At 73.1% G+C, this 48478-nt stretch carries 46 protein-coding genes, 1 tRNA gene and 2 pseudogenes (1 of these 49 only partly in view); 17 read left to right on the top strand and 32 right to left on the bottom strand.

Annotated elements, in window-relative coordinates:
• The 6 genes and pseudogenes from ACIG5E_RS06425 to ACIG5E_RS06400 all read right to left on the bottom strand — a co-directional run.
• Positions 1-458 (bottom strand): annotated as a pseudogene (locus ACIG5E_RS06425) (potassium-transporting ATPase subunit B); the annotation flags it as partial.
• Positions 458-2119, bottom strand: a complete 1662-nt coding sequence (gene kdpA / locus ACIG5E_RS06420) for a potassium-transporting ATPase subunit KdpA (protein ID WP_396531892.1) — start codon at positions 2117-2119, stop codon at positions 458-460. The gene kdpA and the pseudogene ACIG5E_RS06425, both read right to left, overlap by 1 nt.
• Position 2120: 1 nt before the next feature.
• Positions 2121-2210 (bottom strand): K(+)-transporting ATPase subunit F, encoded by a 90-nt coding sequence (gene kdpF / locus ACIG5E_RS06415; protein ID WP_396531890.1) that lies wholly within the window; start codon positions 2208-2210, stop codon positions 2121-2123.
• A 73-nt stretch (positions 2211-2283) separates the two neighbouring features.
• The gene (locus tag ACIG5E_RS06410) at positions 2284-2454 is read right to left on the bottom strand and encodes a hypothetical protein (protein WP_396531888.1); all 171 of its coding nucleotides are present in this window, start codon (positions 2452-2454) and stop codon (positions 2284-2286) included.
• Positions 2455-2614: 160 nt separating this feature from the next.
• A pseudogene (locus ACIG5E_RS06405) lies at positions 2615-3898 on the bottom strand (amino acid permease); the annotation flags it as partial.
• 213 nt (positions 3899-4111) lie between these two features.
• Positions 4112-4192 (bottom strand) — tRNA-Tyr (locus ACIG5E_RS06400).
• 218 nt (positions 4193-4410) lie between these two features.
• Between ACIG5E_RS06400 and ACIG5E_RS06395 the strand changes: the two genes are divergently transcribed.
• Positions 4411-4899 carry a YajQ family cyclic di-GMP-binding protein gene (locus ACIG5E_RS06395; protein WP_030284153.1) on the top strand — a complete coding sequence of 163 codons (489 nt, stop codon included), beginning with the start codon at positions 4411-4413 and terminating at the stop codon, positions 4897-4899.
• Between the two features lie 250 nt (positions 4900-5149).
• Here the strand turns inward: ACIG5E_RS06395 and ACIG5E_RS06390 are convergent, their stop codons facing one another.
• Positions 5150-5638, bottom strand: a complete 489-nt coding sequence (locus ACIG5E_RS06390) for a hypothetical protein (protein ID WP_396531886.1) — start codon at positions 5636-5638, stop codon at positions 5150-5152.
• Positions 5639-5680: 42 nt separating this feature from the next.
• Complete coding sequence (locus ACIG5E_RS06385) at positions 5681-6340, bottom strand: ArsR/SmtB family transcription factor (RefSeq protein ID WP_396531885.1); 660 nt, start codon at positions 6338-6340, stop codon at positions 5681-5683.
• Positions 6341-6487: 147 nt separating this feature from the next.
• Here ACIG5E_RS06385 and ACIG5E_RS06380 point away from each other — a divergent pair, with 147 nt between their 5' ends.
• The 6 genes from ACIG5E_RS06380 to mug all read left to right on the top strand — a co-directional run bounded on the left by ACIG5E_RS06380 (position 6488) and on the right by mug (position 12354).
• Positions 6488-7771: an MFS transporter gene (locus ACIG5E_RS06380; protein WP_396531883.1), complete on the top strand. Its 1284-nt coding sequence runs from the start codon at positions 6488-6490 to the stop codon at positions 7769-7771.
• A gap of 197 nt (positions 7772-7968) precedes the next feature.
• Positions 7969-8094, top strand: coding sequence for a hypothetical protein (locus ACIG5E_RS06375; protein ID WP_396531881.1), 126 nt, complete (start codon positions 7969-7971; stop codon positions 8092-8094).
• Positions 8095-8103: 9 nt separating this feature from the next.
• Entirely contained in the window at positions 8104-9456 is a 1353-nt protein-coding gene (locus ACIG5E_RS06370; RefSeq protein ID WP_396531879.1) for a dipeptidase, read from the top strand.
• Positions 9457-9480: 24 nt separating this feature from the next.
• Positions 9481-10650, top strand: coding sequence for an aminopeptidase P family protein (locus tag ACIG5E_RS06365; protein ID WP_396531877.1), 1170 nt, complete (start codon positions 9481-9483; stop codon positions 10648-10650).
• Between the two features lie 145 nt (positions 10651-10795).
• Positions 10796-11794 (top strand): phosphatase PAP2 family protein, encoded by a 999-nt coding sequence (locus ACIG5E_RS06360; protein WP_396531875.1) that lies wholly within the window; start codon positions 10796-10798, stop codon positions 11792-11794.
• A 17-nt stretch (positions 11795-11811) separates the two neighbouring features.
• The gene (mug, locus tag ACIG5E_RS06355; protein ID WP_396531924.1) at positions 11812-12354 is read left to right on the top strand and encodes a G/U mismatch-specific DNA glycosylase; all 543 of its coding nucleotides are present in this window, start codon (positions 11812-11814) and stop codon (positions 12352-12354) included.
• Positions 12355-12421: 67 nt separating this feature from the next.
• Here the strand turns inward: mug and ACIG5E_RS06350 are convergent, their stop codons facing one another.
• From ACIG5E_RS06350 to ACIG5E_RS06340, 3 genes are all read right to left on the bottom strand, one after another.
• A complete protein-coding gene (locus tag ACIG5E_RS06350) occupies positions 12422-13381 on the bottom strand; it encodes a M48 family metalloprotease (RefSeq protein ID WP_396531873.1) in 960 nt (319 codons plus the stop codon).
• Positions 13382-13384: 3 nt separating this feature from the next.
• Positions 13385-13810 (bottom strand): BlaI/MecI/CopY family transcriptional regulator, encoded by a 426-nt coding sequence (locus ACIG5E_RS06345; protein ID WP_396531872.1) that lies wholly within the window; start codon positions 13808-13810, stop codon positions 13385-13387.
• A gap of 146 nt (positions 13811-13956) precedes the next feature.
• Positions 13957-14868, bottom strand: coding sequence for a DMT family transporter (locus ACIG5E_RS06340; protein WP_396531871.1), 912 nt, complete (start codon positions 14866-14868; stop codon positions 13957-13959).
• Here ACIG5E_RS06340 and ACIG5E_RS06335 point away from each other — a divergent pair.
• Positions 14867-16321 carry a PLP-dependent aminotransferase family protein gene (locus tag ACIG5E_RS06335; RefSeq protein WP_396531869.1) on the top strand — a complete coding sequence of 485 codons (1455 nt, stop codon included), beginning with the start codon at positions 14867-14869 and terminating at the stop codon, positions 16319-16321. The two genes, ACIG5E_RS06340 and ACIG5E_RS06335, sit on opposite strands and share 2 nt — an antisense overlap.
• Before the next feature lie 9 nt (positions 16322-16330).
• On the opposite strand, the gene htpX is transcribed toward ACIG5E_RS06335, so the two are convergent.
• The 11 genes from htpX to ACIG5E_RS06280 form a co-directional block, all read right to left on the bottom strand.
• Complete coding sequence (gene htpX, locus ACIG5E_RS06330) at positions 16331-17194, bottom strand: zinc metalloprotease HtpX (protein ID WP_396531868.1); 864 nt, start codon at positions 17192-17194, stop codon at positions 16331-16333.
• Positions 17195-17368: 174 nt separating this feature from the next.
• Entirely contained in the window at positions 17369-18913 is a 1545-nt protein-coding gene (locus ACIG5E_RS06325) for an NADH-quinone oxidoreductase subunit N (RefSeq protein WP_396531866.1), read from the bottom strand.
• A gap of 56 nt (positions 18914-18969) precedes the next feature.
• Positions 18970-20526, bottom strand: a complete 1557-nt coding sequence (locus tag ACIG5E_RS06320; RefSeq protein ID WP_396531865.1) for a NuoM family protein — start codon at positions 20524-20526, stop codon at positions 18970-18972.
• 53 nt (positions 20527-20579) lie between these two features.
• Positions 20580-22640 carry an NADH-quinone oxidoreductase subunit L gene (locus ACIG5E_RS06315; RefSeq protein ID WP_396531863.1) on the bottom strand — a complete coding sequence of 687 codons (2061 nt, stop codon included), beginning with the start codon at positions 22638-22640 and terminating at the stop codon, positions 20580-20582.
• Positions 22637-23014, bottom strand: a complete 378-nt coding sequence (gene nuoK, locus ACIG5E_RS06310; protein ID WP_396531861.1) for an NADH-quinone oxidoreductase subunit NuoK — start codon at positions 23012-23014, stop codon at positions 22637-22639. Before nuoK ends, ACIG5E_RS06315 begins: the two co-directional genes overlap by 4 nt.
• Complete coding sequence (locus ACIG5E_RS06305; protein ID WP_396531860.1) at positions 23014-23781, bottom strand: NADH-quinone oxidoreductase subunit J; 768 nt, start codon at positions 23779-23781, stop codon at positions 23014-23016. Before ACIG5E_RS06305 ends, nuoK begins: the two co-directional genes overlap by 1 nt.
• Positions 23778-24335, bottom strand: a complete 558-nt coding sequence (locus ACIG5E_RS06300; protein WP_396243118.1) for a NuoI/complex I 23 kDa subunit family protein — start codon at positions 24333-24335, stop codon at positions 23778-23780. Before ACIG5E_RS06300 ends, ACIG5E_RS06305 begins: the two co-directional genes overlap by 4 nt.
• A complete protein-coding gene (gene nuoH / locus ACIG5E_RS06295; protein ID WP_396531859.1) occupies positions 24332-25291 on the bottom strand; it encodes an NADH-quinone oxidoreductase subunit NuoH in 960 nt (319 codons plus the stop codon). Before nuoH ends, ACIG5E_RS06300 begins: the two co-directional genes overlap by 4 nt.
• On the bottom strand, positions 25288-26385 hold the full coding sequence (locus ACIG5E_RS06290) for an NADH-quinone oxidoreductase subunit C (RefSeq protein ID WP_396531858.1): 1098 nt from the start codon (positions 26383-26385) through the stop codon (positions 25288-25290). Before ACIG5E_RS06290 ends, nuoH begins: the two co-directional genes overlap by 4 nt.
• On the bottom strand, positions 26382-27026 hold the full coding sequence (locus tag ACIG5E_RS06285; RefSeq protein WP_396531856.1) for an NADH-quinone oxidoreductase subunit B: 645 nt from the start codon (positions 27024-27026) through the stop codon (positions 26382-26384). Before ACIG5E_RS06285 ends, ACIG5E_RS06290 begins: the two co-directional genes overlap by 4 nt.
• A complete protein-coding gene (locus tag ACIG5E_RS06280; RefSeq protein WP_396531855.1) occupies positions 27017-27433 on the bottom strand; it encodes an NADH-quinone oxidoreductase subunit A in 417 nt (138 codons plus the stop codon). Before ACIG5E_RS06280 ends, ACIG5E_RS06285 begins: the two co-directional genes overlap by 10 nt.
• 336 nt (positions 27434-27769) lie before the next feature.
• Here ACIG5E_RS06280 and ACIG5E_RS06275 point away from each other — a divergent pair, with 336 nt between their 5' ends.
• A complete protein-coding gene (locus tag ACIG5E_RS06275) occupies positions 27770-28939 on the top strand; it encodes a sensor histidine kinase (protein WP_396531922.1) in 1170 nt (389 codons plus the stop codon).
• A gap of 139 nt (positions 28940-29078) precedes the next feature.
• On the opposite strand, the gene ACIG5E_RS06270 is transcribed toward ACIG5E_RS06275, so the two are convergent.
• On the bottom strand, positions 29079-30152 hold the full coding sequence (locus ACIG5E_RS06270) for a S1C family serine protease (RefSeq protein WP_396531920.1): 1074 nt from the start codon (positions 30150-30152) through the stop codon (positions 29079-29081).
• Between the two features lie 249 nt (positions 30153-30401).
• On the opposite strand from ACIG5E_RS06270, the gene galE reads away from it, so the two are divergent.
• A complete protein-coding gene (gene galE / locus ACIG5E_RS06265; protein ID WP_396531854.1) occupies positions 30402-31388 on the top strand; it encodes a UDP-glucose 4-epimerase GalE in 987 nt (328 codons plus the stop codon).
• Between the two features lie 40 nt (positions 31389-31428).
• On the opposite strand, the gene ACIG5E_RS06260 is transcribed toward galE, so the two are convergent.
• On the bottom strand, positions 31429-33849 hold the full coding sequence (locus ACIG5E_RS06260) for a PQQ-binding-like beta-propeller repeat protein (protein ID WP_396531852.1): 2421 nt from the start codon (positions 33847-33849) through the stop codon (positions 31429-31431).
• A gap of 415 nt (positions 33850-34264) precedes the next feature.
• On the opposite strand from ACIG5E_RS06260, the gene ACIG5E_RS06255 reads away from it, so the two are divergent.
• Entirely contained in the window at positions 34265-34912 is a 648-nt protein-coding gene (locus ACIG5E_RS06255; protein ID WP_396531850.1) for a TetR family transcriptional regulator, read from the top strand.
• Positions 34913-35285: 373 nt separating this feature from the next.
• On the opposite strand, the gene ACIG5E_RS06250 is transcribed toward ACIG5E_RS06255, so the two are convergent.
• The 6 genes from ACIG5E_RS06250 to ACIG5E_RS06225 all read right to left on the bottom strand — a co-directional run bounded on the left by ACIG5E_RS06250 (position 35286) and on the right by ACIG5E_RS06225 (position 41124).
• Positions 35286-36230, bottom strand: coding sequence for a beta-ketoacyl-ACP synthase III (locus tag ACIG5E_RS06250; RefSeq protein WP_396531848.1), 945 nt, complete (start codon positions 36228-36230; stop codon positions 35286-35288).
• Between the two features lie 122 nt (positions 36231-36352).
• Positions 36353-37573: a L,D-transpeptidase family protein gene (locus ACIG5E_RS06245; RefSeq protein ID WP_396531846.1), complete on the bottom strand. Its 1221-nt coding sequence runs from the start codon at positions 37571-37573 to the stop codon at positions 36353-36355.
• Positions 37574-37688: 115 nt separating this feature from the next.
• The gene (gene mqnE, locus ACIG5E_RS06240) at positions 37689-38852 is read right to left on the bottom strand and encodes an aminofutalosine synthase MqnE (RefSeq protein WP_396531845.1); all 1164 of its coding nucleotides are present in this window, start codon (positions 38850-38852) and stop codon (positions 37689-37691) included.
• 53 nt (positions 38853-38905) lie between these two features.
• On the bottom strand, positions 38906-39868 hold the full coding sequence (locus ACIG5E_RS06235; protein WP_396531844.1) for a threonine/serine dehydratase: 963 nt from the start codon (positions 39866-39868) through the stop codon (positions 38906-38908).
• Between the two features lie 3 nt (positions 39869-39871).
• Positions 39872-40330, bottom strand: a complete 459-nt coding sequence (locus ACIG5E_RS06230) for an Lrp/AsnC family transcriptional regulator (protein WP_030055719.1) — start codon at positions 40328-40330, stop codon at positions 39872-39874.
• Positions 40331-40449: 119 nt separating this feature from the next.
• A complete protein-coding gene (locus ACIG5E_RS06225; RefSeq protein ID WP_396531843.1) occupies positions 40450-41124 on the bottom strand; it encodes a UbiX family flavin prenyltransferase in 675 nt (224 codons plus the stop codon).
• A 91-nt stretch (positions 41125-41215) separates the two neighbouring features.
• Between ACIG5E_RS06225 and ACIG5E_RS06220 the strand changes: the two genes are divergently transcribed.
• The 3 genes from ACIG5E_RS06220 to ACIG5E_RS06210 all read left to right on the top strand — a co-directional run bounded on the left by ACIG5E_RS06220 (position 41216) and on the right by ACIG5E_RS06210 (position 45080).
• Positions 41216-41965: a cyclase family protein gene (locus tag ACIG5E_RS06220; protein WP_396531841.1), complete on the top strand. Its 750-nt coding sequence runs from the start codon at positions 41216-41218 to the stop codon at positions 41963-41965.
• A gap of 86 nt (positions 41966-42051) precedes the next feature.
• Complete coding sequence (locus ACIG5E_RS06215; RefSeq protein WP_396531839.1) at positions 42052-42768, top strand: MOSC domain-containing protein; 717 nt, start codon at positions 42052-42054, stop codon at positions 42766-42768.
• A gap of 257 nt (positions 42769-43025) precedes the next feature.
• The gene (locus ACIG5E_RS06210) at positions 43026-45080 is read left to right on the top strand and encodes an LPXTG cell wall anchor domain-containing protein (RefSeq protein WP_396531837.1); all 2055 of its coding nucleotides are present in this window, start codon (positions 43026-43028) and stop codon (positions 45078-45080) included.
• Between the two features lie 67 nt (positions 45081-45147).
• On the opposite strand, the gene ACIG5E_RS06205 is transcribed toward ACIG5E_RS06210, so the two are convergent.
• Positions 45148-45291 (bottom strand): VOC family protein, encoded by a 144-nt coding sequence (locus ACIG5E_RS06205; RefSeq protein ID WP_396531836.1) that lies wholly within the window; start codon positions 45289-45291, stop codon positions 45148-45150.
• Entirely contained in the window at positions 45288-46094 is an 807-nt protein-coding gene (locus tag ACIG5E_RS06200) for a TetR/AcrR family transcriptional regulator (RefSeq protein ID WP_396531835.1), read from the bottom strand. Before ACIG5E_RS06200 ends, ACIG5E_RS06205 begins: the two co-directional genes overlap by 4 nt.
• Positions 46095-46191: 97 nt before the next feature.
• Here ACIG5E_RS06200 and ACIG5E_RS06195 point away from each other — a divergent pair, with 97 nt between their 5' ends.
• The 3 genes from ACIG5E_RS06195 to gcvH all read left to right on the top strand — a co-directional run.
• Positions 46192-47418 (top strand): FAD-dependent oxidoreductase, encoded by a 1227-nt coding sequence (locus ACIG5E_RS06195; RefSeq protein WP_396531833.1) that lies wholly within the window; start codon positions 46192-46194, stop codon positions 47416-47418.
• 65 nt (positions 47419-47483) lie between these two features.
• Complete coding sequence (locus ACIG5E_RS06190) at positions 47484-48239, top strand: alpha/beta fold hydrolase (RefSeq protein ID WP_396531832.1); 756 nt, start codon at positions 47484-47486, stop codon at positions 48237-48239.
• A gap of 102 nt (positions 48240-48341) precedes the next feature.
• Positions 48342-48478: the 5' portion of a glycine cleavage system protein GcvH gene (gcvH, locus tag ACIG5E_RS06185; RefSeq protein ID WP_396531830.1), read on the top strand. The gene runs 247 nt beyond the window's last position; the window shows 137 of its 384 coding nt (coding positions 1-137); it begins with the start codon at positions 48342-48344; its stop codon lies beyond the right edge, outside the window.

The following is a 48478-nucleotide window of genomic DNA, read 5'->3' as shown; positions in this document are numbered from 1 at the left end:
GGGATGATCTGCCCGGCCTCGACCACCACGTGGTCCCCGAGGCGCAGGGCCGTCCCCGGCACCTCCTCCTCGTCCTGGGTGGCCGGCCAGTCGGTGAGCCGACGGGCGACGCTCTCGGTCTTGGTCCTGCGCAGCGTGTCGGCCTGCGCCTTGCCGCGGCCCTCGGCGACGGCCTCCGCCAGGTTGGCGAAGACCGTGGTGAGCCAGAGCCAGACGGTGATCGACCACGCGAACACCGACGGGTTCGCAATCGCGGAGACGGTGGTGACCACCGAGCCCACCTCGACCACGAACATCACCGGGTTCTTGACCATCACCCGGGGGTCGAGCTTCTTCACCGCGTCCGGCAGGGACGCGACGATCAGCTTCGGGTCGAGGAGGCCGCCCGACACTCTGTGCGGCGCGGCGGGCTCGGCCTCGGTGTCGGCCGGTGCGGGGTTGAGCGTAGGGGTGGACATCAGGAGAGACCTTCCGCGATCGGCCCGAGAGCCAGGGCCGGGAAGTAGGTGAGGCCGACGACGATCAGGATCACGCCCGACAACAGGCCCACGAACAGCGGCTTGTGGGTGGGCAGAGTGCCCGGCGTGGCCGGAACCGGCTGCTGCCGGGCGAGCGAACCCGCCAGCGCCAGGACGAAGACCATCGGCAGGAAGCGGCCGAGGACCATCGCCAGGCCGAGCGCGGTGTCGTACCAGTCGGTGTTGACGGTGATGCCGCCGAAGGCCGAGCCGTTGTTGTTGGCGGCCGAGGTGAAGGCGTACAGCACCTCGGAGAAGCCGTGGGCACCGAAGTTGAGCATCTCGGCCCGCTCGCCCGGCAGCGCCATCGCCACACCGGTGCCGATCAGCACGATGGTCGGGGTGGTGAGGATGTACAGCGAGGCGAACTTCATCTCCCGGCCGCCGAGCTTCTTGCCCAGGTACTCGGGGGTGCGCCCGACCATCAGGCCGGCCACGAACACCGCCACGATCGCGAGGATCAGCATGCCGTAGAGGCCGGAGCCGGTGCCGCCGGGCGCGATCTCGCCCAGCATCATGTTGAAGACGGTCAGCCCGCCGCCGAACGGCGTGAACGAGTCGTGGAAGGCGTCCACCGCGCCGGTCGAGGTCAGCGTGGTCGAGGCGGCGAACAGCGAGCTGGCGGCGACGCCGAAGCGCTGCTCCTTGCCCTCCATCGCGGCGCCCGCGGCCTGCAGGGCGGTGCCGCCGTGCTGCGATTCGGCGAAGGTCAGCAAGGCCACCGAGGCGACCCAGAACAGGCCCATCACGGCGACGATCGCGTAGCCCTGGCGGTTGTCGCCGACCATCCGGCCGAAGGTGCGCGGCAGGGCGAACGGGATCAGCAGGATCAGGAAGACCTGCAGCCAGTTCGTGAACCCGGTCGGATTCTCGAACGGGTGCGCCGAGTTGGCGTTGAAGAAGCCGCCGCCGTTGGTGCCGAGCAGCTTGATGACCTCCTGGGAGGCCACCGGGCCGCCCGGTATCTTCTGCACCTCGCCGCTGAGGGTGGTCACGTCGGTGAAGCCGTGGAAGTTCTGGATCACGCCGTTGGCGGCCAGGACCAGCGCGAAGACGATCGAGATCGGCAGCAGCAGCCGCAGGTTGATCCGGATGAGGTCGACCCAGAAGTTGCCGACCCGGTCCGTCCGGTTCCGGGTGAAGCCCCGGATCAGCGCGGCCACGATGGCGATGCCGACGGCCGCGGAGACGAAGTTCTGCACCGCCAGGCCCGCCATCTGCACCAGGTGTCCCATCGCGGACTCGCCGCTGTAGGACTGCCAGTTGGTGTTGGCGACGAACGAGATCGCGGTGTTCCAGGCCTGGTGGCCCTCCATCTGCGAAACGCCCAGGTTCAGCAGCAGGTGGCCCTGGAGGCGGATCAGGCCGTAGAGGAAGAGCACCGAGACGGCCGAGAAGGCCAGCACCGAGCGCAGGTACACCGGCCAGCGCTGATCGGCGTCACCGTCGACACCGATCAGCTTGTAGATGCCGCGCTCGACCCTGAGGTGCTTGGAGGTGGTCAGGATGCGGGCGATGTAGTCGCCCAGGGGCCGGTAGCACAGGGCCAGCGCGCCGACCAGGGCGATGGCCTGCAGCCAGCCCGCGAGAGTGGATCCCATGTCAGAACTTCTCCGGGAAGATCAGCGCCACGACGAGGTAGCCGACGAGAGCGACGGCCACGATGAGGCCGGTGATGTTCTCCACGCTCATGCGCCCACCTCGCTGCGCTCGGCAGGCGCTTCGCGCAACCCGCACCTCTCGATGGTTCGCTCGCTGCGCTCACTCACAGCTTCTCCACCCCCCGCGCGATCAGGGCGATGACGGCGAACACGGCGACCGTGACACCGACGTAGATGAGATCGGACATGGGCTCCACCAGCGTGGTTCGGGAGATGCCGCGGACGGGCCGAAGGACTTCCGTGCGGCGCCGGCGGACGACCGGCAGATGCAGCAAACCAGCCGTCAAGGGCGCGTTCAGGGGGCCCTGACGCCCTCCATACGGGTGCGGGCACCGCGTTGACGGGACCTTGACGCGCACGGGTGGTGGGACGACGAACGGCCCCGCACGGCAGCTCGCCGTCCGGGGCCGTGCGCGTTCCCGGCGCCGCTGGTCACATCCGCATCCGCAGCCGGCAGACCACCGCGTCGGTGTGCCGGCGCAGGGCGCGGTCGATCACGGCGCCGCGCCGGTTCTGCAGCGCGCGCTGCCACCAGTGGGCCGGCTCGACCTCGGGGATCAGCACGGTGAGCCGGTCGTGGGCGCGCTCCTCGCCGAGCCGGTTGACGAACGCGGCGATCGGCGGGCCGAGCCGCCGGTGGTCCTCCGAGATCTCCAGCAGCGGCACCCCGGGCTGCCACAGCTCCCAGTCCCGGCGCAGCGTCTCGGCGTCGGCCGGGTCGTGCACCACGGTCACCGCGAACACCTCGTCGCCCAGCGACAGCGCCGCCGACAGGCCGTCCCGGGTGAGCCGGGTGATCGCCGTCACCGGGACCACCACCAGGCTGCGCTGCCGGGTCACCGCACCCGGCACCCGGCCCAGCTCCAGCCACTCGCCGATCCGCGCGTAGCTGCGGTGGATCGCCTCGAACAGCACCACCAGCAACGGCAGGGCCACCACGATGCCCCAGGCGCCCTCGGTGAACTTGGTGCCGGTCACCACGATCGCCGCGACGCCGGTCAGCAGCGCCCCGAAGCCGTTCAGCGCGGCCTTCCGCCGCCAGCCGGCCGGGCGGTGCAGGTACCAGTGCCGGACCATGCCGACCTGGCAGACGGTGAAGCCGACGAACACGCCGATCGAGGACAGCGGCACCAGGCTGTTGACGTCGCCACCGGAGCCGACCAGCAGCGCGGCCGAGACCACGGTCAGGAACAGCACGCCGTACCGGTACACCTGGCGGTCGGCGCGCAGCGCGAAGACGTGCGGCAGGTGGTTGTCCCGGGCGAGCAGGTCCATCAGCACGGGCAGGCCGCCGAAGGAGGTGTTGGCTGCCAGGCCGAGCAGGACCACAGTGAACTGGACGACGTAGAAGCAGATCCCGTGGCCGAGCGAGGCGTCGGCGAGCTGGGCGAGCACGGTGACGCCGTCGACCGGCCGGAGGTGGAAGCGGCCGATCAGGACGGCCAGGCCGATCAGCATCACGCCGAGCAGGGCGCCGAGCGCGACCTCGGTGTGCTGGGCCCGCTTCACCCGCAGGGTGCGGAAGGAGGGGACGGCGTTGGCCACCGCCTCGACGCCGGTCAGCGCCGAGCAGCCGGCCGCGAAGGCCTTGAGCAACAGCAGCGCACCGACCGCGGTGGCGTTCTCAGCGAGCACCGAGGCGTGGCCGGCGGCGGCCTCGGTGCTCGCCGGGGCGTCGCGGAACAGGCCGACCACGATGATCGCCAGGATGGCGAGGACGAGGCTGTTGGCGGGGGTGGGTGAGCCGTTGTCCCGGCGGGCGCCGGTTGGGAAGACGATCAGCTCGAAGGACTCCCACCCCCGGCCTCCCACTCTGCTGCCTGCAGGACGTAATTGCAAGCAATGCGCAATAACGGCCCCCGGTGGCGTCCGGGCGCACGAAAAGACCCCCGATCCGCGTTTCCGCAGATCGGGGGCCGTTTCTCTATCCTGTGGCTGGTGCAGGGTTCGAACCTGCGTAGCTTGCGCGACAGATTTACAGTCTGCTCCCTTTGGCCGCTCGGGCAACCAGCCAGGATTTTCGTTTCCCGAGGCTCGCGCCCCGTTCGACTTGGTAAACCATACCTGATCCCCGGGGGTGTTCCGCCACTCGATAGATCACGCGACGATCAAGGACCGCGGCGCGGCTGTCACGGGCGGGGCCGGGGTGGCGCTGGATAGGCTTGGGCCGCGGGCGTCCCGGTGGGGCGGGCCGTGTCAGTGAAGCCAGAGCATCAAGGAGACCAACACCCATGGCCGACTCCAGTTTCGACATCGTCTCGAAGGTCGAGTGGCAGGAGGTCGACAACGCGATCAACCAGACCTCCCGTGAGATCGCCACCCGCTTCGACTTCAAGGGCGTGGGCGGCGAGATCAGCCGCTCGGGCGAGAAGATCGAGATGAAGGCCAACGGCGAGGAGCGCGTGCGGGCCATCCTGGACGTGTTGCAGACGAAGTTCGTCAAGCGCGGCCTCTCGCTGAAGGCTCTGGACGCCGCCGAGCCGCAGCTCTCCGGCAAGGAGTACAAGATCTTCGCGAACATCAAGGAGGGCATCACCACGGAGGATGCCAAGAAGGTCGCGAAGATCATCCGGGACGAGGGCCCGAAGGGCGTCAAGGCCCAGGTCCAGGGCGACGAGCTGCGCGTCAGCTCCAAGAGCCGCGACGACCTCCAGACCGTCCAGGCCCTGCTCAAGGGCAAGGACCTGGACTTCGCGATCCAGTTCGTGAACTACCGCTAGTCGACCCGTCGCTCCCCGTCCGCGGGGCACGACGGCACGGCCCCGCTCCCGGGATCCTTGAGTTCCAAGGATCCGGGGGCGGGGCCGTTCGCGTCGGCGGGGTGGGTCCGCGGCTCCATGGCCGGCGGCAGCGGCGGACGCCGTGGCGACCATGGTCAGCGCGAGGGCTGCGGTCAGCACGGCGGCCATCCGGGTGGCAGGCATGGGTACTGCGGCGCGTCGTGTTGACGCGCCGCCGGCTCCCGCGGCCTCAGCCCGCCGCCCAGCCCGCGGTGCTGCGGTGCGCGCCCAGCCCGACCGAGTCGAACTCGTCCACCCGCCCCGGCTCGACGTACCCGCCGAGCCGCCGCAGGGCCCGGGAGATCGGGGTGCCCTCGGCCGGCGCCGGCTCGAACTCGCCACTGCTGAGCGGGCCCAGGACGACCCGGCCGTCCGACCAGACGGCGGCGCGCTGGGTGCCGCTGCCGCCGAAGTACTCGGCCTCGACGCAGGCGATCGGACCGGCCTTGGACCAGGCGGCGAGCCGGAGTTCGAAACCGTCCGGGTGCCAGCCGAATCCCGCCCCGCCGCCGGGCTTCGGCACGGCGGCGTCGCCCTGGAGCGCGGACAGCACGGCGGAGGTGACCGGGATCAGCGCCAGCCCCTGTGCCAGCGGCACCACCCGGGCCGCCGGCACCTCCGCGGCCGCCACCGTCAGCAGCTCCAACATGCCTATCAGCGCTTGGAGTTCATACGACATGCCGGACATGCTGTCCCACCGCACCGACAGTCGGCCCGGAATTTATGATTCCGTGCCCGGCCGGAGACCGTAGAGCAGGGTGAAGAAGGTCACGTCCACGGCGTCATCGGCCGTACTCGGACCTTCCGCGGTCAGCTCGTCGAGGAGCTCCTTGAGCCGGGCCTGCAGCCGGGCCAGCCGCTCCGGTTCGAGCCGCAGCGCGAAGTCCGCGAACAGGCCGGACGGCGCGCCCGAACCACCCTGCGGGCGGCCGAAGTCCAGCCGCCCGTCGGCGACGTGGGCCCGGAACTCGCCGCGGACCCGGTCGAGCGCGGCCTGCATGGCGTCGTACGCCTCGAAGCGGGCCGGGGAGTCGGCGGTGAACATCTCCGGGGCGAGCCGGATGGAGTCCTGGGCGACCTGGTAGCGGCTCTCCACGATGCCCGACACCAGCCGGGTGCCCGCCACCAGGATCAGCCCGGCCTTCTCCAGTTGCTTGATGTGCCGGTAGAGCTTGGTCTGCGGTTCGCGGAGCTCGGCGGCGAGCTCCTTGGCGGTCAGCGGCCGGTCGTCGGCGGCCTTCAGTGCGCCGAGGATGGCGAGGCGCAGCGGGTCGGCCAGTGCCTTGAGCACCGCGACATCGCCCACCTGGCGCTCCTTGACCCAGGTGGTGGGCTGCTGCTGCTCGTCCCCGTCGGTAGGTTCCCGTTCGTGCTCGGCCACGGGCCCACCCTCGCAGATCGGCCGCTCCGCACGCAATCACGCCTCGATGAGCGCTCACTCTTGCGCAATCACTCACGCAGGCGCAATCATTCACGTAGATGTGAACGATTACGGTTAACGCGAACGGTTAACGATGGGGGTCGGGGCATGACGGAGCACACCACAGCGACGGTCGAGCGGGCGACGGAGCCCGCACCGGCGGACCCGCCACCGCCCGTGCCGCTGCGGCGCAACCTGCGGTTCCAGGCCCTGTGGATCGGCCAGTCCTGCGCGACCCTCGGCATGCGGATCGGTGAGACCGCCTTCCCCCTGCTGGTGCTCGCACTCACCGGCTCCTCCACCGCTGCCGGGGCCTTCGGCGCGGTGGAGATGGCCACCACCCTGCTGCTCGGCGTCCACGGCGGCTCGATCGCCGACCGGCGGGACCGCCGCCGGGTGCTGCTCGTCGCCGACACCACCCGACTGCTGGCCCTCGCCAGCATCCCCGCCGCGCTGGCCCTCGGCCGGCCGTCCCTGGTCCACCTGCTGGTGGTCGCCGCCGTGATCGGCGCGACCGTCGCCTACACCGGCCCGATCCGGCTGCTGGCGCTGCGTTCGGTGGTCGCGCCGGAGCAACTGCCGCAGGCGCTCGCCCAGGACGAGGCCCGGATGAGCGGCGCCGCGCTGGCCGGCCCGCCGCTGGCCGGGTTCCTGTTCGGGCTCGGCCGCTCGGTGCCCTTCCTCGGCGCCGCGTTCGCCTCGCTGGTCTCGCTGGTGTCCGCCCTGGTGGTGCGCTTCCCCAGTCCGGCCACGCCGCAGCAGCGGGAGAAGGGCGGCGCGCTGGCCGGCTTCCGCGTCCTCGCCGCCTCCCCGCTGCTGCGCCCCGCCCTGGCCGTGCTGCTGGTGATCAACCTGACCGGGGCCGCGCTGCTGCTGCCCGTCATGGTGCTGCTGCGCGAGCACGGCACCGGCAGCGGCGGGATCGGCCTGGCGCTGGCCGGCGAGGCGGTCGGGGCGCTGGCCGGGACGCTGCTGGTCTCCCGGCTGCACCGGCTGGCCGGCCCCGGCGTGCTGCTGCTGGCCGTGGCCTGGACCGCCGTGCCGGTGCCGCTGGCGCCGCTGCTGCCCGGCGGGGCGGTCACCGTCTTCGCCGCCCTGTTCGTGGTCGGCGCCGGCGTCCCGGCCCTGCGGGTGATGCTCGACCTGCTGGTCTTCCGGCAGGTGCCGGACGAGCTGCGCGGCCGGGTGATCGCCGCGACCGTGACGCTGCTGACCGCCGGGATGCCCGCCGGGGCCTTCGCCGCCGGCCTGCTGCTGGACCACCTCTCCCCCGCCGTCGCACTGGCCTCGATCGCCGGGGTGCTCGCCGCCGCCCTGCTGCCCGCCACCGCGAGCCGCACCCTGCGCCGCGCCGTCTGGCCCGCCGCCACGCCGGCGTCCGCGCAGGGCTGACCGTCGATCACCCGCACGGCCGCACGCCGCATGCGGGGGACGCGGCAACCGGGTGAACTGGCCGGGTACGGCCCGCCCTCACCCGCACCCTGGGTGAGGACGGCGGCGCGGTCTGCGCCGACCCGGCGGACGCGCTCAACCAGGCGCGGTGGAAGTACGGGAGGTCCAACGGCGCCGACGGGCCCGGCCAGCGCCCGGTGCTGTCCGACCGCGAGGTGGCCGAGGCCGAGGCGATCGTGCTCTCGGTGTACTGCCCGGACCGGCTCCCCGCCGTCCAGGACCGGATCGACGACCTCGACCCGCGCACCACCGTCCGCCAGTAGGAGCTTCAGATGACCGACGAACTCGCCCGCCGGATCGCCGAGTTGATGCCCCGAGCGAAGGCCGACCTGGCCGAGCTGGTGGCCATCCCGTCCGTCGCCGACCCCCGGCAGTACCCGCCGGAGAAGTGCCGGGAGGCCGCCGAGTGGGTCGCCGTCGCCTTCGCCGAGGTCGGCCTGCGCGACGTCCACCTGGAGGAGACCCCGGACGGCAGCCACGCCGTGATCGGCCACCGCCCGCCCCCGCCCGGCGCCCCGACCGTGCTGCTCTACAGCCACTACGACGTCCAGCCCCCGCTCGACGACGCCGCCTGGAGCTCCCCGCCGTTCCGGCTCACCGAACGCGACGGCCGCTGGTACGGGCGTGGCGCCGCGGACTGCAAGGGCAACATCGTCATGCACCTCACCGCGCTGCGGGCGCTCGGCGAGGACGTCCCGGTCGGCCTCAAGCTGGTGGTCGAGGGCTCCGAGGAGCAGGGCACCGGCGGTCTGGAGCAGTACGTGCCCCCGCACGCCGGGGAGTTGCACGCGGACGCCCTGCTGATCTGCGACACCGGCAACGCCGCCGTCGGCGTCCCCACCGCCACCACCTCGCTGCGCGGGGTCACCAAGGTGGTGGTCACCGTCCGGGCCCTGCGCGGCGACCTGCACTCCGGTATGTTCGGCGGCCCCGCCCCGGACGCCCTCGCCGCGCTGATCCGGATGCTCGACTCACTGCGCGACGCCGACGGCGGCACCCGGATCGACGGCCTGGACTGCGCCGGGACGTGGAGCGGCGTCGGGTACGACGAGGGGCGGTTCCGCGCCGACGCCGGAGTGCTGGACGGCGTCCGGCTGACCGGCTCCGGCACCGTCGCCGACCGGCTCTGGGCCCGCCCCGCCGTCACCGTCCTCGGCATCGACTGCCCGCCCGTGGTCGGCTCCGCCGCCGCCGTCCCGGGCACCGCCCGGGCCCGGGTGAGCCTGCGGGTGCCGCCCGGCGCCGATGCCCGCGCCGCCCAGGACGCCCTGGTCGCGCACCTGGAGGCCGCCGCGCCCTGGGGCGTGCGGGTGGACGTGGAGCGGGAGGGAGCCGGCGCGCCGTTCCGGGCGGGCACCGGCGGGCCCGCGTACACCGCCCTCGACAAGGCGATGCAGGAGGTCTACGGCAAGCCGATGTCCTTCCTCGGCCAGGGCGGCTCGATCCCGCTCTGCAACGTCCTCGCCGCCACCTTCCCCGAGGCGGAGATCGTGCTGATGGGCGTCGAGGAGCCGCGCTGCCTGATCCACGCGCCGAACGAGAGCGTCGACCCGGAGGAGATCCGGAAGATGGCCCACGTCGAGGCGCTGTTCCTCCGGCACTTCGCCAACAGCCGCTGGCCGTAGTGCGGTTGCGGGATTCCGGAGAACATGGGGGGACGTCGAAGGAAGCAGTCCGCCCGGCCCCGAGGAGGAAGAACCGTGCCCAGTCCGTTCACCACCGAGGACCACACCGCCCGGATGACCCGGGCCACCGCCGAGGCCACCGCCGCCGGGCTGGCCGGCCTGGTGATCGCCCCCGGCCCCGACCTGACCTACCTGTGCGGCTACCAGCCCACCGCGATCACCGAGCGGCTCACCGCCCTCGTCCTCACCGCCGGGCGCCGGCCCGCTCTGGTCGTCCCCAAGCTGGAGCGCCCGGACGCCGAGAAGGCGGTCGGCGCCCCGGCCGTCGACCTGCTCGACTGGTCCGACGGCGAGGACCCGTACGCCACCGTCGGCCCGCTGTTCGACCCGGCCGGGCGGTACGGCATCTCCGACAACGCCTGGGCCATGCACCTGCTCGGCCTCCAGTCCGCGCTGCCCGGCACCGCCTTCACCTCGCTCTCCGAGACCCTGCCGATGCTGCGCGCGGTCAAGGACGCCGAGGAACTGGAACGCCTGGCCGCGGCCGGCGGCGCCGCGGACGCCGCCTACCGGGGCATCCTGGAGGTCGCCTTCGCCGGCCGCCGGGAGACCGACGTGGCCGCCGACCTCGGCGCGCTGCTCATCCAGTACGGGCACAGCCAGGTCGACTTCACCGTGGTCGGCTCCGGCCCCAACGGCGCCAACCCGCACCACGAGGCCGGGGAGCGGATCATCCGCCCAGGCGACACCGTGGTGCTGGACTTCGGCGGCCTCAAGGACGGCTACGGCTCCGACACCACCCGCACCGTGCACGTCGGTCCGGACGCCCCGGCCGAGGTGCGGAAGGTGCACGACCTGGTCCGGCTCGCCCAGCAGAGCGCCTTCGAGGCGGTCCGGCCCGGGGTGAGCTGCCAGGAGATCGACCGGATCGCCCGCCGGGTGATCACCGAGGGCGGCTACGGCGAGTACTTCATCCACCGCACCGGCCACGGCATCGGCATCACCACCCACGAGCCGCCGTACCTGGTCGAGGGCGAGGAGCGGCCGCTGGTGCCCGGCATGTGCTTCTCGATCGAGCCGGGCGTCTACCTGCCGGGCCGGTTCGGGGTGCGGATCGAGGACATCGTGACCGTCACCGCGAACGGCGGGCGGCGCCTCAACAACACTCCGCACGAACTCCGCACCGTGGCCTGATCCGACCGACCTGACTGACCCGAACCCGCCTGCCCGGTTTCGGGACCTTTGCCCGGCGAGATTTGACCCAACCGTGCGACTTTCTTACGGGCTGGTCATAGTTCACCCAGAGTCCTTCAAGCTTCCGTTGCTAGTTTCGGTGAGCATGACGAAGCTGCTCAGCCCGGCCCCACCGTCCCCGGTGCGGGCCGGACGACTGCGCCCCGTGACCGCCCGCGACCGCCGAGCCGGCCTGTCGAGACTGCGGCTGCTGGCCTGGCCGGCCTACCTGACCGCCTTCGTCTGGTTCCTGGCCACCCAGGGCATGGCCTTCGCCAACGACGTGGTGTTCCTCTGGCTGATCGGCGCCCTGCTGACCGCCGCCGTCCACAGCGGCCACGGCCGGCGCGGCTTCCTGCTGGTGCTGCGCGACTGGATCCCGGTGATGGCCGTGGTCTGGGTCTACTCCCTGCTGCGCGGCTACGGCGCCCACACCCCCTGGGCCCCGCACTGGCAGCCCCAGCTGCGCGCCGACGAGGTGCTCGGCTTCGGCGAGACCTGGACCGTACGGATCCAGCACGCGCTCTACACCCCGGGCTCACCGCACTGGTACGACTACGCGGCGACGGCCGTCTACCTCTCGCACTTCCTCGTCGTCTTCGTCCTGCTCGCCGTGCTCTGGCGGCGCGCCCACCAGCGCTTCCGGGAACTGCTCGCCTGCTACTTCACGCTGACCTTCGCCGGCTTCGCCACCTACCTGCTCTACCCGGCCGACCCGCCGTGGCTGGTCGGCCAGCAGGGCGACATGCCACCGCTGCACCGGGTGGTCTGGGAGACCATCTCCACCATGGGCCTGCCGCAGGCCGACTCACTGCTGGAGAACGGCAGCCAGTTCGCCAACGACGTCGCCGCGATGCCCTCGCTGCACTCCGCCTACCCGGCGATGCTGCTGTTCCTGTTCTGGCCGACCGCCGGGCGCAAGCTGCGGGCCCTGCTGGTCGCCTATCCGCTCGCGATGGCGTTCACCCTGGTCTACGGCGCCGAGCACTTCATCGTCGACGTCCTCATCGGCTGGACGTACGCGGCCGTGGTGGTCTTCGGCCTGCGCCTGCTGCGCAACCGCCGTACGGCGCCGGTGGCGGCCGGGGCAGACTTGGCCGGGTGAAGCCGACTCCGCCACCGATGAAGCCGTCCCCCGAACAGCTGCGGGCCGCCCAGGACACCACCATCCCGGACGTCACCGGGCCCGGGCTGCGGGTGCTGTTCTGCGGCATCAACCCGGGCCTGTGGTCCGGGGCCACCGGGCACCACTTCGCCCGCCCCGGCAACCGCTTCTGGCCCGCCCTGCACCGCTCCGGCTTCACCGGGCGCCAGTACCGCCCGGACGAGCAGGGCGAGCTGCCCGCCCTCGGCCTCGGCATCACCAACGTCGCCCCGCGCACCACCGCCAAGGCGGACGAACTCACCCCCGAGGAACTGCGCGCGGGCGGCGCGGCGCTGCGCGACCGCGTCCTGCGGCTGCGGCCCCGCGTCCTGGCGGTGCTCGGCATCGGCGCCTACCGGACGGCCTTCGGCAAGCGACAGGCCGCGATCGGCCACCAGCCGGAGGGCATCGGCGACACCGAGGTGTGGGTCCTGCCCAACCCGAGCGGCCTCAACGCCCACTACACCCTGGACGCGCTGGCCGCCGAGTTCCGCAAGCTCCGGGAAAGCGTCGAGGGCTAGGTGTACTGACCCGTGAGGTCGGGGACGCGGCCGGCGGGCGGCTTGCCCGCGAGTGCGGGGCGCCCGCTCAGAGCGGGGTGACGGCCTTCAGCACCACCAGCAGGGCCACCGCCGCGTTGAGCGCGCACAGCGCCGAGGCGGCCGTGCCGGCCGCGGCGACCATCGCCGCCAGGCCCGCCGGAGTCTTGGCCGGCGGCCAGTTGCGGGCCGTCGGCACCGGGCCGAGCAGCGCCGCCACCCGGCGCGGCACCGGGCCGGGCTGGGCGGCGGCCGGTGCGGCGAAGGCCGCGAAGCCCGGCGCCGGGGCGGCGTGCGAGACCAGGGCCGCCCGGGCCACCGCCCGGGCGGTGATCCGCCGGTCCCCGACCACCTGGGCCGACTCCTCGTCCGCCCACCGCTCCGCGCTGAACGCCACCGCCTCCTGCAGCGGTCGCAGAAAGGGGTTGACGCAGGCGGCGAGCTGGGTGGTCAGCAGGTAGCGGTGGTGGCGGTGGCGCAGGTGCGCCCGCTCGTGCGCGAGCAGCGCCTCGCGCTCGTCCTCGGCCAGCCCGTCCAGCATCCCGGTGGAGACCACTACCCGCCCCGGCGAGCCGGGCAGCGCGTAGGCGTACGGACTGCGGTCCGGCAGCACCGCGAGGCCCTCCTCCCCGGCCGGCTCCTCGGGCAGCCCGACCAGCGCCCGCCGGGCCCGGGAGCGGACCCGCAGGTGCCGCACCACCGTCCGGCAGCAGGTGAAGCCGACCAGCACCAGCAGCCACATCGCGGCCGTGCCGACCGTCTCGTGGTACGGCAGCGCGTGCCGCACCACCGGGTCGGACCAGCTGTCCGGCAGCGGGTTGCCCGGGATCTGCGCGGTGCCCACCACGCCGATCAGCCCCAGGCAGAGCACGCTGCACACCGCCATCACGGCGCTGATCACCGTCATCAGCCGGGCCGCACCGCGCGGGTGCAGGTGCTGCTCGGTCAGGCGGGCGATCGGCACCGCGGTCAGCGGCAGGATGAGCGGGAGGAAGACGAAGAAGCCCACGGATCAGCTCTCACGGTCGGCCGCTGCCGGATCCGCGGACACGGCGTCCAACAGCGCCCGCAGCAGTTCCTCGTCGTGCGGCAGCAGCGCACTGACGAAACTGGCGAGGACGGCGTCCCGGTCCGCCTCGCCGTCGAGCATCCGGCGCATCCGCAGCGCGGCCAGCCCGGCGGCGTCGGAGGAGGCCTGCCACAGGTACGAGCGGCCGGAGCGGCTCCGGGACACGGCGTTCTTGGCGTGCAGGCGGGACAGGATGGTCATCACCGTGGTGTACGCGAGACCGCCCTCCAGGCGTTCCTGGACCCACCCCGCGCTGGCCGGGCCGGGCGCCTGCTGGAGCACCGCCAGCACCTGCGCCTCCAGCTCGCCCTGGCCGCGCCTTCGGGCCGGCGCGTCCCCGGACGCCGGGCCGTGCCTCTCGTCTGCCATGACGGCCCACTCCCTCCGGATGCCGCACCCCGGACCGACGCGGGGCGCGGGGTCATCCTAACGAGCGGGGGCTCCTGCGGACGGCTCAACGCGGGGGTTCGCGGGCGCACGACATCGCCGGGGACCGTCCTGGGGATCGCCGGATCCTAGACCCGGGCCCGCTGGGTGACCGCGATGCAGAGCAGCACCACCACCGCCGTCACCGGCGCGGCCACCGGCAGGTCCTCCCCCAGCAGCAGCACCGACCAGACCAGCGTCAGCAGCGGCTGGGCGAGCTGCAGCTGGCTGGCCCTCGGCACGCCGATCGCCGCCATCCCCCGGTACCAGAGCACGAACCCGCCGAACTGCGAGACCGCCGCGATGTACGCCAGCCCTGCCAGCGCCTTCGCGCCGAGGTGCACCGGCTCCGCGGTCAGCCCGTACCCGGAGGTCAGCAGCATCGCGGGCAGCGCGGCCACCACCGCCCAGGCGATCACCCGGGCGCCCGGGAGCTCCCGGGACAGCCGCCCGCCCTCCGCGTACCCGGCCGCGCAGACCAGCAGGCCGACGATCAGGTAGAGGTCGGCGAGGGTCGGCCGGCCGTGGCTCTGCAGCAGGGTGAAGACGAGCACGGCCGCGGCCCCGGCCAGCGCTGCCGCCCAGAACACCCGGGACGGCCGACGGCCGGTGCGCAGTGCCGCGACCACCGCCGTGGCCAGCGGCAGGACGCCGATGACCACCGCCGAGTGGGCGGTCGAGGAGGTCCGCAGGGCGAGTGTGGTGAGCAGCGGGAAGCCCAGTACGCAGCCGGCCGAGACCACCAGCAGGCCGGGCCACTGCCGCCGCTTCGGCAGCGGGGCGGCGGACGCCAGCAGGTACAGCCCGGCCAGCACCCCGGCCACGGCGCCGCGCAGGCCGGTAGAGGTCCACGGGCCGATTCCGGTCAGGGACCACGCGGTGGCCGGGAAGCTGAGCGAGAAGGAGGCCACCCCGAGGGCGGCGAGGGCGGTGCCTGAGGTGCGGTCACCGTGCCGCGGTGCTACCGCCACCGGCAGGGTAGCGCTATCTTGTGTCGTCATGAACGAGCGTAGCAGCGTGACCGAACTCGCCGAAAGCCTGCGGCGGGAGGTCGAGCGCTACCCGGAGGGACGGAAGCTCCCCTCCAGCCGGGCCCTGATGGAACGCCACCAGGTCAGCCCGGGGACGGTCTCCCGCGCCATCGCGGTGCTGGTCGCCGAGGGACTGGTGGTCTCCCGGCCCGGTGCGGGGGTGTTCCGGGCGGCGGCCTTCGCGGCGGCCCCGGGCGGCCCGGCGGCACCGGCCGCCCGCCCCGGCGACCTCTCCTGGCAGGAGGTCGCGCTCAGCGCCGACTCCGGCCCGCGCGACCTGCTGGCCGCCCCGGTCTTCGCCACCCTCCGGGTGCCCCCGCCGGACGTCATCGACCTCAACAGCGGCTACCCGCACGCCTCCCTACTGCCCGAGCGGCTGCTCGCCGCCGCCCTCGCCCGGGCCGGCCGCCGCCCCGGCGCCTGGGACCGCCCGCCCACCGACGGCCTCACCGAGCTGCGCGGCTGGTTCGCCCGCGACATCGGCGGCCACGCCGGACCGATCAGCGCCGGGGACGTCCTGATCACCTCCGGCGGGCAGGGCGGCCTCACCGTCGCGATGCGCTCGCTGGCCGCGCCCGGCTCACCGGTACTGGTCGAGTCGCCGACCTACTCGGGCATCCTCGCGGTCATCCGGGCGGCCGGGCTGCGGCCGGTGCCCGTGCCGATCGACGCCGACGGCGTCCGCACCGAGCTGCTCGCCGACGCCTTCGAGGCCACCCGGGCGCGGGTGTTCGTCTGCCAGCCGCTGTTCCAGAACCCCACCGGCGCGGTGCTCTCGCCCGCGCGGCGGGCGGAGGTGCTGCGGATCGCCCGGGCGGCCGGGGCCTTCGTGATCGAGGACGACTTCGCCCGGCTGCTCGTCCACGCGGACGCCCCGGCGCTGCCCCGCCCGCTCGCCGCCGACGACCAGGACGGCGTCGTGGTGCACCTGCGCTCGCTCACCAAGGCCGCCTCCCCCAACCTGCGGGTCGGCGCCCTCACCGCACGCGGCCCGGCGCTGGCCCGGCTGCGGGCCACCCAGGTGGTGGACAGCTTCTTCGTGCCCCGGCCGCTCCAGGAGGCGACGCTGGAACTCGTCTCCGACCCCGCCTGGGCCCGCCACCTGCGCACCCTCGGCGCCGAACTGCGCGACCGCCGCACCGCCGCCGTGGCCGCCCTGCACCGCGAACTGCCCGGCGTGCTCGGCGCCTACCGGCCCGGCGGCTACCACCTGTGGCTGCGCTTCCCGGACGGCACCGAGGACGCCGCCCTCGCCGCCACCGCCCTGCGCGCCGGCGTCCTGGTCACCCCCGGCCGCCCGTACCACGCCGCCGAACCCCCGGCCCCGCACCTGCGCCTCAGCTACGCCGCCGCCGACAGCCCCGCCCAGGTGGCGGAGGGCATCCACCGGCTGCGGCTCGCGTACGAGGAGTCGACGGGCTGAGCGGGCCCGCTACTGCCGGTAGCCCGCCATCCGCTCCAGCCGGGCGATCCGCTCCGCCATCGGCGGGTGGGTCGAGAACAGCCGGGCGCCGGCCTCGCCGGGGCGGAAGGGGCTGGCGATCATCATGTGGCTGGCCGTCTGCAGCTGGGGCTCCGGCGGGAGCGGCAGCTGGCGGGTGCCGGCGTCGAGCTTGCGCAGCGCGCCGGCGAGGGCGAGCGGGTCGCCGGTCATGCGGGCGCCGTCGGCGTCGGCCTGGTACTCGCGGGAGCGGCTGACCGCCATCTGGATCAGCCCGGCGGCGATCGGCCCGAGGATCATGATGGCGAGCATCCCGAACAGCCCGGGGCCGTCGTCGTCCTCGTTCCGGCCGAACGGGATCAGCCAGGCGAAGTTCACCAGGAACATCACCACCGAGGCCAGCGCCCCGGCGACCGAGGAGATCAGGATGTCCCGGTTGTAGACGTGGCTGAGCTCGTGCCCGAGCACGCCCCGCAGCTCGCGTTCGTCCAGGATCCGCAGGATGCCCTCGGTGCAGCAGACCGCCGCGTTGCGCGGGTTGCGGCCGGTGGCGAAGGCGTTCGGGGCCGGGGTCGGGGAGATGTAGAGCCGGGGCATCGGCTGGCGGGCCGAGGTGGAGAGCTCGCGCACGATCCGGTACAGCCCGGGCGCCTCGAACTCGCTGACCGGGCGGGCCCGCATGGCCCGCAGCGCGATCCGGTCGCTGTTCCAGTAGGCGTAGGCGTTGGTCCCGAGGGCGATCAGCAGGGCGACCACGAAGCCGGTCCGACCGAAGAAACTGCCGATCACCAGGATCAGCGCCGAGAGGCCACCGAGCAGGACGGCGGTCCTCAGTCCGTTGTGCCGGCTGTGCACGTCAGGCCCTCCAGTGGTGCGGTGGGGAAGCCCTTTCCGCCTCGTCCCTCTTGCCCGGTCAACGGGTGGGGCCGGGGACCTTGTTCCCTTGTGACCGACGCGACACCGCCAGGCCACCCGGACGGCCCCGGACCGGAGGCCGTCCCGAAGGGCGCCCGCACCGCGCCCGGCGGCTCAGAACAGGCTGCCGCCGGCGACCTGGAGGACCAGCTGCGGGGCGAAGGAGAGCACCACCGCCGCCGAGGCGGTGAGCCCCAGCGTGGCGGTCAGGCTGACCGGGAGCCGCGGCTCGGCGCCGACCGCGACCGCCGCCCGCGGGTCCGCCGGGGCGAACAGCCGGGCCGTCCACAGCAGGTAGTAGTACAGGGCGATGACCACGTTGACGGCCATCACCACGGCCAGCCAGCCCAGTCCGGCGTCCACCGCCGCGCGGAACACCACGACCTTGCCGAACAGGCCGATCACGCCCGGCGGCAGCCCGGCCAGGCAGAGCAGGAAGAAGGCCAGCGCGAGCGCCGTCCAGCGGTTGCGGGCGAACAGGCCGCGGAAGTCGTCCACGCTGGTCCCGGCCCGGCGGCCGACGGCGGCGACCACCCCGAACGCGCCGAGGTTCACCACGCCGTAGATGAGCGCGTACGCGGCGGTCGCGCCGAGCGGGTCGGCGCCGGTGGGGGCGTACCCGGCGGCGGCGAGCGGCACCAGCAGGTACCCGGCCTGGCCGACCGAGGACCAGGCGAGCAGCCGCACCGCGCTGTAGCGGGTGTCGAAGCGCTGCCGCAGCGCGCCGACGTTGCCGACGGTCATGGTGACGGCGGCCAGCACGGCGAGCGCCAGGCCCCAGGTGTGGGCGTACGGGCGGAACGCGATGGTGGTGGCCAGCGCCAGGCCGGACAGGCCCGCCGCCTTGCCGACCACCGAGAGGTAGCCGGCCACCGGCAGCGGGGCACCGGTGTAGGTGTCGGGCACCCAGAAGTGGAACGGGACGGCGGCGACCTTGAAGGCGAAGCCGACCAGGGTCAGCACGGCCCCCGCCTCGGCCAGCGGCTTGAGCTGGCCGGGCGCGTGCTCCAGGCCCTGGGCGACGGCGCCGAGGTGCAGGCTGCCGCTCGCCGCGTAGACGAAGCCGATGCCGAGCAGCATCACGGCGGTCGCGGTCACCGAGGAGACGAAGAACTTGAGCGCGGCCTCCGCGCCCCGCCCGTCCCGGCGCAGCGCGACCAGGGCGAAGGCGGGCAGCGAGGCGACCTCCAGGGCGATCACCATGGTGGCGAGGTCGCGCGAGGCGGGCAGCAGGGCGGCGCCGGTGGCGCTGGAGAGCAGCAGGAACCAGTACTCGCCGCTTGGCAACTTCTCACGGTCGACGGTGTGCATCGACAGCAGCGCGGCGATCAGCGCGCCACCCAGGGCGAGCAGCTGGAACACCAGGGCGAAGTGGTCGGCGACGTAGGAGCAGCCTGCGGTGTCAGTGGCCCCTGCTACGTTCCGGACACAGAAGGTCGCTCGGGGTGATCCACCGGTCAGCGGAAGGAGTGCGATGAGGGCGAGGGCGAGTCCGGCCGCGGTGAGGCGGCCGAGCCACTTCTTGTGCTGCTCGGGCAGGAACAGGTCGGTGACCAGCACGGCGAGGGCGGCCACGGCGGCGATCAGCGGGGGCGCGATCGCCACCCAGTCCACGGACTGGATCAGGCTGCCCGGGTTGGCTACGGCGAGGGAGGTCACAGTGTGCTGCCCCGTGGAGTGAGGTCCGAGTGCGGCGGTGTGGGCTGCGAGCACGGTCAGCCACCCCCGAGGAGGTGCTTGACGGCAGGGTCGGAGAGGCCGAGCAGGAGGGCGGGCCAGAGACCGGCCACCAGCGTGAGCGCGGCCAGCGGCGTCCAGCTGACGGCCTCGTACGGGCGCAGGTCGGGCAGCCGGTCCACCGCTGCGGGCTGCGCGGGGTCGCCCATGCAGACGCGCTTGACCACGATCAGCAGGTACGCGGCGGTGAGGAGGGTGCCGAGGCCGGCCAGGACCATGTAGGTGACGAAGGCGGGGCGCGACAGGCCGGCGGCCGGGTCGAAGGCGCCGAACATGGCGAGCAGCTCGCCCCAGAAGCCGGCCAGCCCGGGCAGGCCGAGGCTGGCGACGGCGGCGAAGGCGAGCAGTGCGCCGATCCGTGGTGCCCGGCCGTACAGGGCGGCGCCGGTGGCGCCGGAGAGCGTGTCGAGGTCGGCCGTGCCGTAGCGGTCCTTGAGCGCTCCGACGACGAAGAACAGCAGACCGGTGATCAGACCGTGGGCGATGTTGGCGAACAGCGCGCCGTTGACGCCCACCGGGGTGAGGGAGGCGATGCCCAGCAGTACGAAGCCCATGTGGCCGACGGAGGAGTACGCGATCAGGCGCTTGAGGTCGCCCTTGGATCCGGGGCGGGCCAGCGCCAGGCAGGCCAGCGAGCCGTAGACGATGCCGACGGCGGCGAAGGCGCCCAGGTAGGGGGCGAGCGTCGCGGTGCCGCCCGGCACGACCGGCAGCAGGACGCGGACCAGACCGTACGTGCCCATCTTCAGCAGCACACCGGCGAGCAGCACCGAGCCCACCGTCGGGGCGGCGGTGTGCGCGTCGGGGAGCCAGCTGTGCAGCGGCCAGGCGGGAGCCTTGACCGCCAGCCCGACCATGATCGCCAGCGCGGCGATCACCTGGGTGGTGTGGCTCAGGCCGTTGCCGTGCGCGGCGGCCAGCGCCTGCATGTCGAAGGTGCCGGCCTTGCTGCCGATCAGCAGGAAGCCGAGCAGCATCACGGCCGAGCCGAGCAGCGTGTAGAGGATGAACCGGTTGGCCGCCGGGGTCTTCGCGCCGCTCCCCCAGCGGGCGATCAGGAAGTACATCGGGATCAGCACGATCTCGAAGGACAGGAAGAAGAGCAGGAGGTCCAGGACCGCGAAGGTGGCGAGCATGCCGACTTCGAGGAGCAGGAAGAGCCCCACGAAGGCCTGCGCCGGGGGCACGTCGTCCCCGTCCGGCAGCCGCTTCTCCGAGTACAGCGCGCAGAGGAAGGTGAGCAGCGCGGTCAGCACGATCAGCGGCAGCGAGACGCCGTCCACCCCGAGGTGGAAGCGCACGTGCAGGGCCGGGATCCAGGACACGTCGGTGGTGGCCTGCATCCGGGCCGGCGAGCCGTGGTCGAAGCCGGCCGCGAGGGCGACGGAGACCAGGAACACCGCGCCGGTGACCACGGAGTTCAGTCGCAGCGCCCGCCGGTCGGCGACGGCCCGGTCCGGTCCGAACACCGGCGCCAGGGTGAGCGCGGCGCCGAGCAGTGGCAGCACCAGGAGGGCGATGAGGACCGCGTTCATCGGGGGCTCCCAGGTGTGGCGGTGAACGGGACGGGGGTGGGGGACAGCACCGGCTACACCGCCACCAGGACGGCGAGCAGGACGACCCCGGCGAGCAGCGCGCTGAGGTAGGTCTGCGCGTTACCGGTCTGCGCGAGCCGGACGGCCCGGCCGAGCAGGTTGGCGCCGATCCCGCTGCCCTGGACGTAGCCCTCGACGACCTCGCGGTCGAGGAAGCGGACCAGCTGGGCGGCGGCGGCCACCGGGCGGACGAACAGCACGTGGTACAGCCGGTCGACGCCGAAGCCGTGCCGGGCCGGGCCGAACAGCGGGCCGAGCAGGGTGCGCCCGGGGTCGGCGACGATCACCTCGGCGGCCGGGGCTCCGGCCTGCTCGGGCACCCGGCCGACGGCGGCCGGGGCGGGGCGGCCGGTGGCCACCCGCGCGGTGGCCGACCGCCAGGCGCCGTACGCGGCGAGCACCCCGACCACGGCGAGCCCGATGCCGGTGACGGCGGTGACGCCGGTGGGGCGCAGCGAGCCGCCGTCCAGCAGCGCGGGCAGCCAGTCCGTGCGCAGCCCGGCGACGCCGAAGGCCATGGTCGGGACGGCCAGCACCCAGAGCGGCCAGCGCATCGCGGGCGGCTCGGCGGTGGCCGGGTCGGCCTCGTCCAGCTCGGGCGAGTAGGGCGCGTCGGCCTCGTGGTCGGCGGCCACCGTCGCCCGGTCGGCGGCGGGCAGCACCTCCGGGGCCGCCGCGGCCGCACCGGCCGGGCTGTGGAAGGTGACCAGGAACAGTCGGGTGGCGTAGGCGCCGGTGAGCAGTGCGGTGAGCGCGGCCGAGATCAGCACGATCCAGCCGGCCGCCTGCGGCACCGCCGAGGCCGGGCCGAGCCCGTTGGTGAGCGCCTCGCCGTTGGCGGCGTGCTCGGCGGCGGTCAGCACCGCCTCCTTGCTGAAGAAGCCGGAGAACGGCGGCAGCCCGGCCAGCGCGACCAGGGCGATGCCCATCGTCCAGTAGGCGTCCGGCACCCGCTTGCGCAGCCCCGGGATCCGGGACATCGCGGAGATCGAGTTGGTGTGCGCGGCGTGGATCACCACGCCGGCGGCCAGGAACAGCAGCGCCTTGAACGCTCCGTGGCTGACCAGGTGGAACACCGAGGCCTCGCGGTCCCCGCTGGCCAGCGCGCCGGCCATGTAGCCGAGCTGGCCGACGGTGGAGTAGGCGAGCACCCGCTTGAGGTCGTCCTGGGCGAGCGCGCACAGCGCCGAGCCGATCATCGTCACGGCGGCCATCACGGCGAGCACGACCAGCGCCGCGCCCGACTGCAGGAACACCGGCATCAGCCGGGCCACCAGGTAGATGCCGGCCGCGACCATGGTGGCGGCGTGGATCAGCGCGGAGACCGGCGTGGGACCGGCCATCGCGTCCGGGAGCCAGGTGTGCAGCGGGAACTGGGCGCTCTTGCCGGCGACACCGGCGAGCAGCAGCAGCGCGATCAGCGTCGGGTGGCCGAGCCTGCCCTCGCCCGCGGCCGCCAGCACGTCCGGGATCCGGAAGCTGTGGGCGTCCGCGCCGAGCAGGAAGATCCCGAACAGGAACGGCACGTCACCGAGCTTGGTGACCAGGAAGGCCTTGAGCGAGGCCGAGCGGGCGTCCGCGGTCTCCCAGTGGTGGCCGATCAGGAAGTACGAGCAGACGCCCATGACCTCCCAGCCGACCAGCAGCACGACGAGGTCGCCCGAGAAGACCACCAGGAACATCGCCGCGGTGAACAGCGAGACCAGCGCCGCGTACGAGGGGTAGCGCGGGTCCTTCTTCAGGTACGCGGTCGAGTAGACCTGGACGCAGGTGGCGACCAGGCCGACCAGCACGGAGATCAGCGAGCTGAAGCCGTCCAGGTGGATGGCCAGCGAGATGTCCGGGCCGCCGGTCGGGGTGAGCCGGGTGGCCGCGTCCAGGGTCCGGCCGGTGCCGAGCTGGAGGGCGACCACCAGGGCGAGCACGGCCGAGACGGCGACCGGGACGATCGCCAGCGGCCGGGCCAGCCCGGGCACCTTCTTGCCGGTGGCCAGGGTCGCGGCGGCGCCGACTGCGGGCAGCGCGGGGACGAGGGCGGACAGGGCGAGGTTCATGCGGTGGCCCGGCCCTTCAGTGCCTCGGCTGCGGCCGGCTCCTCCTCGACGGGGGCGTACGGCTCGGCCGGGTCGCCGAGCGCGGTGGCCCGGTCGATGTCCGCGGTGCCCCGGGCCCGGAACAGCAGCAGGACGATGGCGAGCCCCAGCCCGATCTCGGCGGCGGCGACGGTGATGGTGAACAGGGTGAGCGCCTGCCCGGCGTGCAGCGAGTCGCGCAGCCAGGCGTCGAAGGCGACCAGGTTGAGGTTGACGGCGTTGAGCATCAGCTCGACGGACATCAGCACCAGGACGGCGTTGCGCCGGGCGAGGACGCCGTACACGCCGACGCTGAACAGCAGCGCGGAGAGGACGACGGGGTAGGCGAGGTGCATCAGCTCTCCTCCGTCACGGACGGCGCGGACGGGGCGGACGGCTCGGACGGGGCGGACGGCTCGGACGGGGCGGACGGCTCGGACGGCTCGGACGGGGCGGCGGCCTCCGGCGCGGTGCGCGGCGCGGTCGCGGCGACGGTCCCGTTCGACCCGACCGGCCGCCCGGCCCGCAGCTTGCCCGCCCGCGGCGTCGGCACCCGGCGCTTGGACCCGCGGGACAGCACGATCGCGCCGACCAGCGCCGCCAGCAGCAGCACGGACAGCGCCTCGAAGGGCAGCACCCAGTTCCGGAACAGGCTGGCCCCGGTGACGGCGGCCGAGCCGCCGCCCGCGCCGAGGTCGATCCAGGAGGTCCGGAAGGCGTCGACGACCAGCGTCACCAGGGTCCCGGCCGAGGCCAGCGCGACGACCAGGGCGACCCAGCGGTTCTTGGAGTCGGCGTCCGGCGAGCGGCCGATCGGCGCCTTGGTGAGCATCAGCCCGAACAGCACCAGGACGATCACCGAGCCCAGGTAGATCAGCACCTGCACCCAGGCGATGAACTCGGCCGTGAGCAGCAGGAACTCCACCGCCAGCCCGCCGAGCGAGACCACCAGCCAGAGCGCGGCGTGCACCAGCTGCTTGGTGGTGACGGAGACGACCGCCGCGCCGAGCACCGCGATGCCGACCAGCAGGAAGACGATCTCCTGGCCGGTCGGGGACAGGAACGAACGGGCGGCCGGCTCCAACGAACCGGTCGCCGCGAGGAGCGTGGCAGCGCCGGTCATGCGTCGTCACCCTTCTCCTCGACCGCGGCCGCAGCCGCGGCGGCCAGCTTGTCCGCCGCCTTGCGCGCGGTGGCGATCTCCTTGGGCTCCTCGGCCGCCGGGTCCAGCGCCGGGGGCGCCGGGACGGTCCACATCCACTCCCGGAGCTTCTCCCGCTCGTGGGTCAGCTCGTGGATGTCGGTCTCCGCGTACTCGAACTCCGGCGACCAGAACAGCGCGTCGAAGGGGCACACCTCGATGCAGATCCCGCAGTACATGCAGAGCGAGAAGTCGATGGCGAACCGGTCCAGCACGTTGCGGGTGCGGGCCCGCGCGTTCGGCTCGGCGGCCGGCAGCGTCTCCTTGTGGGAGTCGATGTAGATGCACCAGTCCGGGCACTCGCGCGCGCAGAGCATGCACACCGTGCAGTTCTCCTCCAGCAGCGCGATGACGCCGCGCGAACGCGGCGGCAGCACCGGCTGCACCTCGGGGTACTGCGCGGTGACGCTCTTCTTCGTCATCGTCCGCAGCGTCACGGCCAGCCCCTTGGCAAGACCGACACCGGGAAAACTCATGAGATCGCCACCTTGATGATGCCGGTGAGGGCCAGCTGGACGAGCGCGAGCGGGATCAGCCCCACCCACGCGAAGCGCATCAGCTGGTCCTCGCGCAGGCGCGGATAGGTGACCCGCAGCCAGATGACCACGAAGGCCAGTGCGAAGGTCTTGAGGAGCATCCAGAGCCAGCCGAGCTGGTCGGCCATCGGCCCGTGCCAGCCGCCGAGGAAGAGCACCGCCGTCAGCGCCGACACCACCAGGATGCCCACGTACTCGGACAGCAGGAACAGCGCGAAGCGCAGACCGGTGTACTCGGTGTACGCGCCGAAGATGATCTCCGAGTCGGCGACCGGCATGTCGAACGGCGGCCGCTGGAGCTCGGCCAGACCGGCCGTGAAGAACACGAAGGCGCCGATGATCTGCCAGGGCAGCCAGTACCACTGCCAGGCGTCCAGGATCCCGGGCAGCGACAGGGTGCCGGCCGCCATCGCCACCGAGGCCGCCGCGAGCACCATCGGCAGCTCGTAGGACATCAGCTGCGCGGCCGTGCGCAGACCGCCGAGCAGCGAGAACTTGTTCGCCGAGGCCCAACCGGCCATCAGCTTGCCGATCACGCCGACGCCCATCACGGCGAGCACGAAGAACAGCCCGGCGTCGATCGCCTGGCCGACGAAGCCGTTCGGCCCGACCGGGACGGCCAGCAGCACGAACAGGTACGGCAGCAGCGAGACGGCGGGCGCCAGCTGGAAGATCCGGCGGTCCGCCCCGGCCGGGACGATGTCCTCCTTCTGCGCGAACTTCACGCCGTCCGCGACGAGCTGCGCCCAGCCGTGGAAGCCGCCCGCGTACATCGGGCCGAGCCGGCCCTGCATGTGCGCCATGACCTTGTGCTCGGTCTGGCCGATGACCAGCGGGAAGACCAGGAAAACGACGAGGGTGGCGACGCAGCGGAGCACCGTGTCGAGCAGGTTCACGTGCCGTCTCCGTCCTGGTCGACCGCTCCGGCCGAGTTCTCGTCCTTCGTCCCGCCCGGCTCCTCGTCCGAGGGCTTCGCGTCCGCCGGCTTCTCGTCCGCGGGCTTCGCGTCGTGGGCGGGCACCGGGTTGTGCCAGGGCGCGTCGGAGGACCGGGGCCGTGCCGGAGCCGCGGGCTCGGCCGGAGCCTCGGGGGCCGCAGCGGCCTCGGGGGCCTCGTCGGCCGTCTGGCTGACCGACCCCTCGGACACCGAACGCGTCCGCCGCGGCCGGTCCGCCCGCACCGGCGGAGCGCCCTCGGCGGGAGCGGCAGGAGTATCCGGAGCAGCCGGAGTAGCCGGAGCCTCGGCGGCCCCCTGACTCGCCGACCCCTCGGACACCGAACGCGTCCGCCGCGGCCGGTCCGCCCGCACCGGCGGAGCGCCCTCGGCACCGGCGGCCGCAGCCGCGCCCGCACCGGCCCGGGGCGTCCGCGCTGCCGCGCCCGCCGCCCGCGCACCGCGCGCGGGCCGCTCGGCGACCGGCGGCAGGGTGCCCTTGAGCGGGCCCCACTCGTTCGGGTCCGGCACACCGGCCGGCTGCATCTTGCGCCGGGCCGGCCCGCCGCCGTGGTCCGACTCGCCCGGCTCCTTGGCGCCCGGCCAGTCCTTGGCGACGCGCGCCGCGAGCACGAACTCCTTGCGCAGCGGGTGCCCCTCGAAGCCGTCCGGCAGCAGCAGGGTGGCCAGGTACGGGTGCCCGGGGAAGTCGATGCCGAACATCTCGTGGGTCTCGCGCTCGTGCCAGGCGGCACCCGCGTAGACCGCGACGGCGCTGGGCAGCGCGGCCCCGTCGCGCGGCACCCGGGTGCGCAGCGCGAGGTGGCGCACGCCCGGCGCCTCGACGGCGGCCAGGTGCGCGACCACGGAGAAACCGTCGGCGAGCTCGTCGACGGCGCTCAGCCAGTCGAAGAAGCCCAGGCCCAGCACGTCCCGGGCGCTGGTGAGCGACTCGATCCAGCGCTCAGCCGGCACGTCGACGGTGATCAGCCCGTAGGCCTCGGCGCCGGTCGCCCACTCCCCGACCGACGCCGCGTACTGCTCAGGCGTGGTCACGAGACCCCTCCCTCGGACGAACCGGCCGAAGGCCCCGGCACCAGCGGACGGCGCAGCGCCGAGGCGGGCGCGGCGTAGCGGCCGGGCAGGGACTCGGCGGCGATCTTCTCCTGCAGCTTGAGGATGCCCTGGAGCAGCGCCTCCGGCCGGGGCGGGCAGCCGGGCACGTAGACGTCGACCGGGATGATCTGGTCCACGCCCTTGGTGACGGAGTACGAGTCCCAGTACGGGCCGCCGGAGTTGGAGCAGGCGCCGAAGGAGATGACGTACTTCGGCTCGGGCATCTGCTCGTAGAGGCGCTTGACGGCGGGCGCCATCTTGTCGGTGACCGTCCCGGAGACGATCATCAGGTCCGCCTGACGGGGGCCGGGCGCGAACGGGATGACGCCCATCCGGATGAAGTCGTGCTTGGCCATGGACGCGGCGATGAACTCGATCGCGCAGCAGGCCAGACCGAAGTTGAAGCACCAGAGGCTGTAGCGGCGTCCCCAGTTGAGCACGACCTTGACCGGGTCGGGCGCGAGCCGGGCCAGCGGGCCGAGGCCGCGGCGCTCGACGGCGCCGGGGCGGGCGGGGTCGGGCAGACCGAGCGGGACGGGACCGCCCTGGGTGCCGTGCGAGTGGGTGTGCGTCACGTCCATTCCAGAACGCCCTTCTTCCAGGCGTAGAGCAGTCCGACCGCGAGGAAGCCGATGAAGAGGAACATCTCGATCAGCGTTCCGGCGCCGTACCCGGCGGTGGCGAAGACGGTCGCCCACGGGAACAGGTAGATCGCGTCGACCGCGAAGATCACGTACAGGAAGGCGTACACGTAGTAGCGGATCTGGGTGTGCGCCCAGTCCTCGCCCACCGGGTCCACCCCGCACTCGTAGGCGAGGAGCTTCTCGGGTGAGTACACCACCGGCCGCAGCAGGCGGTTGGCGGTGAACGCCACGGTGACGAAGAGCACCCCGATGACGGCCAGCAGGCCCGTCGCGGCGTACGCGTCGAAGTAGCCGCTGCCGACCGCCGGGTCGGCCGCGACGGCAGCCGCCTGCTGCCACTCCATTCCTTCGCCTCCACCTCGGCCGCGAACCCGCCCTCAAGACAGTTCTACGACTTTTACTCACACGGTCTTAACCATGGCCAATGCGTGAGTCTAAGGGGACGGCTCCACTCCTCCCGAAACCTGCCCGCTCCGCAAGACGTCCCGTGGACACCCGGGTGAACGCCCGGGGACCGCCCGGGGGTGGGGATAACCCCCGGCCGGGAAGATGTATCACCCCCATGGCACATCCTCCCCCCGATTCGGGATGCTGGGTCCGCCAGCTCGAACGAGGGGACGGATGATCCGATGAAGTCGCTGAACCGCGCCGTGGACGCCATCAGGGAGCAGGACGCTCGGATGGAACGCCCGCCGCTGTACGGCGCGCGGATGTGGCGCCAGGTCGGACACCTGATGCTCAACCTCCCACTGGGCATCGCCGGCTTCGTGCTGTCGGTCACCGCGCTCTCGGTCGGACTGGGCCTGTCGGTCACGGTGATCGGCCTGCCGGTGCTGGCCGCCGGGCTGGCCGGCTCCCGCGCCCTGGGCGCGCAGGGCCGCAGCCGGGCGCGCTCGGCGTACGGCTCCCGGATCGACGAGCCGGAGCCGGTGAAGCCGCGCCGCCCGGGCGTGGTCGGCTACACCATCGCCCACCTCACCGACCTGCTGAACTGGCGCTCGGCGCTCTACAACGTGCTGATGCTGCCCTGGGGCATCCTGAGCTTCACCCTGGCCCTGACCTCGGTGATCACGCTGTGGCCGGTGCTGCCCGTGGTGGTGCGCGCGATGGCGGCGGTCGACCGGATCCTGATCGAGTCGCTGCTCTTCCCCGGCGCGCTGGCCGAGCGGGTGCGCGAGCTGGAGGACGACCGCGGCACCGTGGTCGAAACCGCCGCGGCCGACCTGCGGCGGATCGAACGCGACCTGCACGACGGCGCCCAGGCCCGCCTGGTCGCGCTGGCGATGGACCTCGGCATGGCCAAGGAGCGGCTGCGCGAGGTGGAGACCCAGGATGACATCGCGGTCGCCACCCGGATGGTCGACAACGCGCACGGCGAGGTGAAGCTCGCCCTGCAGGAGCTGCGCGACCTGGCCCGCGGCATCCACCCGGCGGTGCTCACCGACCGCGGCCTGGACGCGGCGCTGTCCGCGGTCGCGGCCCGCTGCACCGTCCCGGGCGGGGTGAAGGTGAACGTCGACCTGGCCGGGCCGGACGGCGAGCCCGAGCGCCCGGACTCGGCGGTCGAGGGCATCGCCTACTTCACCGTCAGCGAGCTGCTGACCAACGTCTCCAAGCACGCGGGCGCCCAGAGCGCCTCGGTCGACGTCTGGCGCTCGGACAACCAGCTGATGGTGCTGGTCCACGACGACGGCAAGGGCGGGGCCGCCCCCTACCCGGGCAGCGGCCTGGGCGGGCTGGCCGAGCGGATCCGGGCGGTGGACGGGGTCTTCCTGGTGGAGAGCCCGGAGGGCGGCCCGACCACCGTCACCGTCGAACTGCCCTGGCGCACCCGCACCGCCCGCCGCTAGGGCCTGTCGAAGCGGCAGAAGGGCGCCGGGACCTCGTCGAGGCAGTGGGCGAGGTCCCGGCGCCGGTCCGGTGCGCCGGCCGGCCCGCAGAACCCTTGCGCGGTGGGCGGGCCGGCCGGCGTACCGGGGTCGGGAGGGCTCAGGAGCTGCTCTCCAGCGTGCCGAGCGTGACGTCGGCGGTCCTGTTGTTGCCGTCCCGGGTGTAGGCGACGGTCACCTTGGTGCCCGGGGTGAGCGAGGCGAGCGCGGTGGTGAGCGCGTTCAGCGAGTCGACCGGGGTGTCGCCGATCTTGGTGATGACGTCGCCGGGCTGGAGCCCCGCCGAGGCGGCCGGCCCGCCCTGGCTGACCGCCACGATGACCGCGCCGGCCGGCTGGAACTGCTGGTTGAAGCTGGTCCGGGCGGTGATGCCGAGCGCGGCCCGGCCGGAGTTGGTGACCTTGCCCTGCTTGATCAGCTGGTCGGTGATGTTGGTGATGGTGGACGCCGGGATGGCGAAGCCGATGCCGGGGGCGGCAGCGCCGTTGGTCTGCGGCTCGGTCGCGGCGAGGGTGTTGATGCCGATCACCTGACTGTCCAGGTTGACCAGCGCGCCGCCGCTGTTGCCCGGGTTGATCGCGGCCGAGGTCTGCACCATGTTGCCGATGGTGGCGCCCGGCGAGCCGCCGCCGCGGGGCTCGGAGACGGTCCGCCCGGTGGCCGAGACGATGCCCTGGGTGACGCTGCTGGAGAGCCCGAGCGGGCTGCCCATGGCGAGGGTGATCTGACCGAGCTGGACTTTGCCGGAGTCGCCGAAGGTGGCCGGCTTGAGGCCGCCCGGCGGGCTGCTGAGCTTGATCACCGCGATGTCGGAGTCGGGGTAGCTGGCGACCAGGGAGGCGTCCAGCGACTTGGTGGTGTTGGCCAGGGTGACGAGGAAGGTGGTCGCGGTGCCGACCACGTGGGCGTTGGTGACGATGTCGCCCTTGTCGTCGTAGACGATCCCGGAGCCGAGGCTGTCGCCGGTGGTGATCTGGACCACCGAGGGCAGCACGTCGGCGATCACCTTCTGGTACGCGTCCTGCAGCTGGTTGGCGCCGCCCGGCTGGGCGCCGGGGGCGGAGGAGGCCTGCTTGGTGGTGCCGGACGAGGAGCCGGCCGCCGTCGAGGCGGCCGCGGAGGAGGACGAGGAGGAGCTGCTGCAGCCGGCCAGCGCCAGCACGAGCGCCGTCATGACCGCGATCCCGCCCGGCGCGCGCAGCCGTCCGTGCGCCGCCCCTGGGCCGGTCGGCCGGGGGCCGGCCGGCAGCGGGCGGTTGTGTTCCTTCGTTCGGCTCACCTGGCTGCCTCCGATTCGTCACCACGCCGAGGGCGCGGGCATGAGAGCACGGAAATCTTTGTCAGCATTTCACCGATTTGTCCGAATTGCCGTCCCGACTCGCCCGAACCCGGTGGGCCGAATTCGAACGCCTAGGATTGCCCCATGACTTGGTTGATCACCGGCGGTGCCGGTTACATCGGTGGGCACGTCGTCCGCCAGCTGCTCGACGCCGGTGAGCGCGTCGCCGTCCTGGACGACCTGAGCACCGGCGACGCCTCCCGGGTGCCGGCCGGCGTCCCGCTGATCGAGGGCTCGACCCTGGACCGCGCCGTCCTGGACGCCGCGATCCGCGAGCACGGCATCGAGGGCATCCTGCACTTCGCCGCCAAGAAGCAGGTCGGCGAGTCGGTCGAGCAGCCGTTCCTGTACTACCGCGAGAACATGATCGGCCTGCAGACGGTGCTGGAGGCCGCGGCCGAGGGCGGCGTCACGCGCTTCCTGTTCTCCTCCTCCGCCGCCGTCTACGGCATGCCGGACGTCGACCTGGTCACCGAGTCCACCCCCTGCGCGCCGATGAGCCCGTACGGCGAGACCAAGCTGGCCGGCGAGTGGCTGGTCGCCGCGGCCGGCAAGGCCCACGGGATGTCCACCGTGGCCCTGCGCTACTTCAACGTGGCGGGCGCCGCCTCGCCCGAGCTCTCCGACACCGGGGTGTTCAACCTGATCCCGATGGTCTTCGAGCGGCTGACCGCCGGCGAGGCCCCGCGGGTCTTCGGCGACGACTACGCGACCCCGGACGGCAGCTGCGTCCGCGACTTCATCCACGTCTTCGACATCGCCTCGGCGCACGTGGCCGCCGCCAAGCGGCTGGCCGCCGACCCGGCCGGCGAGACCGCGCTGGTGCTCAACATCGGCCGCGGCGAGGGCGTCAGCGTCAAGGAGATGATCGAGGTCATCGGCAAGGTCACCGGCTACGACACCACCGCCGAGGTGACCCCGCGCCGCCCCGGCGACCCGGCCCGGGTGGTGGCCGCCGCCGACCTGATCCACCGCGAGCTGGGCTGGAGCGCGAGCCACGACGTGGCCGACATGGTCTCCTCCGCCTGGGAGGGCTGGTGCAGCCGCCACCCCGAGGCCCGCAAGGCCTGACGTCAAGGCAGCGCCACCGGCACGGCGGTGTCCGCCCCGCTCAGCGGGCGGGCACCGCCGTGCCGTAGTAGGCGTCCAGCGCGTACACGCAGCGGTCCTTGGAGCCGACGAAGACCCGCCCGCCGACCGCCACCGGGGAGCCGGTGAGCTCGCCCTTGGTGCCGAGCTCCCAGCGCAGCTGCCCGGTCGCCAGGTCCAGGGTGTGCAGGGAGTGGTCCCGGCTGCCCAGGTGCACCAGGCCGTCGGCCACCGCCGGGGAGCCGACGATCTCGCCGCGCGCGGTGTAGCGCCAGCGCTCCCGGCCGGTCGCCGCCTCGAAGGCGTACAGCACCTCGCCGCTGCCCACCAGCACCATGCCGTCCCCGACCACCACCGGCTCGGCGCCCTGGCGGCTGCCGGTGACCCCGCGCCAGCGGTCCAGGCCGGTGGCCGCGTCCAGCGCGTAGACGGTGCCCAGGTAGTCGGCCACGTAGACCGCGTCGCCGTCCAGCGCGGGCGGGGTGAACAGCACCACCGGGGCGTCGAAGCGCCAGCGCTCGGCCCCGCTGGCCGCGTCCAGCGCGTACACCCGGGTGCCCGCCGTCACGTACAGCACGCCGCCGCGCTCGACCGGGTGCGAGGGCACGTCCTCGCCGACCTGGAAGGACCAGCGCAGGCCCGCGCCGCGCGGGTCCACGCAGCGCAGCCGTCCGGCGCCGTAGTAGTAGGCGGAGCCGCCCACCAGGACCGGGCCGGACTGCGGGTTCTCGTAGTCCTGCTGGGCGTCGTCCGCGCGCCACAGCTCGGCGCCGGTCGCGGCCGCGCGCAGCTGGACACCGCCACCCCGCACGCCGCAGCAGAGCACGCCGTCGGCGGCGGACAGCGAGTAGACCCAGCCGTCCAGCGAGGTGCGCCAGCGTTCGGTGCCGTCCGCGACGTCCACGGTGTACAGGTGCGGGCCGTCGGCGGCGTGCACCCGCCCGGCGTCCACCGCGAGCGCCCAGGCGACGTCCCGGGTCTTGTAGCGGCGCTCGCCGGAGCCAATGTCCAGCGCGTGCACCTCGAAGCTGGAGACGAAGAGCGTGCCGTCCGCGACCACCGGGGTGCCCCAGACGTCGTTGGACATCCGGAACCGCCACGGGCGCCAGCGGGCGGCCGGAGCCGGGGACGGCTGCGGGGTCGGGGTCAGCGGAGGGACCGGCGGCGGGGTCGGCGCCGCCCGGCGGACCCAGTCGGTCGCGGCCGGGGCGGTGCTCGGACCGGGCTGCTCGTGCTCGGCCCGCGGCCCCGGGCCTATCCGCACCGAGGCGCCGGACAGCTGCACCTCGACGGCCACGCCGCCGGTGGGCGCCCGGTGCTTGTTCTTGGAGGGGATCTTCGCGGTCGGGATCTCGCCGTCCGGGGCCCCGGGGCGCGACCCGGCGTGCACCGGCCCGGCCGGCGGCGCCTGCCCGGCACCCGGGTAGGTGCGCGGGTCGTCCGCGCCGACGGGCTGCGGCGGCGCGGGCGGCTGCTGCGGCGGGGCCTGGAGGGGCGGCGGCTGCGGCGGCTCGGCCGGGCCGGAGTACGGGCGGGGCGCCGGCGCGCTCGGGCGGCGGCCGCGCTTGCGCTCGATCAGCTCCAGCGCGTGGGCGGGCAGCCATTCGCCGGCCTCGCCGGAGGCGTCGTCCCGGGAGAACAGGTGCGGGGCCAGCTCGGCCTGGATCTGCGCCGGGGTGGGCCGGCGCTCGGGCGCCTGCTGCATGCAGGCGCGGACCAGGTCCATCAGCTCGGGCGCCATGCCGGTCAGGTCCGGCTCCTCGCGCAGCAGCTGGAACACCGTCTCGACCGGGTTGGAGCCGCGGTACGGCGGGTGCCCGGTCGCGCAGAACACCATCAGCGAGCCGAGCGAGAAGACGTCGCTGGCGCCCCGGACGGTACGGCTGTCCCGGGCCTGCTCCGGGGACATGTAGGCGGGGGTGCCGACCGCGACGTTGGTCATGGTCAGCCGGGTGCTGGAGACCCCGGACGCGATGCCGAAGTCGATCACCTTGGGTCCGTCCTCGACCACCAGGACGTTGGAGGGCTTGAGGTCGCGGTGGATCAGCCCGGCCGCGTGGATGGACTGCAGCGCCTCGGCTATGCCGGCGACCAGCCAGCGGGTGGCCTCCACCGGCAGCGGGCCACACTCCTCGACCAGGTCCTCCAGCGAGGGCGCCGGGATGTACGCGGTGGCCAGCCAGGGCACCCGGGCGTCCGCGTCGGCGTCCACCACGGCCGCGGTGTAAAAGCCGCCGACCGTCTTGGCCGCCGCGATCTCACGGGCGAAGCGGACCCGGAACAGCTCGTCCTCGGCCAGCTCCCCCCGGACGGTCTTGATGGCCACCCGGCGCCCCGAGGCGGAGCGCGCCAGGTAGACCAGCCCCATCCCACCCGCGCCCAGCCGCCCCAGCACCTCGAAGGGCCCGATCCGCCTCGGATCGTGCGCCGTCAGCTGGTCCACTCCGCAGCCACCTCCCCGTTGTCCGCACCCGCCGCGTGGTGCCGGACCCGATTCTCCAATGCCGCCCGGCGCATCTCCAACCTCCCCCACCGGGAGACGGGCGCCGGACAGTCCGCTGGTCAGCGATGACGGAACGGCCGGATTCTGACGCCCGCTCCGGCCCCGGCTTGCGCGCCGGGGCCCGAACCGTCGATCAGTCACCCGTGCAGCCGGTCACGCTCTGTCACCCGATCACCCCTCAGCGGACTCGCCGTCACGCTATGGGGTCATAAGCACACGGGGGGGCTTCAAGAACGGCTTCGCGGCCCGGTGAATATCCGTCCGAAGTGGTTCGGGGCGCTATAGCAACCCCCCGTGCGGAGTAATAGTCGCATCACCGAATCGCGCCAAGATCTTGCCACGGTAAGCTGACGGCATGACAGGACAAGTTCGCACCGTCGACGGTCGCGTCGCCGGGCGACGCGGACAGGAGACGCGGCAGAAGCTGCTCGACTGCCTCCGCGAGATGCTCAGCACGTCGCCCTATCGGGACGTCAAGGTCATCGACGTCGCCCGTATGGCGGGTACCTCCCCCGCGACCTTCTACCAGTACTTCCCGGATGTCGAGGGCGCAGTCCTCGAAATCGCCGAGGAAATGGCCAAGGACTCCGACACCCTCAAAGAGCTGGTGACCGGAAAGTCCTGGGCAGGGAAGTCCGGACCGACCACTTCGGAAGAACTGGTCGACGGATTCCTCGCCTTCTGGCGCAAGAACGACGCCATTCTCCGAGTGGTCACGCTCGGTGCCGCAGAAGGGGACAAGCGGTTCTTCAAGATCCGCATGACCGTCCTCAACTCGGTCGCCAAGCCACTCGCCGAGGCCGTCAAGGAACTCCAGGCGAAGGGTCAGGCCGACAAGTCGCTCGACCCGAACGCCGTCGCCGGGGCCCTGGTCTCGCTGCTCGCCTCGGCGGCCGAGCACCAGAAGGCCTTCACCTCCTGGGGCGTCAAGGTCAAGGACCTCAAGCCCAACCTCGCTCCTCTGGTGTACCTGGGCGTCACCGGGAAGAAGGCGCCCAAGTAACACCGTCCGTTCGATCCACCATCCGCTCCGCGCGCAGCCCCGGCCTCCTGTCCGGGGACCGACGGACGGCGGCCGTGTCCTCGGGGGAGGTCCGCCGACGTACCGTACGCGCGCCAGACATGCCGGTGGGCGGGCCCCCTCACCCAGGGTGCCCGCCCACCGGCATTTGCTGCTCCAGGGCCCGCCGCGGAGGCGCCCTGCGGGTTTTCGCCCGGGCACCGGGTCAGAGCGCCCCGGAGGCGAGCGGGCGAGAACCCGCCCCGAGCCGAAGGAGCGCGCCGGCGCCGAAAGGGAGAAGCGACAAGCGAGGAACGGGCGCCGGAGCGCCGACCGTCGGCACCGGGTCAGAGCGCCCCGGAGGCGAGCGGGCGAGTCACGGACAGCGGACGACCTGGCCGGCGTAGGCCAGGCCGCCGCCGAAGCCGAAGAGCAGGACCGGGTCGCCCGGGGAGAGCTCGCCGCGCTCGACCAGCTTGGAGAAGGCGAGCGGGATGGAGGCGGCCGAGGTGTTGCCGGAGTCGACCACGTCCCGGGCCACCACCGCGTCGGCGAGGCCCAGCTTGGCGGCGATCGCGTTGATGATCCGCAGGTTGGCCTGGTGCGGGACGAAGCCCTTCAGCTCCGACGGGTCGAGCCCGGCCCGCTCGCAGGCCTCGCGGGCCAGCGGGGCGAGCTGGGTGGTGGCCCAGCGGAACACCGACTGGCCCTGCTGGCTGATCACCGGGTCCCAGCCGGTGATCACCACGGCGTCGCCCCGCTCCGGCTCGGAGCCCCAGACCACCGGCCCGATGCCCGGCTCGGCGCCCTCGTCCTGGGCCTCGACCACCGCGGCGCCGGCGCCGTCGCCGAAGATCACGCAGGTGGAGCGGTCGGTCCAGTCGAGCGTGTCGGACATCCGCTCGGCACCGATCACCAGGGCGCGCGAAGCCGCGCCGGCCCGGATCGCGTGGTCGGCGGTGGCCAGCGCGTAGGAGAAGCCGGAGCAGACCGTGTTGATGTCGTACGCGGCGGGCGAACGGACGCCCAGCCGGGCGGCCACCGCGGCGGCGGTGTTGGGGCTGCGCTCGATCGCGGTGCAGGTGGCGACGACGACCAGGTCGATCTCCGCCGCCGTCCGGCCGCTGTTGGCCAGGGCCTTCTGGGCGGCCTCGGTGGCGAGGTCGACCAGGGTCTCGCCTTCGGCGATGTGCCGGGTGCGGATGCCGACCCGGCTGCGGATCCACTCGTCATCGGTGTCGACGAGTGCCGCCAGGTCGTCGTTGGAGAGGACCTTGGGGGGCTGGTAGTGGCCGAGTGCCACAATGCGCGAACCGCTCATGCTGCCATGGAACCGGGTTACCCGCTGGTCAGCCGGGCATGACCGGCTACAGGATCCGCACCGTCGATCTGTAGGGGCTCCACAAGGGCCTTGGGGCGCCTGGGTCCGGGCGTCCGTCGAGGTCAGGCGGCCAGCGAGGCGGCGTCGCCCATCACGATCACCGGGTGGGCGGCCGGGTCCAGGGTGCGGATCAGCTGGGCCATCTTGTCCTCGGGTATCGACACGCAGCCATGGGTCGGGCCGTCGTGGTCGACGTGCAGCCAGATGCCGCCGCCCTTCTTGCTGCCCATCGGGCGGCGCATGTCGAGCGGGGAGCTGCCGGCGACCCGGTTGTAGTTGATCGCGACCACGTAGTCGAAGGAGCCGGCCAGCTGGTCGCCGAAGAAGCCCGTCCCGGAGACCACGAAGCTCGCGTCCTTGTCGTACGGGAGCTTGCTGCCGGGGTTGTCGTTGTGGCCGCCGGCGTCGGTGAGATCGAAGACGCCGATCGGGCTGCGCAGGTCGCCCTCGTTGTGGTCGGTGGTCCAGCCGTTCTTGCCGTTGTGGCCCTGCCAGGTCTCCCCGGCCAGCCAGCGGCCCTCGGGGGTGCGGGTCCACAGCGTGACGCTGTTCTTGTCGGTGTCCTTGCCCTGGCCGGTGGCGACCACGACCTGGGTGGTCGCGGCAGGGATCTTCGCGGTGAAGGCGGCACCGAGGCCGGGTATCGCGGCCAGCGAGCCGTCCGGGCGGGTCTCGCTGCGGCCGGCGGCCGGGGGCGCGGACTGCCGGTCGGCGGCGGCCTGGACGGCGGCGGGGGCGGGCGGTGCGGGGTGGTCGGGCTTGCTGACGCCCTCCGGTCCGGGGCCGTCGGCAGCGGCGGCGACGGACTTGGCGCCGTCCTGGCCGACGGTGTACCAGCCGGCGGCGGCCGCGACCAGCAGCGCGGTGCCGGCCATCACGGCCTTGCCGTGACGTTTCTGTTTGGCCTTGCGCCGACGACCCCGGGCGGCGGCCCGGCCACCCGGCGCGGGGGCCGCGGCGGGGGTCACGGAGGCGAGGGGCGCCACGGGCGCGAGCTCCTCGTGGACCGGCTGCTGGTACGGCTCGTAGACCGGCTCCTGGTACTCCTGGTACTCCTGGTACTCCGGGTACGCCGGCTGGGGCTCGGCGGGGTACTCCTGGAACGGCTGGTCGTACGTCTCGAAGTATCCGTCAGCGGTCTGCTGGTACTCGCCGTGGTAGCTCTGCTGGTACGGCTCGTAAGCGCCGTACGGCGCCTCGTGCGACTGCTGCGGCACCCCGTACACCGGCTCCTGCATCGGCTCGTACGGCGGGTACTCGGTGGCGCGATGAGAACCGGACATGCCGTCGATCCTGCCAAACGCCGTACCCGTTGGTAAACCCGGGTCGCGTGCTGGAGCCGTGAAGGCGCCGCCGCCCGGACCGCGAGTGCGGTCCGGGCGGCGGGGAGTGCGCAGGTCAGAGGCGCATTGCCTGCGGGGTCTCGCGACGCGTCAGGTCCGGGCCGTCGTACTCGCGGATGACCTCGTATCGGGTGTTGCGCTCCACCGGGCGGAAGCCGGCGTCCCGGATCAGGCCGAGCAGGTCCTCGCGGCCGAGCTTGTTCGGGGTGCCGAAGTTGTCCGCGTCGTGGGTGATCTTGTACTCGACCACCGAGCCGTCCATGTCGTCCGCGCCGTGGCTGAGCGCCAGCTGGGCGGTGGTGACGCCGTGCATCACCCAGAAGACCTTGACGTGCGGGACGTTGTCGAAGAGCAGCCGGGAGACCGCGAAGGTCTTCAGCGCCTCGGCGCCGGTGGCCATCTCGGTACGGGCCATCAGCCTGTTGCGCACGACGCCGTCCTTGGAGTCGTGGAAGTCGTGCTGGTAGCGCAGCGGGATGAAGACCTGGAAGCCGCCGGTCTCGTCCTGCAGCTCGCGCAGCCGCAGCACGTGGTCGACCCGGTGGCGGGGCTCCTCGATGTGGCCGTACAGCATGGTGCAGGGCGTCTTGAGGCCCTTGCCGTGCGCGAGGCGGTGGATCCGCGACCAGTCCTCCCAGTGGGTCTCGTGGTCGACGATGTGCTGGCGGACCTCCCAGTCGAAGATCTCCGCGCCGCCGCCGGTCAGCGACTCCAGGCCGGCGTCGATCAGCTCGTCCAGGATCTCGTCCGCGGACAGGCCGCTGATCTTCTCGAACCAGTGGATCTCGGTGGCGGTGAAGGCCTTCAGCGAGACGTTCGGCAGCGCCGCCTTCAGCTCCCGCAGCGAGCGCGGGTAGTAGCGCCACGGCAGGGTCGGGTGCAGGCCGTTGACGATGTGCAGCTCGGTGAGGGACTCGCTCTCCATCGCCTTGGCGAGGCGGACGGCCTCCTCGATGCGCATCGTGTACGCGTCCTTCTCGCCCGGCTTGCGCTGGAACGAGCAGTACGCGCAGGACGCGCTGCACACGTTGGTCATGTTGAGGTGGCGGTTGACGTTGAAGTGGACGACGTCGCCGTTCTTCCGCGTCCGCACGTGGTGGGCCAGCCCGCCCAGCCAGGCCAGGTCGTCGCTCTCGTAGAGCGCGATCCCGTCCTCGCGGGTCAGCCGCTCACCCGCGTAGACCTTCGCCTCCAGCTCGCGCTTGAGCCCTGCGTCCATGCGGTGACCCGCCTCCTCCGACATTCGATTCCTTGCCGGAGACGAGGTTACGCCTATGCGGACAGCAGCTCCGCGAGCAGTGCCGGGTCGATGTTGCCGCCGCTGACCACGGCGGCCACCGTCTGGCCCCCGGTCTCGGCGGCGCGGTGGAAGTACGCGGCCGGGGCGACCGCGCCGGAGGGCTCGGCGACCAGCCGGCCGCGGCGGGCCAGCAGGGCGACGGTGGCACGGATCTCGTCCTCGGTGACGGTGACGATGTCGTCCACGTAGGTGGTGATGTGCTCGTACGGCAGCGCGCCGACCGAGGGGGTGCGCAGCCCGTCCGCGATGGTCCGGTAGGTATCGGCGACCGGCCACTCCACCCGGCGCCCGGAGCGCAGGCTCGCCTGGGCGTCGGCGGCCAGCTCCGGTTCCACGCCGATCACCCGGATGCCCGGGCGGGTGAGCTTGAGCGCGGCCGCCGTCCCGCCGATCAGACCGCCACCGCTGACCGGCACCAGGACGGTGTCCAGCCCGGCCGGGGCGTCCTCGGCGATCTCCAGGCCGACGGTGCCCTGGCCCGCGATGATGAACGGGTCGTCGTACGGCGGCACCCAGACGTAGCCGTGCCGGTCGGCCAGCTCGCCGGCCAGGGTCTCGCGCTCCGCCGGCGACACCACGATCACCTCGGCGCCGTACGAGCGGGTGGCCTCCACCTTCACCGCGGGCGAGGTGTCCGGCATCACGATCACGGCCTTGATGCCGAGCAGCTGCGCCGCGTACGCGACCGCCTGCGCGTGGTTGCCGCTGGACTGGGCGACCACGCCGCGGGCGCGCTCGTCCCCGGTCAGCGCGGCCAGCCGGTTGTAGGCGCCGCGGGTCTTGAAGGCCCCGGTCGGCTGGAGGTTCTCGGGCTTCAGCCAGAGCCGCCGCTCGCCCTCGGACGCCCAGGGGGCGGGAACCAGCGGGGTGCGTACGGCCACCCCCGCGATCCGCTGCCGGGCAGCGCGCAGCTCCTCCAGACCGACCAGTGCCATACGTCACTCTCCTACAGGAGGAAGCTCACTCACCCGGTTTTCCCACTTCGTGGAGAGTACGACGGTGGTGCGGGTTCTGGCCACGCCCTTCGTGCCCGAGATCCGCTTCACCACCGACTCCAGGCCGGCCACGTCGGCCACCCGGACCTTGAGCATGTAGGAGTCGTCACCCGCGATGAACCAGCAGTCCTCGACCTCGTTGAGGTCCTTCAGCCGGAACGCGACGTCCTCGTGGTCGGCCGCGTCGGTGAGCTGAAGGCCGATCAGGGCCGTGACGCCGAAGCCGAGCGAGGCCGGGTTGACCGTCGCGCGGTAGCCGGTGATCACACCGGCCTGCTCCAGGCGGTTGATGCGGTCCGTGACGCTCGGGCCGGAGAGGCCGACCAGCCGGCCCAGCTCGGCGTAGGACGCGCGGCCGTTCTCCCGGAGCGCCTGGATGAGCTGTCTGTCCACCGTGTCCATATACCGTCCGCGTCCTTCCGAACCTCACCAGACCCACAGATCATTATCCGGATTCAAAGGCGCCGTGCGCCGACCGACCCGGATATCGCAGAGAAGATACTCTCCCGCCCTCGGTCTCCTTACTCCCCCTCAGCCCGATCGCCGTCCCCGGCGTCCGACTTGCGGGCGGCCGCGCCCAACTCCCCCTCCCAGCGCAGGTACAGGGAATGCGGCACGTCGACCGCGTCCAGCACCCGGCCGGCCACGAAATCCACGAGTTCGCGCACGGTGGAGCCGCCGGCGTAGAAACCGGGCGACGCGGGCAGCACGACCGCGCCCTGCGCGTCGAGTTCCACCAAGTGCTTCAACGTCACCCCGTTGAGTGGTGTCTCGCGCACGCACACGACCAGCGGACGGCGCTCCTTGAGGGTGACGCTGGCCACCCGCTGCAGCAGGTCCTTGCTCAGGCCGAGCGCGATCCCGGCCACCGCGCCGGTGGTCGCGGGGACCACCAGCATGCCCTTGGCGGGGTACGAGCCGCTGGACGGGCCGGCCGCGAAGTCCCCGGCCGGCCAGTAGCGGACGTCGTCCAGGCCGTCCTCCGTCCCCAGCCAGCGCGCGAGGTCGGCGCGCCAGTGGGCGTCCCGGAAGGAGATGCCGGTCTCGTCCAGGATGGTGAGCCGGGCGGCCCGGCTGACGATCAGGTCCACCGCCTCACCGGCGGCGAGCAGCGCCCGGATCACCGAGGCCGCGTACGGCGTCCCCGATGCTCCCGAGACCCCGACCACCCACGGCTGACGCTTCGCAGTTCCCATGGGGCAATTCTGTCCCGCCCCCACCTGCGGCTTCGGCCCGGGGACGGCGGAGCGGGCCCGCGGGGGCGCGCCCCCTGGGAGGATGGGGCGCATGGCAGCGACCCTCGTCGACCTCACCCATCAGGTGACCACCGCGATGCCGGTCTACCCCGGCGATCCGGCCGTCCTGCTGGAGCCCGCGCTCACCACCGCCACCGCCGGGGTGAACGTGCTGGCCCTGCACCTCGGCTCGCAGTCCGGGACGCACGTGGACGCGCCGTACCACGTGGACGTCACCTGGCCGACCCTGGACGGGCTGCCGCTGGAGCGGTTCACCGGCCCGGCCGTGGTGGCCGACCTGCGCGGGCTGGAGCCCCGTACGGCCGTCACCCCCGACCTGCTGGCACCCGCGCTGGAGCGCTGCGGCGACGGCTCCGTCCTGCTGCTGGCCACCGGCTGGGCCCGGCACTGGGGCACCGACGCCTACCTGGCCCACCCCAGCCTCACCCCGGCCGCCGCCGAGGCGATCGTGGCCGCCGGGGTGCGGACGGTCGGCGTGGACGCGCTGAGCGTCGACCCCACCCCCGACCCGGGGCCGGACGACCGGGCGGTGGCCGCGCTGCTCGCCGACCTCACCGACGAGCACGACGGGCCCGACTCGGCGGTGGAGGAGGCGACGCTGGCCGCCCACCGGGTGCTGCTGGGGGCGGAGGGCGGCGGGGTGATCGCCGAGAACCTGACCGACCTGCGGGCGCTGCTGGCGGCACAGGAGGCCGGCCGGCCGGTCGAGGTCTCGCTGTTCCCGTTGCGGCTGGTGGCGGCGGACGGGGCGCCGGTGCGGGCGGTGGCGCGGCTGGGCTGAGCCGGATCCGGGCACTGCGGGGAGGCCCACCCGACAAGGGACTTGGTCTAGACCATCCCCCGGTGACGCCACTAGGCTGTCCGGCCATGGCTGAGATCATCGGAGTGGTCGAGCGGCTCTGGCGCTACCCCGTGAAGTCCACCGGCGGTGAGCGGCTCGACGCCGTCGACGTGGACGTGCGCGGCCTGGCCGGCGACCGCCTCTACGCCATCCGCGACGCCTCCGGCAAGCTCGGCTCGGGCAAGAACACCCGGCGCTTCCGCCGGATGGACGGCCTGCTCCGGCTCTCCGCCCGCCTCGGCCACCGGATCGACGGCCCGGAACTGTTCGACCCGCTCGGCCGCCCGGTCGACCACCCGACCGCCTTCCTGCGCGCCTACCTCCAGCGCGAGGACGTCGAACTCGCCCGCGAGGACGCCGTCTCGCACTTCGACCGGCTGCCGGTCAGCCTGCTCACCACCGCGACCCTGGACTGGGTCCGCGAGGCCGTCCCGTTCGCCGTGGTGGACGAACGCCGCTTCCGCCCCAACATCGTGCTGCGCACCCCGCCGGGCACCCCGCCCTTCGTCGAGGACACCTGGTTCGGCCGCCGGACCGGCGGCGAGGCCCCGGACAGCGCCCGGTTCGCCTTCGTCACCTCCAGCGAGCGCTGCTCGATGACCGGCGCCCCGCAACCCGGACTGCCGCACGCCCCCGAGATCCTCAAGGCGATCGCGCACGCCCACGACGGCCGGCTCGACGCCCTCGCCGAGGTCGCCGCCCCGGGGCGGCTGCGACTGGGCGACCGGCTGGTGCTGGACTGAGCCGTTGGGCATGGTGCAGGTCAAACCCGCAGGTCAGGGGAGTTTCTGGGATTCTCCGAAAAAACTTTGAACCCACCTGCAACCCGCGCGCCCCTCGCACGTCTATGTGAGTGAGCGGCGGGGAAGCCCGCCGGAGCGGCCCGCAGGCAACACCGGGGGCACCACCCCGGACCTCGGGTCCGACCAAGACCGCGCTGATCGACCGGCGGCAGGACGCTGCCGGTGAAACACCCTGGGGGGTATTACTCATGTCCGTCGTGCGTGCACGTCGTTCCCGCTCCACCGTTCTCACCGCCGCCACCCTGGGCGTGCTGCTGGCCACCGGCGCCGTGGTGGCCTCCCCCGCCGCCTACGCCGCCGACGCCCCGGCCGCCACCGCCACCGCCACCGCGTCCGCCGAGCCGACCGCCAAGGCCACGGCCGACAAGCCGTCGCTTCAGGTCAACGCGCCCGCGACGGTCGGCCGCGGCGGAGAGCCGGTCGAGTTCACCGAGGCCGTCACCAACTCCGGCACCACCGACGCCTCGTTCAAGCTGCGGGTCAACGCCACGACCGACGCCAGCCCCCTCGCGTACCAGGTCATCAAGGTCGACTACCGTGACGCGGACGGCACCTGGAAGCCCGTCACCGACACGGTGCCCGGCCTGACCGTCGGCGCCGGTGCCACCAAGACCGTCCAGCTGCGCCTCACCACCGGGCTCCACGCCTACTGGACCGACCGGGTGTCCACCGTCAAGCTCAGCTCCGCCATCCTCGACGCGACCGGCAGCACCGTCCTCGCCGAGAGCACCAAGGAGGTCTCGGCCAAGTACGTGACCCTGGAGGTCGGGAACGCTCCGACCACCGCGGTCGTCGGCGGCGCGCCGGTCGAGTTCGACGTCACCATCAAGAACCCCAGCGCCTCCCGCTTCACCAACGTCGCCAAGGTCCTGCAGGCCGACAAGTACAGCACCCTCCAGATGCAGAAGGCCGACGGCAGCTGGGAGACCCTCACCGGAACCTCCCTCCCCCACGCCGACGGAGACCTCAGCTACCAGCTCGCGGGCGACCAGAACATGGCGCCCGGCGAGACCTTCACCCGGCACCTCCGCCTCGGCTTCACCGGCGACGCCAAGATCGGCACGACCTACGTCCACCCGATGGCGCTGCTCGACCAGGGCAGCGACTACGCGCCCGTCATCGTCGGCCCCCAGTACATCGCGATCAACCTCACCGGCTCCGCCCTGGGCCTGTCGGTGCAGGAGCCGGCGTCGATCGGCAACGGCGGCCAGCCGGTCGAGTTCACCGAGACCGTCACCAACGCGGGCAGCTCCGACGCACCGTTCAACCTGAAGCTCGACGCGAGCAACCCGGCCGCCCGCAGCGACGGCCGCATCGCCCTGGAGTCCCGCGACGCGGACGGCGCCTGGAAGCCGGTCGGGCTCACCTTCCAGCAGCAGCCCGACGGGTTCCACTTCATCGGCTCGCTCGCCGGCGTGACCGTCCCGGCCCACGGCACCAAGACCGTCCAGCTGCGCCTCGCCGCCCCGCTCAACAGCGACTGGGCCGGCCAGAGCGGCACCGTCAAGCTCACCTCGTCCGTCCTCGACACGACGGGGCAGCACGTCCTCGCCGACAGCACCAAGGACGTCGCGCTCAAGGCCCTCGACGTGCAGACCAAGGGCGCGCCCACCAGCGCCGCCCCCGGCGGCGCCCCGGCCGAGTTCGACGTCACCGTCGCCAACCCCAGCGCCTCGGCCTACGACAACGTGTCCCCGGTCGTCCAGGCCGACCGGCGCAGCACCCTCCAGGTGCAGAAGGCCGACGGCAGCTGGGAGAACATCACCGGCGTCCCGACCACCCAGCCGGGCGCCGACCAGGTCGTCTACCACCTCACCGCGGACAAGAACCTGCCCGCCGGCGCCTCCGTCACCAAGCACGTCCGCCTCGCCTTCACCACGGACGCCCCGATCGGCCGGACCTACGTGAACACCTGGGCCGTCCTCGGCGAGGACAGCGGCTCCCCCGCCTTCATCGGCCCCCAGGGCTTCCCCGTCGACGTCACCGCCACCCCGGCCGGCAGCACCGGCGAGGGCGCCGCCGACAGCGGCACCACCGCCGTCAAGGCCGGCCTCACCACCACCTCCGGTGGCGGCTCCAACGCCACCGGCACCAGCGCCGGCACCACCGACACCACCGACACCCAGGTGGCGGGCGGCACCCTCGCCCACACCGGCTCGGACGGCATGCTGGCGGCCGCGGCGGCCGCCGCCGGCCTGCTCGCCAGCGGCATCGGCGCGATCTTCTTCGCGCGTCGCCGCCGCAGCGCCTGATCCCTGCCCCGAAGCTCACCCGAGCCCCGGCTCCCCGGCACTGTCCGGGGGCCGGGGCTCGGCGTTTTCAGCCCCTGATCAGGCAGAACGGATGCCCGGCCGGGTCGACGTAGACACGCCACCCGCCGGCGTCGTGCAGCCGTACGGCGCCGAGGGCGAGGACCGCTGGGTCCGGGCAGTCCCGCACCAGGCACTGCAGTGTGCCGATCACAGCTCTCCTCCGGGTGTGCTCTCGTCGGGTCCGGGCAGGGTGACCGCTCGCAGGTAGGCCTCGGCGAAGAGGTCGATGGACTCCTCCAGCGATGGCAGGCCGGCGCCGAGGGCGGGTTCCAGGACCGGGCGCATCAGGACGCGGCTGAGCAGCGGGCCCAGCAGCAGCTGCACCAGCACCGGGAGCGGCAACGGTCGGATCCGGCCGGCCTCGACGTGGGGCAGCAGCAGCCCACCGAGGCCCTTGATGATCCGTGGCATGTGGACCGCCATCATCCGGGCGGCGGGCCCGTCGGGGCGGCTGAGCAGGTCGGCGAAGACCGCCGGGATGATCCGCGGCCCGTCGGAGAAGCTGGCGAGGAAGGTGTGGTGGAGCGCCCGGACGGTGTCCTCCAGGCGCTCGGGCGGGTCGGCCGCCAGCGCCTCCAGGTCCGGCAGTGGGCCGTACTGCAGGAAGACGGCGGCGAGCAGGCCGTCCCGGCCCTCGAAGACGGCGTGCAGGCTGGGCAGCGAGCACTCGGCGCGGTCCGCGACCGCGTCCAGGGTGATCGCGCCGAGGCCGCGTTCGGCCACCAGGTGGGCCGCCGCCTCGATCGCGCGCTCCCGCACCGGCGGGCGTCCACCCGGGTCGACGCCCGTCTCCCGGACCGCCTCGTCCAGCGCCGCCCGGGAGCCGCCGAGCCGCCGCAGCAGCGTACTGCGCGAGATGCCGGCCGCCGTCGCGATCGCCGTCAGCGGGACGTCCGCGACGTCCTGTCCCCGTTCCTTCGCCGCAGTGAGGGCGGCCGCCACCAGGTCCTCCATGTGAAACATCGTACTACTTGACACCTGAGACGGTTCCAGAGATTCTCTATATGCGAGTTCCAAACAGGAACGGCAAGGGGACCGAGGGGAGAAAGCCATGAGCGTCGTCGTCTCCGGGGGCGGACCGGCCGGAATGATGCTGGGCCTGATGCTGGCCCGCGCGGGCGTCGAGGTGACCGTGCTGGAGAAGCACGGGGACTTCCTGCGCGACTTCCGCGGCGACACCGTCCACGCCTCCACCGTGCGGCTGATGGACGAACTCGGCCTCGGCCGGAAGTTCGCCGAACTGCCGCAGAGCCGGCTCGGCAACCTGATGGTGCCGGTGCCCGGCGTCGGCACCGTCGCGCTGAGCGCCTTCGACAAGCTGCCCGCCCCGTACAACTACATCGCGATGATGCCGCAGTGGGACCTGCTCGACTTCCTGGTCGGGGAGGCGAGGAAGGAGCCCACCTTCACCGTGCGGATGAACACCGAGGCGACCGGGCTGCTGCGGGAGGGCGGCCGGGTGGTCGGCGTCCGCTACCGCACCCGGGACGGCGAGGAGGGCGAGATCCGCGCCGACCTCACCGTCGCCGCCGACGGCCGGCACTCCACCCTGCGCCGGGAGGCCGGCCTCACACCCGAGGAGTACCCGGTGCCCTTCGACGTCTGGTGGTTCCGGCTCCCCCGGCACGCCCACGAGCAGGCCGCACCGCCCAACCTCACCCCCGGCTTCGGGGACGGCGAGATGGCGCTCAGCCTCACCCGCGACGACTTCTTCCAGATCGCCTACTTCAAGCCCAAGGGCTCCGACGCCCGGCTGCGCGCCGAGGGCATCGAGCGCTTCCGCGCCCGGATCGCCCGGATCATGCCGCAGTACGCCGACCGGGTCGACCAGTTGGCGAGCATGGACGACGTCCACCTGCTCGACGTCAGGCTCAACCGGCTGGACCGCTGGTACGTCGACGGGCTGCTGCTGATCGGCGACGCCGCCCACGCGATGTCCCCGGCCGGCGGGGTCGGCATCAACCTCGCCATCCAGGACGCCGTCGCCGCCGCCACCCTGCTCGCCGAACCGCTCCGGCGCGGCCGCCCGACCGTCGCCGCCCTGGCCCGGGTGCAGCAGCGCCGCTGGTGGCCCACCGTGGTCATGCAGCGGCTCCAGCGGATCCTGCACGGCGTCATGTTCGCCCCGGTGCTCTCCGGCCGCCGCTCCGGCCCGCCCACCGGGTTCGCCACGGTCTCCCGCCGGGTGCCCGCGGTCCGGCTGGCCCTCTCCCGCCTCATCGCCTTCGGACCGCGCCCGGAACACGCCCCGGCCTTCGCCCGGCGGCCGTCCGCCTGATCCGGCGGACAGCGCTCCGCGGACCGGCCGTTCGGACGGGTGCCTTCCGGGGAACGACCACCGGCATGACGATCCCTCACCGCGTGACCGGCACCGGCGACCACCACGTCCTCGTCCTGCACGACTGGTTCGGCACCAGCGCGGGCTGGGGCCCCTTCCTCGACTACCTCGACGGCAGGTCCTTCAGCTACGCCTTCCTCGACTACCGCGGCTACGGCGAGCGCAAGGACGTCACCGGCGCGTACACCCTCGCCGAGATCGCCGCCGACGCGCTCGCCCTCGCCGACCAGCTCGGCTGGGACCGTTTCTCGCTGGTCGGCCACTCGATGGGCGGCAAGGCGGCCCAGCAGGTCCTCGCCGAGGCGCCGCTGCGGGTGCGCAAGCTGGTCGGCCTGGCGCCGGTGCCGGCCGGGGCGTACCCGCTGGACGAGGCCGGCGAGGCGCTGTTCTACGGCGCCGCCGAGGACCGGGAGAAGCGGTACGCGATCCTCGACCTGGTCACCGGCCAGCGGGCCGGCCGGGTCTGGCTGGACCGGATGGTCGACCAGTCGCTGCGGCTGTCGAACGCCGCGGCCTTCGACGGCTACGTCCGGGACTGGACGACGGCCGACCTGGAGCGCCGGACCAGCGGGAACCCCGTACCGGTCAAGGTGATCGTCGGGGAGCACGACCTGGCCCTGACCGCCGACGTCATGCGGGGCACCTGGCTGGAGCACTACCCCAACGCGGAGCTGGAGGAGCTCGGCGGCACCGGGCACTACCCGATGTACGAGGCGCCGGTCGCACTGGCGTCCTCGCTGGAGTCCTTCCTGCACAACTGACGCGCGGCCTTCACTCGTTCGAGTGAGTTCACGGTCGGGGGCGGGGATGTGTAGCAGGCTCCTCCCCGTAACCGGCGCACCGCCCGAACGAAAGAGGAAGCCATGTCCGCCGTCCCCACCGACCTCAGGTACACCAAGGACCACGAGTGGGTCCTGGTGCAGGGCAAGACCGCCCGCGTGGGCATCACCGACTACGCGCAGAAGCAGCTCGGCGACATCGTCTTCGTCGAACTCCCCAA

Source organism: Kitasatospora sp. NPDC053057 (assembly GCF_044546945.1).
GTDB lineage: Bacteria > Actinomycetota > Actinomycetes > Streptomycetales > Streptomycetaceae > Kitasatospora.
Note: the sequence above shows the minus strand (reverse complement) of the source record. Positions and strands in the feature narration are given on the sequence as shown.

What these genes read in the sequence shown, in the direction of transcription:
- kdpA (WP_396531892.1), bottom strand. Translation starts at nt 2,119, where the DNA reads ATGGGATCCACTCTCGCGGGCTGGCTGCAGGCCATCGCCCTGGTCGGC.
- kdpF (WP_396531890.1), bottom strand. Translation starts at nt 2,210, where the DNA reads ATGAGCGTGGAGAACATCACCGGCCTCATCGTGGCCGTCGCTCTCGTC.
- ACIG5E_RS06395 (WP_030284153.1), top strand. Translation starts at nt 4,411, where the DNA reads ATGGCCGACTCCAGTTTCGACATCGTCTCGAAGGTCGAGTGGCAGGAG.
- ACIG5E_RS06390 (WP_396531886.1), bottom strand. Translation starts at nt 5,638, where the DNA reads ATGTCGTATGAACTCCAAGCGCTGATAGGCATGTTGGAGCTGCTGACG.
- ACIG5E_RS06380 (WP_396531883.1), top strand. Translation starts at nt 6,488, where the DNA reads ATGACGGAGCACACCACAGCGACGGTCGAGCGGGCGACGGAGCCCGCA.
- ACIG5E_RS06370 (WP_396531879.1), top strand. Translation starts at nt 8,104, where the DNA reads ATGACCGACGAACTCGCCCGCCGGATCGCCGAGTTGATGCCCCGAGCG.
- ACIG5E_RS06365 (WP_396531877.1), top strand. Translation starts at nt 9,481, where the DNA reads ATGGGGGGACGTCGAAGGAAGCAGTCCGCCCGGCCCCGAGGAGGAAGA.
- ACIG5E_RS06360 (WP_396531875.1), top strand. Translation starts at nt 10,796, where the DNA reads ATGACGAAGCTGCTCAGCCCGGCCCCACCGTCCCCGGTGCGGGCCGGA.
- mug (WP_396531924.1), top strand. Translation starts at nt 11,812, where the DNA reads ATGAAGCCGTCCCCCGAACAGCTGCGGGCCGCCCAGGACACCACCATC.
- ACIG5E_RS06345 (WP_396531872.1), bottom strand. Translation starts at nt 13,810, where the DNA reads ATGGCAGACGAGAGGCACGGCCCGGCGTCCGGGGACGCGCCGGCCCGA.
- ACIG5E_RS06335 (WP_396531869.1), top strand. Translation starts at nt 14,867, where the DNA reads ATGAACGAGCGTAGCAGCGTGACCGAACTCGCCGAAAGCCTGCGGCGG.
- ACIG5E_RS06340 (WP_396531871.1), bottom strand. Translation starts at nt 14,868, where the DNA reads ATGACGACACAAGATAGCGCTACCCTGCCGGTGGCGGTAGCACCGCGG.
- ACIG5E_RS06320 (WP_396531865.1), bottom strand. Translation starts at nt 20,526, where the DNA reads ATGAACGCGGTCCTCATCGCCCTCCTGGTGCTGCCACTGCTCGGCGCC.
- ACIG5E_RS06315 (WP_396531863.1), bottom strand. Translation starts at nt 22,640, where the DNA reads ATGAACCTCGCCCTGTCCGCCCTCGTCCCCGCGCTGCCCGCAGTCGGC.
- nuoK (WP_396531861.1), bottom strand. Translation starts at nt 23,014, where the DNA reads ATGCACCTCGCCTACCCCGTCGTCCTCTCCGCGCTGCTGTTCAGCGTC.
- ACIG5E_RS06305 (WP_396531860.1), bottom strand. Translation starts at nt 23,781, where the DNA reads ATGACCGGCGCTGCCACGCTCCTCGCGGCGACCGGTTCGTTGGAGCCG.
- ACIG5E_RS06300 (WP_396243118.1), bottom strand. Translation starts at nt 24,335, where the DNA reads ATGAGTTTTCCCGGTGTCGGTCTTGCCAAGGGGCTGGCCGTGACGCTG.
- ACIG5E_RS06285 (WP_396531856.1), bottom strand. Translation starts at nt 27,026, where the DNA reads ATGGACGTGACGCACACCCACTCGCACGGCACCCAGGGCGGTCCCGTC.
- ACIG5E_RS06280 (WP_396531855.1), bottom strand. Translation starts at nt 27,433, where the DNA reads ATGGAGTGGCAGCAGGCGGCTGCCGTCGCGGCCGACCCGGCGGTCGGC.
- ACIG5E_RS06275 (WP_396531922.1), top strand. Translation starts at nt 27,770, where the DNA reads ATGGAACGCCCGCCGCTGTACGGCGCGCGGATGTGGCGCCAGGTCGGA.
- ACIG5E_RS06270 (WP_396531920.1), bottom strand. Translation starts at nt 30,152, where the DNA reads ATGACGGCGCTCGTGCTGGCGCTGGCCGGCTGCAGCAGCTCCTCCTCG.
- galE (WP_396531854.1), top strand. Translation starts at nt 30,402, where the DNA reads ATGACTTGGTTGATCACCGGCGGTGCCGGTTACATCGGTGGGCACGTC.
- ACIG5E_RS06255 (WP_396531850.1), top strand. Translation starts at nt 34,265, where the DNA reads ATGACAGGACAAGTTCGCACCGTCGACGGTCGCGTCGCCGGGCGACGC.
- ACIG5E_RS06250 (WP_396531848.1), bottom strand. Translation starts at nt 36,230, where the DNA reads ATGAGCGGTTCGCGCATTGTGGCACTCGGCCACTACCAGCCCCCCAAG.
- ACIG5E_RS06245 (WP_396531846.1), bottom strand. Translation starts at nt 37,573, where the DNA reads ATGTCCGGTTCTCATCGCGCCACCGAGTACCCGCCGTACGAGCCGATG.
- mqnE (WP_396531845.1), bottom strand. Translation starts at nt 38,852, where the DNA reads ATGGACGCAGGGCTCAAGCGCGAGCTGGAGGCGAAGGTCTACGCGGGT.
- ACIG5E_RS06235 (WP_396531844.1), bottom strand. Translation starts at nt 39,868, where the DNA reads ATGGCACTGGTCGGTCTGGAGGAGCTGCGCGCTGCCCGGCAGCGGATC.
- ACIG5E_RS06230 (WP_030055719.1), bottom strand. Translation starts at nt 40,330, where the DNA reads ATGGACACGGTGGACAGACAGCTCATCCAGGCGCTCCGGGAGAACGGC.
- ACIG5E_RS06225 (WP_396531843.1), bottom strand. Translation starts at nt 41,124, where the DNA reads ATGGGAACTGCGAAGCGTCAGCCGTGGGTGGTCGGGGTCTCGGGAGCA.
- ACIG5E_RS06220 (WP_396531841.1), top strand. Translation starts at nt 41,216, where the DNA reads ATGGCAGCGACCCTCGTCGACCTCACCCATCAGGTGACCACCGCGATG.
- ACIG5E_RS06215 (WP_396531839.1), top strand. Translation starts at nt 42,052, where the DNA reads ATGGCTGAGATCATCGGAGTGGTCGAGCGGCTCTGGCGCTACCCCGTG.
- ACIG5E_RS06200 (WP_396531835.1), bottom strand. Translation starts at nt 46,094, where the DNA reads ATGGAGGACCTGGTGGCGGCCGCCCTCACTGCGGCGAAGGAACGGGGA.
- ACIG5E_RS06195 (WP_396531833.1), top strand. Translation starts at nt 46,192, where the DNA reads ATGAGCGTCGTCGTCTCCGGGGGCGGACCGGCCGGAATGATGCTGGGC.
- ACIG5E_RS06190 (WP_396531832.1), top strand. Translation starts at nt 47,484, where the DNA reads ATGACGATCCCTCACCGCGTGACCGGCACCGGCGACCACCACGTCCTC.